Annotated in this window: 58 protein-coding genes and 2 pseudogenes (1 of these 60 cut by a window edge); 28 read left to right on the top strand and 32 right to left on the bottom strand. The window is 35.9% G+C overall.

Translation table 11 applies throughout. From position 1 onward, the window contains the following. Positions 1-106: 106 nt before the first annotated feature. Positions 107-598 (bottom strand): 5-(carboxyamino)imidazole ribonucleotide mutase, encoded by a 492-nt coding sequence (gene purE, locus AC3RVG_RS14115; protein WP_489692115.1) that lies wholly within the window; start codon positions 596-598, stop codon positions 107-109. 151 nt (positions 599-749) lie between these two features. Next, complete coding sequence (purK, locus tag AC3RVG_RS14110; RefSeq protein ID WP_489692243.1) at positions 750-1904, bottom strand: 5-(carboxyamino)imidazole ribonucleotide synthase; 1155 nt, start codon at positions 1902-1904, stop codon at positions 750-752. Between the two features lie 273 nt (positions 1905-2177). Here purK and AC3RVG_RS14105 point away from each other — a divergent pair, with 273 nt between their 5' ends. Continuing rightward, positions 2178-2633, top strand: a complete 456-nt coding sequence (locus tag AC3RVG_RS14105; protein ID WP_489692114.1) for a hotdog fold thioesterase — start codon at positions 2178-2180, stop codon at positions 2631-2633. Positions 2634-2642: 9 nt separating this feature from the next. Beyond that, the gene (locus AC3RVG_RS14100) at positions 2643-2963 is read left to right on the top strand and encodes a thioredoxin family protein (RefSeq protein WP_489692113.1); all 321 of its coding nucleotides are present in this window, start codon (positions 2643-2645) and stop codon (positions 2961-2963) included. 57 nt (positions 2964-3020) lie between these two features. Here the strand turns inward: AC3RVG_RS14100 and AC3RVG_RS14095 are convergent, their stop codons facing one another. Continuing rightward, positions 3021-4898, bottom strand: a complete 1878-nt coding sequence (locus tag AC3RVG_RS14095) for a B12-binding domain-containing radical SAM protein (protein ID WP_489692112.1) — start codon at positions 4896-4898, stop codon at positions 3021-3023. A 208-nt stretch (positions 4899-5106) separates the two neighbouring features. Here AC3RVG_RS14095 and AC3RVG_RS14090 point away from each other — a divergent pair, with 208 nt between their 5' ends. The 5 genes from AC3RVG_RS14090 to AC3RVG_RS14070 all read left to right on the top strand — a co-directional run bounded on the left by AC3RVG_RS14090 (position 5107) and on the right by AC3RVG_RS14070 (position 8876). Then, positions 5107-6069, top strand: a complete 963-nt coding sequence (locus AC3RVG_RS14090) for a hypothetical protein (protein ID WP_489692111.1) — start codon at positions 5107-5109, stop codon at positions 6067-6069. Between the two features lie 7 nt (positions 6070-6076). After that, positions 6077-7597 carry a PIN domain-containing protein gene (locus AC3RVG_RS14085; protein WP_489692110.1) on the top strand — a complete coding sequence of 507 codons (1521 nt, stop codon included), beginning with the start codon at positions 6077-6079 and terminating at the stop codon, positions 7595-7597. A gap of 3 nt (positions 7598-7600) precedes the next feature. After that, a complete protein-coding gene (locus tag AC3RVG_RS14080; RefSeq protein ID WP_489692109.1) occupies positions 7601-7972 on the top strand; it encodes an ASCH domain-containing protein in 372 nt (123 codons plus the stop codon). 261 nt (positions 7973-8233) lie between these two features. Further along, positions 8234-8452 carry a hypothetical protein gene (locus tag AC3RVG_RS14075; RefSeq protein ID WP_489692108.1) on the top strand — a complete coding sequence of 73 codons (219 nt, stop codon included), beginning with the start codon at positions 8234-8236 and terminating at the stop codon, positions 8450-8452. Between the two features lie 172 nt (positions 8453-8624). Beyond that, entirely contained in the window at positions 8625-8876 is a 252-nt protein-coding gene (locus AC3RVG_RS14070; RefSeq protein ID WP_489692107.1) for a hypothetical protein, read from the top strand. A gap of 84 nt (positions 8877-8960) precedes the next feature. Here AC3RVG_RS14070 and AC3RVG_RS14065 read toward each other — a convergent pair whose 3' ends face one another. From AC3RVG_RS14065 to AC3RVG_RS14055, 3 genes are all read right to left on the bottom strand, one after another. Further along, positions 8961-9245, bottom strand: coding sequence for a helix-turn-helix domain-containing protein (locus tag AC3RVG_RS14065; protein WP_194852375.1), 285 nt, complete (start codon positions 9243-9245; stop codon positions 8961-8963). A 2-nt stretch (positions 9246-9247) separates the two neighbouring features. Then, complete coding sequence (locus tag AC3RVG_RS14060) at positions 9248-9586, bottom strand: type II toxin-antitoxin system RelE/ParE family toxin (RefSeq protein WP_489692106.1); 339 nt, start codon at positions 9584-9586, stop codon at positions 9248-9250. Positions 9587-9818: 232 nt separating this feature from the next. Next, a complete protein-coding gene (locus tag AC3RVG_RS14055) occupies positions 9819-9977 on the bottom strand; it encodes a hypothetical protein (RefSeq protein WP_489692250.1) in 159 nt (52 codons plus the stop codon). Between the two features lie 831 nt (positions 9978-10808). On the opposite strand from AC3RVG_RS14055, the pseudogene AC3RVG_RS14050 reads away from it, so the two are divergent. Beyond that, positions 10809-10937, top strand: a pseudogene (locus AC3RVG_RS14050) (IS256 family transposase); the annotation flags it as partial. Positions 10938-11023: 86 nt separating this feature from the next. Here the strand turns inward: AC3RVG_RS14050 and AC3RVG_RS14045 are convergent. Further along, positions 11024-12106 carry a T9SS type A sorting domain-containing protein gene (locus AC3RVG_RS14045; protein WP_489692105.1) on the bottom strand — a complete coding sequence of 361 codons (1083 nt, stop codon included), beginning with the start codon at positions 12104-12106 and terminating at the stop codon, positions 11024-11026. Between the two features lie 88 nt (positions 12107-12194). Here AC3RVG_RS14045 and AC3RVG_RS14040 point away from each other — a divergent pair, with 88 nt between their 5' ends. The 4 genes from AC3RVG_RS14040 (at position 12195) to AC3RVG_RS14025 (ending at position 18602) form a co-directional block, all read left to right on the top strand. After that, positions 12195-14162, top strand: a complete 1968-nt coding sequence (locus tag AC3RVG_RS14040) for a tetratricopeptide repeat protein (RefSeq protein ID WP_489692104.1) — start codon at positions 12195-12197, stop codon at positions 14160-14162. 173 nt (positions 14163-14335) lie between these two features. Then, complete coding sequence (locus tag AC3RVG_RS14035) at positions 14336-16066, top strand: tetratricopeptide repeat protein (protein ID WP_489692103.1); 1731 nt, start codon at positions 14336-14338, stop codon at positions 16064-16066. Positions 16067-16220: 154 nt separating this feature from the next. Further along, complete coding sequence (locus AC3RVG_RS14030; protein WP_489692102.1) at positions 16221-16370, top strand: hypothetical protein; 150 nt, start codon at positions 16221-16223, stop codon at positions 16368-16370. A 39-nt stretch (positions 16371-16409) separates the two neighbouring features. After that, positions 16410-18602, top strand: a complete 2193-nt coding sequence (locus tag AC3RVG_RS14025) for a T9SS type A sorting domain-containing protein (protein ID WP_489692101.1) — start codon at positions 16410-16412, stop codon at positions 18600-18602. Between the two features lie 238 nt (positions 18603-18840). Here the strand turns inward: AC3RVG_RS14025 and AC3RVG_RS14020 are convergent, their stop codons facing one another. Beyond that, positions 18841-20613 (bottom strand): ABC transporter ATP-binding protein, encoded by a 1773-nt coding sequence (locus AC3RVG_RS14020; RefSeq protein WP_489692242.1) that lies wholly within the window; start codon positions 20611-20613, stop codon positions 18841-18843. Positions 20614-20804: 191 nt separating this feature from the next. On the opposite strand from AC3RVG_RS14020, the gene AC3RVG_RS14015 reads away from it, so the two are divergent. The 7 genes from AC3RVG_RS14015 to AC3RVG_RS13985 all read left to right on the top strand — a co-directional run bounded on the left by AC3RVG_RS14015 (position 20805) and on the right by AC3RVG_RS13985 (position 25721). Beyond that, a complete protein-coding gene (locus AC3RVG_RS14015) occupies positions 20805-21047 on the top strand; it encodes a hypothetical protein (RefSeq protein ID WP_489692100.1) in 243 nt (80 codons plus the stop codon). Further along, positions 21038-21358, top strand: a complete 321-nt coding sequence (locus AC3RVG_RS14010) for a type II toxin-antitoxin system RelE/ParE family toxin (protein WP_489692099.1) — start codon at positions 21038-21040, stop codon at positions 21356-21358. Before AC3RVG_RS14015 ends, AC3RVG_RS14010 begins: the two co-directional genes overlap by 10 nt. A 345-nt stretch (positions 21359-21703) precedes the next feature. Beyond that, complete coding sequence (locus AC3RVG_RS14005; protein ID WP_489692098.1) at positions 21704-22213, top strand: hypothetical protein; 510 nt, start codon at positions 21704-21706, stop codon at positions 22211-22213. A 215-nt stretch (positions 22214-22428) separates the two neighbouring features. Beyond that, complete coding sequence (locus tag AC3RVG_RS14000; protein ID WP_489692097.1) at positions 22429-24183, top strand: serine hydrolase; 1755 nt, start codon at positions 22429-22431, stop codon at positions 24181-24183. Between the two features lie 126 nt (positions 24184-24309). Beyond that, entirely contained in the window at positions 24310-24852 is a 543-nt protein-coding gene (locus AC3RVG_RS13995) for a GNAT family N-acetyltransferase (protein ID WP_489692096.1), read from the top strand. A gap of 52 nt (positions 24853-24904) precedes the next feature. Next, a complete protein-coding gene (locus tag AC3RVG_RS13990) occupies positions 24905-25402 on the top strand; it encodes a hypothetical protein (RefSeq protein WP_489692095.1) in 498 nt (165 codons plus the stop codon). Between the two features lie 4 nt (positions 25403-25406). Continuing rightward, complete coding sequence (locus tag AC3RVG_RS13985; protein WP_489692094.1) at positions 25407-25721, top strand: hypothetical protein; 315 nt, start codon at positions 25407-25409, stop codon at positions 25719-25721. Positions 25722-25822: 101 nt separating this feature from the next. Here the strand turns inward: AC3RVG_RS13985 and AC3RVG_RS13980 are convergent, their stop codons facing one another. Then, complete coding sequence (locus tag AC3RVG_RS13980) at positions 25823-26599, bottom strand: DUF8694 domain-containing protein (RefSeq protein ID WP_489692093.1); 777 nt, start codon at positions 26597-26599, stop codon at positions 25823-25825. A gap of 259 nt (positions 26600-26858) precedes the next feature. On the opposite strand from AC3RVG_RS13980, the pseudogene AC3RVG_RS13975 reads away from it, so the two are divergent. The 6 genes and pseudogenes from AC3RVG_RS13975 to AC3RVG_RS13950 form a co-directional block, all read left to right on the top strand. Then, a pseudogene (locus AC3RVG_RS13975) lies at positions 26859-27440 on the top strand (adenylate kinase); the annotation flags it as partial. A gap of 69 nt (positions 27441-27509) precedes the next feature. After that, on the top strand, positions 27510-28508 hold the full coding sequence (obgE, locus tag AC3RVG_RS13970) for a GTPase ObgE (protein WP_489692092.1): 999 nt from the start codon (positions 27510-27512) through the stop codon (positions 28506-28508). Between the two features lie 208 nt (positions 28509-28716). Then, the gene (locus tag AC3RVG_RS13965; RefSeq protein ID WP_489692091.1) at positions 28717-29238 is read left to right on the top strand and encodes a DUF4136 domain-containing protein; all 522 of its coding nucleotides are present in this window, start codon (positions 28717-28719) and stop codon (positions 29236-29238) included. A gap of 78 nt (positions 29239-29316) precedes the next feature. Further along, complete coding sequence (locus tag AC3RVG_RS13960; RefSeq protein ID WP_489692090.1) at positions 29317-30279, top strand: tetratricopeptide repeat protein; 963 nt, start codon at positions 29317-29319, stop codon at positions 30277-30279. 297 nt (positions 30280-30576) lie between these two features. Next, positions 30577-31932, top strand: a complete 1356-nt coding sequence (locus AC3RVG_RS13955) for a UDP-N-acetylmuramate--L-alanine ligase (protein ID WP_489692089.1) — start codon at positions 30577-30579, stop codon at positions 31930-31932. 130 nt (positions 31933-32062) lie between these two features. Then, positions 32063-33298: a hypothetical protein gene (locus AC3RVG_RS13950; protein WP_489692088.1), complete on the top strand. Its 1236-nt coding sequence runs from the start codon at positions 32063-32065 to the stop codon at positions 33296-33298. 142 nt (positions 33299-33440) lie between these two features. Here AC3RVG_RS13950 and AC3RVG_RS13945 read toward each other — a convergent pair whose 3' ends face one another. The 4 genes from AC3RVG_RS13945 to AC3RVG_RS13930 form a co-directional block, all read right to left on the bottom strand. Then, on the bottom strand, positions 33441-34040 hold the full coding sequence (locus AC3RVG_RS13945) for an FMN-binding negative transcriptional regulator (protein WP_489692087.1): 600 nt from the start codon (positions 34038-34040) through the stop codon (positions 33441-33443). A 71-nt stretch (positions 34041-34111) separates the two neighbouring features. Continuing rightward, positions 34112-35599, bottom strand: a complete 1488-nt coding sequence (locus tag AC3RVG_RS13940) for a cellulose synthase family protein (RefSeq protein WP_489692086.1) — start codon at positions 35597-35599, stop codon at positions 34112-34114. Then, positions 35596-36297, bottom strand: coding sequence for a glycosyltransferase family 2 protein (locus AC3RVG_RS13935; protein ID WP_489692085.1), 702 nt, complete (start codon positions 36295-36297; stop codon positions 35596-35598). Before AC3RVG_RS13935 ends, AC3RVG_RS13940 begins: the two co-directional genes overlap by 4 nt. Then, entirely contained in the window at positions 36297-36773 is a 477-nt protein-coding gene (locus AC3RVG_RS13930) for a toxin-antitoxin system YwqK family antitoxin (RefSeq protein ID WP_489692084.1), read from the bottom strand. The genes AC3RVG_RS13935 and AC3RVG_RS13930 overlap by 1 nt, the downstream gene beginning before the upstream one ends. Before the next feature lie 200 nt (positions 36774-36973). Between AC3RVG_RS13930 and AC3RVG_RS13925 the strand changes: the two genes are divergently transcribed. Both AC3RVG_RS13925 and AC3RVG_RS13920 read left to right on the top strand, forming a co-directional pair. Further along, a complete protein-coding gene (locus AC3RVG_RS13925; RefSeq protein ID WP_489692083.1) occupies positions 36974-37855 on the top strand; it encodes a hypothetical protein in 882 nt (293 codons plus the stop codon). Positions 37856-37884: 29 nt separating this feature from the next. Further along, a complete protein-coding gene (locus AC3RVG_RS13920) occupies positions 37885-38880 on the top strand; it encodes a fasciclin domain-containing protein (RefSeq protein WP_489692082.1) in 996 nt (331 codons plus the stop codon). Positions 38881-39249: 369 nt separating this feature from the next. Here AC3RVG_RS13920 and AC3RVG_RS13915 read toward each other — a convergent pair whose 3' ends face one another. From AC3RVG_RS13915 to AC3RVG_RS13905, 3 genes are all read right to left on the bottom strand, one after another. Further along, entirely contained in the window at positions 39250-40836 is a 1587-nt protein-coding gene (locus tag AC3RVG_RS13915; protein WP_489692081.1) for a 4Fe-4S binding protein, read from the bottom strand. A gap of 69 nt (positions 40837-40905) precedes the next feature. Then, on the bottom strand, positions 40906-41466 hold the full coding sequence (locus AC3RVG_RS13910; RefSeq protein ID WP_489692080.1) for a transposase: 561 nt from the start codon (positions 41464-41466) through the stop codon (positions 40906-40908). Between the two features lie 48 nt (positions 41467-41514). Further along, positions 41515-42822 carry an NAD(P)/FAD-dependent oxidoreductase gene (locus AC3RVG_RS13905; protein WP_489692079.1) on the bottom strand — a complete coding sequence of 436 codons (1308 nt, stop codon included), beginning with the start codon at positions 42820-42822 and terminating at the stop codon, positions 41515-41517. A gap of 133 nt (positions 42823-42955) precedes the next feature. On the opposite strand from AC3RVG_RS13905, the gene AC3RVG_RS13900 reads away from it, so the two are divergent. Beyond that, positions 42956-44014 carry a glycoside hydrolase family 113 gene (locus AC3RVG_RS13900; RefSeq protein ID WP_489692078.1) on the top strand — a complete coding sequence of 353 codons (1059 nt, stop codon included), beginning with the start codon at positions 42956-42958 and terminating at the stop codon, positions 44012-44014. 8 nt (positions 44015-44022) lie between these two features. Here the strand turns inward: AC3RVG_RS13900 and AC3RVG_RS13895 are convergent, their stop codons facing one another. The 16 genes from AC3RVG_RS13895 to AC3RVG_RS13820 all read right to left on the bottom strand — a co-directional run. Then, complete coding sequence (locus AC3RVG_RS13895) at positions 44023-44457, bottom strand: hemerythrin domain-containing protein (protein ID WP_489692077.1); 435 nt, start codon at positions 44455-44457, stop codon at positions 44023-44025. 102 nt (positions 44458-44559) lie between these two features. Next, positions 44560-45303, bottom strand: a complete 744-nt coding sequence (locus tag AC3RVG_RS13890) for a TIGR04283 family arsenosugar biosynthesis glycosyltransferase (protein WP_489692076.1) — start codon at positions 45301-45303, stop codon at positions 44560-44562. A 79-nt stretch (positions 45304-45382) separates the two neighbouring features. Further along, positions 45383-46186, bottom strand: a complete 804-nt coding sequence (locus AC3RVG_RS13885; RefSeq protein WP_489692075.1) for a DUF547 domain-containing protein — start codon at positions 46184-46186, stop codon at positions 45383-45385. Positions 46187-46214: 28 nt separating this feature from the next. Then, a complete protein-coding gene (locus AC3RVG_RS13880; protein ID WP_489692074.1) occupies positions 46215-47111 on the bottom strand; it encodes a sterol desaturase family protein in 897 nt (298 codons plus the stop codon). Between the two features lie 35 nt (positions 47112-47146). After that, the gene (locus tag AC3RVG_RS13875) at positions 47147-48259 is read right to left on the bottom strand and encodes an inorganic phosphate transporter (protein ID WP_489692073.1); all 1113 of its coding nucleotides are present in this window, start codon (positions 48257-48259) and stop codon (positions 47147-47149) included. Between the two features lie 80 nt (positions 48260-48339). Continuing rightward, entirely contained in the window at positions 48340-49308 is a 969-nt protein-coding gene (gene arsM / locus AC3RVG_RS13870) for an arsenosugar biosynthesis arsenite methyltransferase ArsM (protein ID WP_489692072.1), read from the bottom strand. A gap of 9 nt (positions 49309-49317) precedes the next feature. After that, positions 49318-50136 carry a purine-nucleoside phosphorylase gene (locus AC3RVG_RS13865; protein ID WP_489692071.1) on the bottom strand — a complete coding sequence of 273 codons (819 nt, stop codon included), beginning with the start codon at positions 50134-50136 and terminating at the stop codon, positions 49318-49320. Positions 50137-50140: 4 nt separating this feature from the next. Further along, positions 50141-50833 (bottom strand): TIGR04282 family arsenosugar biosynthesis glycosyltransferase, encoded by a 693-nt coding sequence (locus AC3RVG_RS13860; protein WP_489692070.1) that lies wholly within the window; start codon positions 50831-50833, stop codon positions 50141-50143. 48 nt (positions 50834-50881) lie between these two features. Next, positions 50882-51382: a rhodanese-like domain-containing protein gene (locus AC3RVG_RS13855; RefSeq protein WP_489692069.1), complete on the bottom strand. Its 501-nt coding sequence runs from the start codon at positions 51380-51382 to the stop codon at positions 50882-50884. A 47-nt stretch (positions 51383-51429) separates the two neighbouring features. Further along, on the bottom strand, positions 51430-52506 hold the full coding sequence (gene arsS / locus AC3RVG_RS13850; RefSeq protein WP_489692068.1) for an arsenosugar biosynthesis radical SAM (seleno)protein ArsS: 1077 nt from the start codon (positions 52504-52506) through the stop codon (positions 51430-51432). Between the two features lie 60 nt (positions 52507-52566). After that, a complete protein-coding gene (locus tag AC3RVG_RS13845; protein WP_489692067.1) occupies positions 52567-52905 on the bottom strand; it encodes an arsenosugar biosynthesis-associated peroxidase-like protein in 339 nt (112 codons plus the stop codon). A 111-nt stretch (positions 52906-53016) separates the two neighbouring features. Beyond that, on the bottom strand, positions 53017-53769 hold the full coding sequence (locus AC3RVG_RS13840) for a DUF481 domain-containing protein (RefSeq protein ID WP_489692066.1): 753 nt from the start codon (positions 53767-53769) through the stop codon (positions 53017-53019). A 56-nt stretch (positions 53770-53825) separates the two neighbouring features. After that, on the bottom strand, positions 53826-54173 hold the full coding sequence (locus AC3RVG_RS13835) for a DUF488 domain-containing protein (RefSeq protein ID WP_489692065.1): 348 nt from the start codon (positions 54171-54173) through the stop codon (positions 53826-53828). A 44-nt stretch (positions 54174-54217) separates the two neighbouring features. Then, positions 54218-55123: a tryptophan 2,3-dioxygenase family protein gene (locus tag AC3RVG_RS13830; protein ID WP_489692064.1), complete on the bottom strand. Its 906-nt coding sequence runs from the start codon at positions 55121-55123 to the stop codon at positions 54218-54220. A gap of 134 nt (positions 55124-55257) precedes the next feature. Further along, positions 55258-57369 (bottom strand): SurA N-terminal domain-containing protein, encoded by a 2112-nt coding sequence (locus tag AC3RVG_RS13825; RefSeq protein WP_489692063.1) that lies wholly within the window; start codon positions 57367-57369, stop codon positions 55258-55260. Positions 57370-57562: 193 nt separating this feature from the next. Continuing rightward, positions 57563-57671 carry the 3' end of a hemolysin family protein gene (locus AC3RVG_RS13820; RefSeq protein ID WP_489692062.1) on the bottom strand. 1145 nt of this gene lie beyond the right edge of the window, so 109 of the gene's 1254 nt are visible here — the last part of the coding sequence; its start codon lies off the right edge, out of view; it ends in the stop codon at positions 57563-57565.

The raw sequence follows: 57671 nt of genomic DNA, 5'->3' as shown, positions 1-57671 counted from the left end.
GATGTTAAGAGTTAAGTGTTAGATTATGGCTATCAGATTTTGAAAATTATAAAGCAAATTAACTGACCACTGACCACTGACCACTGACCACTGACCACTGCTACTGCTACTGCCCACTGCGCACTTTCTCCGCGCCTTCTTCAACCTTCAATTTCAGGCTTTCTTTATAAGCAATAATCTTATCCAAAACCGCTTTATCGGAAGCTCCAATAATTTGTGCGGCTAAGATACCTGCGTTTTTTGCGCCATTTAGCGCAACTGTTGCAACGGGAACGCCACCGGGCATTTGGAGGATAGAAAGGATACTATCCCAACCATCGATAGAGTTGCTGGATTTTACGGGCACGCCAATTATTGGTAATGGCGATAGTGAAGCTATCATCCCCGGAAGGTGAGCCGCGCCACCTGCGCCTGCTATAATTACTGAAATGCCGCGCGTATGTGCGTTTTTTCCGTAATCAAAAAGTTTGTCGGGAGTGCGGTGGGCGGAAACGATATCTACTTCCACTTCTATATTGAATTCTTTTAAAATATCTACGGCGTCCTGCATAACTGGCAGATCGCTGGTGCTTCCCATTATTATTGCTACTTTGCTCATTGATTTTTGTTTTCGTTTGTCTGGTCGAGTCTTTCGTCTCCGCTCAAGATAAACTTAAGTCGAGACCTACTTTTTAATGATAATTTGGCTTAACAATGACCTCTCGACTATACTTCGACTGCGCTCAGTACAGGCTATTCGAGGGGACATTTTATTCACTAATTACTTCAATAGTCTTCTTAACCTCCTCCGCAATTTTTCGTGCTACGTTCAGGTCTTTGTTTACTATTGTTACGTGGCCCATTTTTCTGAAAGGTCGCGTTTCTTTTTTACCGTAAATGTGAGGCGTTACGCCTTCCATCGCTAGTATTTTTTCTATGTTTTTATAAACTACGGGGCCAGTGTGACCTTCAGCGCCAACAAGGTTTACCATAATTCCGCCAACTTTACTGTCTGTGTTTCCCAAAGGCAAATCTAAAATAGCTCGTATTTGCTGCTCAAATTGGTTGGTGTAACTGGCTTCAATGCTGTAATGACCGCTGTTGTGCGGGCGCGGAGCTACTTCGTTTACCAAGATTTCATCGTCTTCAGTTTGGAACATTTCTACCGCCAAAAGGCCTACATGCTTAAATGCTTCGGAAACTTTTGTAGCCAATGCTCTTGCTTTGTTTGCCACGGCATCGTCTATTCTGGCGGGGCAGATTACGTATTCTACTTGGTTGGCTTCGGGGTGAAATTCCATTTCTACCACTGGGTAGGTTTTTACTTCCCCGGAAGGATTGCGGGCAACTATTACAGCCAATTCATTTTTAAAAGGAATCAGTTTTTCTGCAATGCAAGCACCTTCAGAAAGAGGGATTGTACCTTCTGCATCGCGAATAATGCTCACACCTTTGCCGTCGTAACCGCCGGTGCAACTTTTCCACACGAAAGGAAAATGCAGCTCTTTACGGACAATAGCTTCGTTTAATTCATTTTTATCTTTGTAAACTTTAAAAGGCGAAGTAGGTATTTGGTGCTCTTTATAAAATTGTTTCTGAACCCCTTTGTCTTGAATATTTCTGAGCGTTGCCGAACTTGGATATACCTTTACGCCTTCGCTTTCTAACTTTTCTAATGCTTCAATATTTACGCCTTCAATTTCAAAAGTGAGTACATCTACTTTTTTTCCGAAGTTATAAACCGTTTCAAAATCCATTAGGTCGCCCTGTTCAAAATTGTCTGCGGCAATGCGGCAGGGAGCTTCTGCGCTTGGGTCGAGAACGCTAGTGCGGATGTCCCATTTGCGGGTTTCGTAGAGCATCATTTTGCCCAACTGTCCGCCGCCAAGAATGCCGAGGGTGAAGTTGGTAGAGAAGTAGTTCATAGCAGTTGTCTGTTGTCGGTTGTCTGTTGTCTGTTGTCTGTTGTCGGTTGTCTGTTGTCTGTTGTCTCCAATTTTGCTAAAAGCTTTGGTGGACCAGTTTTGATTTTGCAAAGATAGTTATTTCGTTTTTCGTTAAACGGGTAATTTTTCATCTTAAAAGATTCCGCGAATTATTAAAAAGAAGTGAAATTGAAATGCGGTTTTTGGCAAGTAGTGTGCGTGATTATTTCTAAATTTGAAGAATTGCTCCACATTGAAAAAATAATAAAAAAAATGCTCCAAAATAATATAGAACTTTTAAAAACCACCTTTGAAGAAAGCATCCCAATGCACAAGTTTTTGGGATTAAAAATTGTGCTGCTCGAAAAAAACTTCGTACGGATTACCGTGCCTTTTAGGAAAGAATTGGTGGGCGATTTCAGGAATAACAGATGGCACGGCGGCGTGATTGCTACCGTTATGGATTCTGTGGGCGGTGTTATTGGCGCTACTCGCTTTACGTCGTTGGAAGATAAAATAGCAACTATAGATTTAAGGATAGATTATTTAAAGGGCGCCAAACCCGAAGCAATTATGGTTGAAGGTAAAATTATTCGGTTTGGTAATAGAATACTTGTAGCGCGAATGAAAGCATTTCAGAATGACGAGCTAATCGCCGAAGGAAAGGGTGTTTATAATTTTACACGAATGAGTGACCTTCGCGACGAAAGCGACGATATAGATAACTAAAATTTTTCTATGATGAATAGCGAAACTTTACAAGAATTAATTGCCGCGGAAACTGCGGTGGCGGTTTACTTTTCTGCGCCCAATTGTGGGGTTTGTGAAGCGTTACGCCCCAAAGTGGAGGAGTTGCTGGCTACTCGTTTTCCCGCTATAAAATACGTGAATGTGCAAATAGATAAAGCGCCAGGAATTTCTGGCGTTTATGGCGTTTTCTCGGCGCCAACCTTATTGATTTTCTTTGAAGGGAAAGAATTTTTGAGGAAAGTAAGACTAATGAGTATCCCGGAACTAGCGCAAATAATAGCGCGACCTTATAACATGCTAATGGGTTGAGGTTTTTTATTGTTGAAGAGTGTTTTTGTTTAGGCGTAGGTGCTAAACTCACCCAGCTTAAAGTTTGGAGCCTACAGCTTCCAATAAAAACCCCTCAATCATATCTCCCGGCTGACTTGTAGCAGGCACCGGAAAATCAAACCAAGTTTGCATCGGTTTGTCGAAACCTGTTCCATTTAGATAATTGTGCAGTGCCAAGTTTAATCCTTTGGTGTATTTTGGATGATCGGCGCCTTTTGGGTCTTCGTGGTATAAATCGTTTTGGGCAAAACCTTCAAATTCGGGTCCGGTAACAATTATTTCAAAATCCTGCGGGTTCTTCCCGATAGGGCTGTGAACAGTAGTAGTAAACTGATGCCAATACGCCGACTGTATGCAATTGCGTTCAAACAACTGTCGTACCACATCTAGCGAATCAATAGTTTCCTGTTCCGTTTGGGTGGGAAATCCGTACATTAAATAGGCGTGAACCATAATATTGTTTTCAGAAAAATTATGGGTAACGCGCGTTACTTGTGCAATATCAACCCCTTTTTTCATTTTGGCGAGTAATCTATCGGAAGCTACTTCCAAGCCACCGGTTACGGCTATACAGCCTGATTTAGCCATTAATTCGCAGAGCTCAAAGCTGAATGTCTTTTCAAAACGAATATTCGTCCACCAAGTAATTTTTACATTTCTATTTAGTAATGCTTCCGATAAAGCCCGTAACATCTTTGGTGGCGCAGCTTCATCCACAAAATGAAAACCTGTAATGCCAGTGTCTTTAACTATTTTTTCAATTTTATTGACTAAATCTTCAGCGGTTGTATTTTGGTAATTCCCAATATAATCCAAGCTCACATCACAAAACGAACATTGTTTCCAATAACAGCCGTGAGAGATGGTCATTTTATTCCATCGGGCATCCGTCCACATTCGGTGCATCGGGTTTACCACATCCAGAAAAGACACATATTTTTCAAAAGGCAAGCCAGAATAATCTGGCGCCGGCAAGTTTCTGTGGTGGTAAATGGTGTTCGGAAATTTATTCTTATAAACAACTGCATCGTCTTCCAGCACATAAGTGCGTTCCAAATCTTCAATAGAAACCTTCCCTTTCAGATACTGAACCAATTTTAGCAATGGCCCTTCGCCATCGTCCAAGGAAATAAAATCTACAAATTCAAAAATCCTTGGGTCTGTAAGCGAACGCAGTTCGGTGTTGCAATAGCCACCACCAAAAGCAACGTGAATGTCAGGAAAAAACTGTTTTGTAAACTGCGCGCAACGCAAGGCTGCAAACAGATTTCCTGGAAAAGGAATGGTAAAGCAAACCAAAAGTGGCTGCTCTTTTTTAATTTTTTCCATTAGAATATCCAGCATTTTCTCTTCAATGATAGTTGGCTGAAAACTTAAAAACTCATCAATTTCATTAAAGCTACTGGCAGAGGTGGCAATCTGCTCGGCGTACTTTGTAAAGGCAAAAAACTCATCTACATTGGCCTGCATAAAATCGCCTATCTCTTCAATAAAAAGCGTTCCGTAATGTTTTGCTTTATCGATGATGCCAATTTCGCCAGCGTCCCATTTAATTGTAGTATTTACCTTAGACAGTCTATGGCCCAGCGGTAAAAAATTAGGTGCCAAAATTTTATGCGCCGTTGCAATATCCTGCTTTTGAAGAAACGGAATAACAACATCCACACATTGAATGTACTTGGCCTTCATTTTACGAACTTCGGGATAATCAAAATGCTTTAAGGCTTGTGCCTCTTGAAACATAGCGCGAAGAAAATCGCTCGTAAAAATTTCGGTAAAGAGTTCTATGCTTAAATCGCAAGTTTGTACAGCAATGTCGTGAGTTTCCAAAAAACCTTTTAAATATGCCGACGCCGGATAAGCGGTGTTTAGCTGGGTAAAGGGTGGCGTTATAAATAGGATTTTGGATTGCATGGGGCAAAGGTAGGATTCTTTGATTTATGGTTGGTTGAATTGATAGTGGTAATTGGTTGTTTTAAATTTAAAACCTATATTTGATCCTCTCCCCTTTTATTTTTCTCATTTACGGTTTCCCCTGAAAGGTTATTTTGAATTATTTTTATATTTCAAGACCTTTAATAGTTAAACCTATATTTAATTTTTTAGTTAATCATTTATCTATATGAAAAGTTTTGGGGTTTGGTATAAAGCAAAAGAGGAATCTTCGATTGAAAATCTGACACTTCACGTAAACCTATGGAAACTTCCTAAAAAAATTAAACGCAAATATTGGATAAATAAAACAGCGACAGAAGATTTTCTCGACTTGGGTTTCAGAATAGACAACTATAAAAATATTGATTATATAAAGATAGCTATTCCTGGAAAAATTAATTTTGAAAATATCTTATGTCTCTATGACACTATCAACAAAGGTGAATTACTTAGATCTATATTTAACAGAGAGATAAATAAAAATGGAAGTGAAGGAAATAATTATGTTGAAATAACAGAAACGGATTCTGCGGACAAAAAGAAAGAATTTAATTTTATAAAGTTAACTACGCATAATCTTGAAATTGAGCAAAGTGAAGAATATTCTATTTTAAAAATTACTATTCCAAATAAAATTCTTCAACTAAAATCTGATGAGCTATATTTTAGATTTAGATTATCTTCTATTTGTGTTAACGAATTATCCCAATCTTTCGAACCCAAAAATTCCATCTTGGTCAGTTCATTCTACAAGACAGAAATAACAGAATTTTTAATGAATAGGAAAAGAAATTTACCGACAAATCTAATTCCTAATAATGAGGATGAGTTTAATATTAGACATGTAAATTTTTTTATTTTTATTGGCGGTGATAGAGATCTAATACAGTCACATAAACCTTTAGATAGTTTGAGAAAGCTTGAAAGTGAAATTTGGACTGATTATATACCTGAAGTTGGTTATTTATTTAAAAATATTTTTGCTTATCAGTGGAACGATCCTGCAAAGGATAATAATTTCAACGCATTGATTAAATATAGAAAGGAGAATAGTAATTTGAAAACTATAACAGTTTTCATCTTTTTATTTTTAATTCTATCCTTTATATCCAATCTACTATATTCGTTAATTACCTGCTTTTTAAAATAATTAAAACTTGAAAGTACTTTTAGATACCAATATAATTATTCACCGAGAGGCAAATAGAATTGTTGAACATGATATCGGACAACTTTTTAATTGGTTAGATAAATTACATCACGAAAAATATATCCACCCAATTACTATTATTGAAATTCAAAGCTATCAAAACCAACAAGTAGTTGAAACTTTTAATGTCAAATTAGATAGTTATAATCTAATTAAACATCAAATTCCTTTTTCAGAGAAAGTTCAAGAAGTAAGTAATGAATTTGATGTTAATGATAACGATATAAGTGATACACATTTATTGAATGAAGTATTTCAAGGTAGAATTGACCTTTTAATTTCACAGGACAAAAAAATCCACGTTAAAGCCAGTAAACTTGGAATTTCAAATAAGGTATTCAAGATTCAATCTTTTCTCGAAAAAGTTACTTCCGAAAACCCAAATTTAGTAGAATATAATGTTCTTGCGGTCAAGAAGGCAGATTTTGCAGAAGTTGATATTAAGGACAGTTTTTTCGATAGTTTCAGAGAGGATTATAATGAATTCAATGATTGGTTTAAATCAAAATTTGATAAAGTATGTTATGTATGCTACAGCGATAATAATTTAACAGCATTTCTATATATAAAAGTCGAAGATAAAGATGAGAACTATTCTGAAATTAAACCCCATTTTTTAAGAAAAAGAAGGTTGAAGATTGGTACCCTAAAGGTAATAAGTAATGGATATAAAATTGGAGAACGATTTTTAAAAATTGTTTTTGACAATGCGCTTCAATATAACGTTGACGAAATATATGTAACAGTATTCGACAAAAGACCCGAACAAGTTCAACTAATAGAAATGCTTAAAGATTGGGGATTTTCAGAACACGGATTAAAAACGACAAAAAATGGAGATGAAATAGTTTTAGTCCGTCCATTTGGTAAAAATCAACCAATCGACATTTCTAATCCAAAAATTTCTTTTCCATTTATTTCAAGAGATACAAGAAAATATATTATTAAAATTGAGCCGCAATATCACACAGAATTATTTCCTGATAGCATAAACACTCGCGAGGATAAATCAAAATATACAGAAAACGAACCGCATCGTAATAGAATAGGAAAAGTATATATTTCGCATTCAAAGGATAGGCATTTAAAATCTGGAGACGTTATTGTAATCTATAGGATGGGAGACACAAAACCCAAAAAATATTCAAGTACTGTAACATCAATTTGTATCGTTGAAGAAGTAATTTCTGGTTTTCAAAGTTTTGACGATTTTTTTCAAGCGTGCAATCGAAGAACAATGATTAAAAAAGAAGAGTTAGAAAAAGATTGGTGGAATAAATTCCTGAATTACAGACCGTTTATAATTAAATTCCTTTATGCACATTCTTTTCCAACGCCAAAACCAACCCTTGATGATTTAAATAAAATCGGAGTTATTCCCGATATTATGAATATGCCAAGAGGATTTATCGAATTAGATAATAAACAATTCAACACTTTAATTAAATTTGCGTACAAACCTAAATAAAATATGAAAATAGTCTTATCAATAAAGCCTGAATTTGCCAATAAAATATTCGATGGTTCGAAAAAATTTGAATTTAGAAAAGCAATTTTCAAAAATGAAAATGTCAAATCTATAATTGTTTATTCATCTTCACCTGTTCAAAAAGTAATTGGCGAATTTGAAATTGGTAAAATATTCAATAATGACCTCGATACTCTATGGAAATTAACAAGCGAGTTTTCCGGAATTACGGAAGACTTTTTTTATGATTATTTTTCAGAAAAAGAAAAAGGGTTTGCTATCGAAATTAAGAATAAAAAAAAATACAAAGTTCCAAAATGTTTGAAAAAGGATTTTAACTTACATCCACCACAATCATTTGCATATGTGAAATAAATACTGCTATCACAGACCCCCCACTGGCGCGGGCTTCCCGCCAGTGTCTTGCAAGCAGTTGCTCTCCAAACTGTAACGGCACGAGCGAGACGCTCGCACTCCAATGAAAAATACTAATCCTGTCCCTCGTAAATAATTTTTAACTTAAATATCTCAAAATAGAAATTTTGGGTCTTAAACTGTTGATAATATATATCTATTGATTCTTCGTTTACAATCAATATTATTTATTTTTACAGAAATTAATCAACAAAATTGAATATGATAGAATATAGTTTTGGAGCAAATAATAATAGTGCTACTGTTAAAATTGCTGAATTTATAAAAACCTTTGATCCAAAAATAAATTTTGAAATTGGAGACAGCCATTTTGGAAAAACAATAAATTGCAAATTTGAAAATGAAGTGGCTAAAGATTTATTTTTACAAACTTTAAACAATTCTCTTGATATTTCAGAGGATGGAACATATGCCGGTTAATTGAAATAGGTACCCCCGCTGGCGCTCCCGCCCCGCCCGTGTCCTGCATACTGTTGCTCTCCAAACTTTAACGGCACGAGCGAGACGCTCGCGCTAACCTTGCAAATTTGACACTATAGTATCGTAAATGGTGTTAAGGCAAATTTGTATATTTGAATAAAACAATTTCACTATGGATTTCCAGACCCGCAAATTAAATTTAATTGCCTACTTGGCTCAGATTCAAGACGAAAGCATTTTAAGCAAAATTGAAAGCTTTCTTTTTAAAGGAAAGACAATTAATGAAGAAGCTACGATAAAGCCTTTTACACTGGAAGAGTATATTCATAGAATTGAAAAATCTGAACAGGATTTTAAAGACGGAAAGTTTAAAAGTCAGGACGAATTAGAAAAAATATCAGAGCATTGGGGAAGTAGTAATTAAGTAGGTCTATCAATTAAAAAATGCCCGAACCTTTGTGTTAGCAACGACCCGCGCAATTTTTTATATATGTTGATGCCATTAATACTATTCCGCTGATAGTTCAATCGATAATCCTAAAGCATTTGCAATCAAAGCGAAGTTCGATAATTGAATATCTTCTCCGTTTTCAATCCGGGAAATATATGGTCTTTTCTTTCCAACCTTTTCGGCAAGATTTTCTTGAGTCATATGTAATTCCTTTCTTCGATTTTTAATAATTTCTCCAAAATAATAGGAAAAAGCATCTTCTCTAAATTCTTCACGTTCTTTTGAACCTTCTTTTCCGTAACGTTTGGCAATCAGTTCTTTTGCGTTTATTGACTTTCCCATAATTATTTTTCTTTTAGATAATCCTCTAATATTTTTTCGGCTTGTTTAATTGCATTTTTGTAATCTTTGGCTCCCTTTTTTTGAAATCCGCACAAGCAAACAGCTTTGGTACATTCGGCAAAATTTAGATGGTTAATAGCAAAGATTACGATGCGATATTCGTTTCCTGCTTTAATCCTCAATTCGTAAAATTGAGTTGATTGCAGTTTTTTTAGAAAGTTTGAGTTTACAACTTTAATTTCGCCAATAACCTCTAAGAGTTGGAAGAATTTCAGTGAAACTCTCTCGCTTTGTTTATCGATAAATTTCAAACATTCTTCTGTAATATCGATTTCTCTCATATTACAAATGTAACGAATTAGTTACAATTATATTTCCCTCAGATCTAAATATTCTTTCGAAGACGGAGTATTTTGTATCAATGGCATTACCCACTACTCACTTAAATCTTCGCCTGATACGTATACAACTCAAAATACCTACCCTCCTTAGCAATCAATTGGTCGTGAGTACCGCGTTCCACGATGTGCCCAGCTTCAATAACTAAAATTTGGTCCGCCTTTCTAATGGTACTTAAACGGTGCGCAATAACGATAGTGGATCTATACTTAAATCGCAAGTATGCACAGCAATGTCGTGCTCTTCCAAAAACCCTTTTAAATATGCCGATGCCGGATAAGCTGTGTTCAGCTGGGTGAAGGGTGGTGTTATAAAGATAATTTTGGATTGCATGCTGCAAAGGTAGGATTCTTTGATTTATGGTGGGTGGAATTGGGTGTGGTAATTGGTTGTTGTTGATTGGTTATTTTCAATTGATATTGCTATATTTGGTTATTCTTCTCTATTAAAATGCTCATTATTGCGGTTTTTCGTGAATGATAAATTTGAGTTATAATTACATTTGAAGTTATTTAAATAAAGAGCTAGGTATATATAACGGGCTTAAATAATATAATGGTATTTATCTAAATGTTGGGCGTAATACTTAGAATACATTTCAAACGATCAAGAATCAGACAACTATGATATGGAACTTTTAGACTGGTTATTTGGAAAAGAAGAAACAAAAAGGAAAACACAGAAAAGAATGTTTATTAATTGTGTAATAGAAGACATTGAGTATCGTGACTACTTGGCAGAATAAGCAAGAAAAAAACATTCACCATTTTGACTTTATTGACATGTCGGTAAAAAGAGAATGGAATCAAAACGAATTGAAATCCAGGTCAGAACAAAAATTAATAGGTGTGACGGTGTAATCGCTCTATTAAGCAAGAACACGCATAAAGCAGGAAGAGCAAGATGGGAAATAAAATGTGCAAGAGATTCAACAAAAATTCAAAGATTTAAAAATTGATAGTAAGATTTCATATTTTGAATTAGACAGTCTTGATTTAAAAGTTCGTATTCAAGAAATTAAGACTAATGGAAAAAATAAATTTGGAGTTTTTTCGTGGAGCACCAAGTTCTATTTTCACTTAGGAAGGATATCTAATCGATTCAACTCCTACCGCAAGTTCAAACATGTATATGATAGATAGACCTGGTTATGGCTATTTAAATTTTGCCGATGAAATGGCATTATTGAAGCTAGTTTACCTGGCCATCAAGAACATCGAAAAAAAATGGCCAAACCCATTGCATAATTGGAGCCTTACAGTTCAACAACTTTATATTAAATTTGGAGATTGAACACCTCTGATTTTAAATACCAATTCCTTTAGGGATAACCCCAAAGGAATTGAAGTACCAGACAAAGTCTATTTTACAGACTCTCTTTATTCTTTACTAAACTTCAAGCTCTTTCTCCCTTCTAGTTTTAAAAAATAAAATCCTGAATCTAATCCTAAAACACTAATAAGTCTTTCATTAGCAGTCGTTCCTTTTTGTACAATTTGCCCTAATGAATTATATATTACAAAACCTTTATTTTCAGTAAGTCCTTTAACAGCGATGTATTCTGAAGAAGGATTCGGATATAGAGTAAGCTTTGGGTTTTCCATAAAATCATCTATTGATAATACAGTGTTATGCTTAGATATTTTACCCGTTGCAAGTTCAGCTACATACAACTCATTATCTTTAACAGCAACACCAAAAGGGCCTCCTTCTAATGGATCATTAGCTCCATCTGTATCATAATTTACTAAAACGGTTACTGCTGGTACAGGCTGGGTCATATCTACTATTGAAACAGATTCGTCAAAATATTGTGCTAAATACATTTTTCCTCCTTCAATATCTATTCCTGTAGTATATCCAGAATTAGCAACATATTCAGTTGCAACTGGTGTTGTTGCAGTAAGATCTATGCTATAGATATTCTTATTCTCAAGTGAGCTTACATATAAAATATCTCCATCTATTTTTAAACCATAAGGGTTAACGATTCCATCTACAACTACAGTAGCCGTAGGGGTGGCTGCAGTCACATCAATTTTCAGTATTTGATTCCCTAAATGATTTGATACATATAACTCGTCCCCGTAAAAATCCATACAATATGGAATATTTAAGATTGAACCAGAAAAAACCTCAACTGCAGTTGGTGTTGCTGAAGTTATATCCACTTTTGAAATTTTATTCTCAAAAGACTCAGTATAGTATAAAAAGTCTCCATGTATTGCCATACCATTAGGACCCATTAATCCATCCACAACAGTGGCCGTAGTTGTAGGAAGTGTCGCAGTAATATCTAGCTTACTTATTTTTCCTCCTGAAAATTCTGTAATATATAAATCATTTCCATTTAATTTTAACTGAGCAGGACTTTCCAACCCTATAGCAACATCTGTTTGTGCTGCGGAATAAGTAGTGTTTAATAATAAAGAAATAACAATAAGATTCAATAGTAGTTTCATAATAGTTTTTTTAAATAATTGATTGCCAAAACTAGTGCAATCAATCAAAGAAAAATTACTTTAGCCGTAGACAAACCATAGACAGAGTATGTATAATGCTAACAAGAAGGCCTTTTTATCGCTTTTCGTTAAAATCTTAAACGAAAAGTTGGTTTTTACATATTACTTTTTTTTTCTCATTAGTTGGTTTGGTTTTGCTCAAGAAAAAACGGAAATATCAAAAATAGAAACCCTTAAGAACAAAATAGAACAGTCTAGAGATACCCTAAAACTTTTTGCTTTAGACGAATTAACAAGAAACATTCAGTACACTTCGGAATATGAAGCGTATGCAAAAGAAACAATTGAATTAGCAATTAAACTTGACTACCCAAATATTGCTACCAATCAGAGCATTCATTTAATTCACTTTTACACAAATATTTCGGAACAATCCAACAAAGGCATCGCTTTATTCAACGATTTTATGAATGCCAATGTAGAAGCAACGGATCCATCATTAATGTCAGATTTGTATTCAATAGCTGCTTATAGTTTTTTTATTTCCGGACAAATAAAAGAAGCCAATGCTCAATATGAGCAATCAATGAAGATGGCTTTAAAGGCAAATGATTCAACAAAATACGCTATTGCCAATAATTATAGATCGTTTACACTTTTAGAAATGGGTTTTTTTGCTGAAGCTTCCCAAGGATATCAAAAATCGTTGTCGTATTTTGAAAGACAAAAAGATACAATTAACATACTAAATACTCGTAATGGTCTTTCCGTAGTATATGGTAAAAACCGATTTCACAAAGAATCACTTGAAGAGCTATATAAGATTAGAGATATGGCACTGGTATTAAAAGATACTTCAGCATATAGTATGTCTATGTCAAACATTGCTGTTAATTATTACAACCTTAAAAAATATAACAAGGCAAAAGAGATCCTGAAAAACACCATAACTCTGTATGAAAAACTACCTTATTTCCGTTACAACGTTGCCCATGATTACACCTACTTAGCAAAGGTCTACTCAAAACTAGATAGTTTAAATGAAGCAGAAATTATTGTTAAAAAATTAGAAGAAAAATTATTGCAAAATCCAGACAAACAACTTGAAATATATTTTTTAGATGCTAAAACACACCTTCTATTTGCTCAAAAAGACTATACAAGTGCGATAATAAATGGTCAAAAGTTATTAGAAATTCAGAAAGAGACATTAAACTATGAAAATATCTTGGCAACTTTAGACATTTTGTACAAAGCCAATGAAATTATAGGAAATGAATCAATGGCATATTCATATTTCAAAAGACACACCCGAATAAACGACTCTATAAACAGTGTCCTTAAAGTGAATGGTTTATCGTATTATCAAACGCTGTATGAAACCGAAAAAAGAGATACTGAAATTGCGAGTCAGAAAGCAGAAATAATACTATTAGATGAAAAAGCGAAGGTTCAATTTCAATGGTTGTTATTATCGCTTTTATCTTTAATTGGCGTCGGAATTACTTTTTACTTTCAATATAAGAGTAGTCTTCATAAGGCTGAAACTGAAAAAAATAGAAAAATATTAGCTGAGCAAAAAGTTTTAGCTACTAAACTAGAAAATGAATTATTGAATAAAGAAATTGCCTATAAGAAGAAAGATCTAGTAAATCTAGCAATTGAAATAACTCAAAACCAGCAATGGGCAACTGTTTTATTTGAAAAGTTCAAGGTGCTAAAAAAACTCAAGGAACAAGAAAGAAAGCCTGCACTAATCGAGCTTGGTAATGAAATTAAAAGTAAAATGATACTTGATGTTGAAGTTCAAGATTTCCATAAGCAAGTAGACACTTTGAGTAGTAGCTTTTATGACAAGTTGAGAATACAAACACCAACGCTTTCCAAAACTGATTTAAGAATATGTACCTTAATCAGAATGAAGTTAGACACAAAACAAATCGCCATTTTACAGAATATTAGTCCAGCTTCAGTTAGAACTTCGAGATATCGACTTAAAAAGAAATTTAAGCTGAATGAAAATCAAGACTTAGATACTTTTATTCTAAATTGCTAAAAGACTGGTAAGATAGATATAGGTCGTAAATTTTTATAGATTAAAACTTGCCAAACCGTCATTGGTATTAAAACAAAATTATGTGGTGTTTAACCAAATCGTTTAAAGAAACACCCTAAAAACAATTTATAATTAGCTTATATGTTTTATACCATTGTTGTAGTTTTGATAGGATGAAAAAATGGGCTTGTTGTATTTTTTTTCTTTTAATCTGTGTATCGTACTCAATATATGCTCAGAACCGTAACACTATCGATTCCTTAAAACTAGAAATTGAAATTGTTACTACTCCAAGTAAAAAAGTCTCTCTATTACTATTAGCTTCAAAAGCTGCACAAGGTTTAAGTTCACCAGAAGAAGCCTTTAAATTCGCCACAAGTGCTTTAGATATTGCAACTCGTGAAGGATTAAAAAAGCAGGAAGTATTAGCAATGTATGAAATTGCTTCTATTCACAATAGTAAAAATGAGTTTAAAGAAGCGTTTCGCATAGCTACAGAAGCAAAAAAAATAGCTGATAAAAACTCTTTTGAAATAGAATCTGGTGAAATATCTCTTTTTTTAGCACAAATGTATTTTGTAATTGGAGAGTATGACAAAAGCGTTGCGCTGTCATTTAATCTTTTAAAGGTATTTAAAGAAAATAAGAAATATGAAGAACAAGCAAGATGTTTAGAAATGATTGGGCGGAATTACGCTGTATTGGGTAAAGATTCTTTAGGAAGAGACTATTTTTCTGAAGCAATAAAAATAAGCAAAGCTCACAAGGTTTTTAATGTACTTGGCGTAGCTATTGGAAACTTAGCTCATAACTATGGGTTAAACGAGCAATATACCAAAGCAATAGAATTGCACAAACAAGGGTGCGATATTTTATTAGCTCACCAAAAGAATGCTCCTGCAATAGGAACCGGATATTGTAATATAGCCATGTACTATCTTGAAAATAAACAGATCGATTCTTCCCTTGTTTATTTACAGAAAGCTGAAAAATTTAACACTAGAATAAATAACAATCGTAACATTTTTGCTACACACAGTGCATACGCCAAGTATTACAGGCATATTGATGATACACCAAATTTTTTAAAGCACGCTAAAATTGCCTTTTCTCTTTCAGAAGAAAATAATTTTAAATTTGAACAAGTTGGGATTTCAGAAATGCTCGAGAAATACTACATCGACATTAATGATTATAAAAATGCTTATTATTATAAAAATGTGCTATTTGAACTTGAAAAAAAGATTGATGCTCAAAAAGTTTTAATGAAACTAGGGCAGCTCGAAATGACGAAAGAATTAGAAATTGCAGAAAATAAAGAAGCACTTCAAAAGAGAAAACAAACGCTAATTAATATAATAATTTTTGTTGCCTTATTATTTTTAATCATTTTATTATTTATTAGCCTTCGAAATTACAGGACAAAAGTTCGGTTTTCAAAACTCAAGGTTGAAAAACTCAATGATGAAATTTCGTTTAAAAACAAAGAAATGATTATCCATCTAATGGATCTATCAAAGAGAAACGAATTACTGGCAGAAATAACAAAAAAGCTCATTAGTGTTTCAAAAGAAGCAAAAAAAGAAGAAACAAAAAATGCTATTAATAAAATAGCAATAGACATTGAGAAGGCAACTGAAGCAAAAATATGGGAAGAATTTATAATCCGTTTTAAAGAAGTCCATTCTAATTTTTATGATAATCTAATTGCTAAATACCCAAATCTTTCTCCTAATGAGCAACGACTTTGTGCTTTCCTAAAATTAAATTTAACAACAAAAGAGATCTCCACATTAACAGGACAAGTTGAAAGAACAATTGTAATGTCTCGCTATCGCCTTAGAAAAAAACTAGGCATTGAATCTAAAGAAGTGAATCTAACTTCTTTTATATCTAAAATATAACCTTCACATAATAAAGCACATAACACTTATTTATAAGTGTCTTGTAGACATTTTGTAGACACCATTTTATATAAATGTTGAGGTCTTCTATACCCAAAAAATTCGTTAATCCATTAAAGTATGTAGAGTTTTACCCTAGAAATAATCATACAGTATGGCAAAACAAGAATCTTCAAAAAAAGTGATCAACACAGAAAATATTGAAGCAATCTTAAAACGAAAAGAGCTTCAAAACAAAGTATTTAAAAAATTGATAGCTAAAATTGAAGCCAATGAAAAAACACAAGTAACTAAGAAAAAGTAGACCTAAAAAAGAACAATTAATTTATTAAACTTTAAAATCATGAAACAAAACTTAATTTTATTAGTAACAATACTAATTAGCGGCCTAACAATCGCTCAGACCATTTCGATAGGTAACGGGTCAGAACAGACACCTCTGCCTTTTGGATTCAGTTTAAAAAATAACATTTCGCAAACCTCATACAATGAAGCCGACTTGGTGAGTAATATAGTTATTACGCATCTTTCTTATGATTACACACAAGGCGATCCTTTTCCAGATGATCAGCCAATTAAAATATGGATGGGTACGTCATCTGAAATAGATTTAAGTTTAATTGGATTTCAAAGTGTAATCGAAAAGGGATATACCCTAGTATATGAAGGTCTAGCAAACGATCTTTTTACAACAACTGGTGTTGTAAAAATCGAACTTGATAATCCATTTATTTATACTGGTGAAAATTTGGTTATAACCGCTCAAAATGTGTTTACTGATTTTGAAACACCTAATCATTCTTTTAAAAGTTCTGATGATACTAGCGGTGTTGGTCGCTCTATTCATTTAGGAGGTAAGGACATTGCACTTGATCCAGCTAACCCTCCAGGTTTTGCAATCGCAAGCACTGAATACCAAAATATAATCCTGGATTATACTCCTGTGTCTGTTTACAACGCTAGCTTTACTGTAACCGATGAAAATAACCAACCAATGCAGAATGCTTCTGTTACCCTTGGCGGAATTACAAAACTAACTAATGCAAGCGGACAAGCTAATTTTAATGTTATTGATGGATCAACGAATTATGAAGTTTCTAAAGAAAACTATATTACTGCTAATGGAACTGTAACTGTGAATGGTGGAAATATAACAGAAAATGTGATGCTTCAATTAATCCCTACTTATACGGTAAGCGGAATTGTGAACTCTAATGAAAATTCCGCTCCACTAGCAGATGCATCTATAAAACTGGGGAACCATAAAACAACTACAGCGGCAGATGGTAGTTTCTTACTACAAGGTATTACTGATGGAACATATAATTTAAAAATTTCTCATCCCGAACACTCAGATTATACTGATGTAGTGGCGATTAGCGGAGCTAATGTAAACCTTAATACAATTACACTAGAAGAACTACTAAGTGCTCCAGTATTTCTTAATGCTGAAGTTGGAGCTATTGTTAATTCAACTGCGGATGTAACATTAAATTGGGGTATTGGAATATCGGCTTTTTATGACGATTTTTCAGACTATGATAGTTTTGTGTTAGATTATGCACCTTGGACAAGTATTGATGTTGATAATGGGGACATTGTAGGATATGCAGATACGCAATTTCCTAATGATGAAGAAAGGAGAGCTGGAATAATATTTAATCCTTTACAAACAACCCCACCTTTAATGGGGGCTGCGATGCCGACGTCAGGAGATAATTATTTAGCTGTATTTAATTCAGTTTCTCCAACTAAAGCAGACAAATGGAATATTAGCCCACAAGTTTATATAGGAGAAGGTAGTAAAGTTATATTTCAAGCTACTTCAGGTGATCCTAGTCTCATTGGAGATGAATTTCAGGTATACATATCTACAGGCGGAGCTGTGGTTGGTGATATGGTATCCATATCAGATGTTATAACTACTACCGCTGGTGGTTCTAATACATTTCAAAAATATACTTTTACTATACCGGAAGACTACATAGGGAAATATGCCTATGTTGGTATTCGTTGTACGAGTTCAGATCTTTTATTTCTTGCTATTGATGAGTTTTATGTTGGCCCTAATGGCTCAGACCCAACTGCAACGTACAAAAAACCAAAAGCTCCAAATAGCTACAATGTATTTTTGGACGACATGACAACTCCTGTTAACACTGGCGTAACAGCATTAGAAGATGTCCTTGAAAACGTAGGTCTAGGTAGTCATACTGCTGGAATACAGGCAGTATATTCAAGTGGTATATCTGAGATTACAACAGTAGACTTTATTGTTGAAGTATTAGGTGTTGATGAATTTGACACAACTAATTTCAAAATATATCCTAATCCTGCATCAGATATTGTTAATATTGAAACCTCAGTAGACATGGAAAAAATACAGTTGTGGACACTTTCTGGACAACTTGTAGCTGAATATAATGCTTCAGGTACAATAGCAGAAATCAATACTTCTGCATTTTCATCTGGAATCTATTTTATAAAAATACAATCTGTAAAAGGTGTAGCTACTAGAAAATTAGTGATTGAATAAGATTAAGTTAATAAATTAAAAAGCCCTGGAGTGAAAACTTCAGGGCTTACTATTTCTAAAGTTAATCGTCTATCAAGTCCGATTAAATGAGGGTATAAAAATCTAAATAAATATCAGCATACAACGACTTATAATAATCATAGCTTTTCCAAAATTAAAGTTTATTTAGTACTTTAAATTACTATTTTAATCATTAGAACACCTTGCCGCGCAGGGTTCCCACCCGTGATCATTCTATTTAAATCTTCGCCTGATACGTATACAATTCAAAATATCTACCTTCTTTAGCAATCAATTGGTCGTGGGTGCCACGTTCTACGATGTGCCCAGCTTCAATAACTAAAATTTGGTCCGCTTTTCTAATGGTACTTAAACGGTGGGCAATAACGATAGTGGTTCTATCTTTAACTAATTCCGCCAAACTTTTCTGTATTAAAGCCTCACTTTGGGTATCTAAACTGGAAGTGGCTTCGTCTAAGATTATAATTTTCGGATTTGCCAAAATAGCACGGGCAATAGCCAAACGTTGCCTTTGTCCGCCAGAAAGTTTTACGCCTCTTTCTCCAATTAAGGTTTCTAAACCATCGTCAAATCGGTCTGTAAATTCGTTTACATAGGCAGCCTTTACTGCGTTTTGCACTTCTGCTTCGGTGGCATTTGGTCTTGGGAACATTATATTTTCACGAATAGTGCCTTCAAATAAAAATTCATCTTGCAAAACCACGCCTAAATATTGGCGGTAGCTGCTTAATTTAACTTTAGATAAATCTTGATTATCAACCGTAACCTTCCCAGATTGAGGCGTTAAAAATGTAGCGGATAGCCCAGCGATAGTAGATTTCCCAGAACCTGAACTTCCCACCAAAGCAGTTACAGAACCCGCAGGCGCTTTAAAAGTAATGTTGTGCAAAATTTGTTTGCCTTCTTCATACGAAAACGAAACATCATTAAATTCAATATCGCCTTTTAGGGTATTCAATTTAATAGTTCGGCTTTGGTTATCCTCTTCGGCAGTCATATTCATCAGTTCTTCCGTTCTATCCAGACCCGCCAACGCTTCGGTCAACTGACTCCCAATATTACTCATCTGAATAATTGGCGCAATCATAAACCCAAGGATTAAGGTGAAGAATAGAAAATCTCCCGTGGTCATTTCGCCAATCATCATATAATAACCACCCATTCCCATAATTCCCGTGGTTGCCAATCCAATTAAAAACGTAGAAGAGCTGGTCATTAGGGCGGTTGCCGTCAAACTCTTTTTTACGTTTTGGTATAAACTATCAACTCCTTTTTCAAAAACAATGTTTTCTTGTTCTTCTGCATTAAATGCTTTTATAACACGAACTCCGGCAAGGGTTTCCGTTAGTCTTCCTGTGACTTCAGCATTAATTTTACCACGTGCTCTAAAAATTGGTCGGATAAACTTAAAGGCTTTCAATGCTATAAATCCGAAAATGGATAAAGGCACAAACACAAAAAGCGTCATCCAAGCATTCAGCTTTATTAAAATAATTAAGGAGACTACAGCCGTAAATGTTCCGCCTACTAATTGTACTAATCCTGTTCCTATAAGGTTTCTAACGCCTTCCACATCGGTCATAATTCTTGAAACTAAGGCACCAGATTTGGTGTTATCAAAAAAACTTATAGGTAATGAAAGCACTTTTTTCTGTACTTGAGATCTTAGTTCGCTTATTAAATATTGCGCTTGTACGCTTAGTATTTTGGTAAGTAAAAAGGACGTTATTGCTTGAACTGCTATGGCGGTTATAACGATGGCAATCAAGGTATATAGCTGGGAGTAGTCTTTATTGGGTACAACATCATCAAGCAAGACCTTACTCTGCCATGGTAAAACCAAACCCGATAAACTTTTAATAACAATCAAGAATAAACCTATAAAAACTAACTTTCGCCTAGGCCAAATTATGGTTTTGAAAGCCTGAAGCATTGTAACCTTTGGCTGTGATTTGTCTGTATCTTTTGATTTTTCTTTTAAATGCTGCATATTTCCTGATATATAATAAGCAGCAAAAATAGGCATTAAAGCAGGGTTAATATCAGCGGAACCAAATACATTTCGATAATTACAATTCGACTTTTATTTTCAAGTAGGTATCAAGCGTGAAAGTCAGTTATTTCAATAAAATTATATATAAAAATGATAATTTATTATCTTTGGATTAAATGCTAAACAAAATGGATTTACAGTCACGAAAAATAGAGTTTGTACAGGAATTTCTCAAAATTCAAAGCGAGGAGGTTATTTCAAGACTTGAAAATTTGTTGCGAAACGAAAGCTCAACTGCTCCGAATGATGAATTCAAACCAATGACTATGGATGAATTTAATGGGCGGATTGACAAGTCGATGGAAGATTCTAAAAATGGACGCCTAATCAAAGCAAGTGATTTAAAGGCTAAAATTGACAAATGGAGTTAGAAATATATTGGACAAAATTTGCTGAGGACGAGCTTTATCGAATATTTAAATATTACCTAAAAAAAGCTGGCTATACAACAGCTAAAAAACTTGCGGACGAAATTTATGCCGAACCTTTTAAATTGATACTTCAGCCCGAAATCGGGCAAATTGAGGAATATTTAAAAGACCGACAAGTTGAGTTTCGTTACCTTCTTTATAAAAAGAATTACAAAATCATTTATTGGATTAATCGAGATGAACAGCGGATAGAAATAAATGATGTTTTCGACGTTCGGCAGTATCCACTTAAAATAAAGAGAACTCCGTAAAGCCAATGGCAACACAGAATAAAACCCGCACTGAAAGAGGAAAATAAATTGCAGAACACCAACTTACTATTTACTGCCTACAACCTATTACCTGCAACCTATAATTTTAAAATAGCTTGCACTTTCTCTTAAAGGTTTATTCTTCGCCAAAATATAAACACATTCAGTCTTGAAGAATCAAAAGGAATCCCAAGAGATTGGCTATCTTTCGGCTATGTTGAAATTATTGAATAGCAGAAAAATCCCTAATAAATATACAAGATGTGGTGGCAATATGTATTAGTTTTTCTAGGCGCTTTATTGTTTGATTTAGTTCCTTTTCCATTTCCACCCGCGTTTACAATAATGATGTTTTTTCAGATCATTTTTGGATTGAATGTGTGGGCTGTAATTGTAATAGGCGTAGCTGGTTCAGTTTTGGGTAGATATATTTTGCTTTTATACGCTCCAACATTAGCAAAAAAGTTTTTAAAAGAATCTAAAAATAACGATATACAGTTTCTGGGCAGTAAAATGAAAGAGAACAAATGGAAGGGCCAAGCAATTGTACTTGCATATTCATTATTACCACTGCCTACAACACCGCTGTTTTTAGGAGCGGGGATTTCCAAAATAAGTCCCAAATATATAATCCCAGCGTTTATTATTGGCAAATTTACAAGTGATACGCTGGCACTTCTTCTAGGTAAATACGCAGCAGAAAACATTGAAGGTATATTTGAAAATCTACTCTCGTGGGAATCTATTGCAAGCTTAGTATTAAGCTTAATTCTTCTTTTCTGTCTTTTCTTTGTAGACTGGCGACATCTAATTAAAACAAAAAAGTTGGTTATAAATTATAAAATTTGGAAGTGATTATACACAACTAAATAAATTACAGCAGTTTCAAATAATATAAAACACTGTGCACGAGCCAAAAACAACCATTGATGAAGTTTTTATTTTGCAGCTTCTTGAAGCATTAAATACAATCGTAGTCTGTAATAAATTACTTTTTGTAACACTGCCCAATCTTATGCGTCCTATTGGTAATCAAAAAATAATTCATCAATCAAAAATCAATCGAAATCATGAAATCAACAAAAAACTCTATCCGCCGAACCGTCTTTGTGGCTGTTATTGCCTTTGTGGCGACGGCGAGCATTAGTTTCGCACAAACAAAAACCGCCCAACTCGACGATCTTTTAAACAAATACACAGCATACGGCCAGTTTAGCGGTTCTGTACTCGTAGCAGATAACGGCAAAGTTATTTTCAAAAAAGGTTTCGGAATGGCGAATATGGAGTGGGACATTCCCAACGCGGCAGACACTAAACACCGTTTGGGGAGTATTACCAAGCAGTTTACCGCGATGCTAATTATGCAATTGGTAGCCGAAGGAAAACTAGATTTGCAGGCGACGGTTTCAAAATACTTGCCAGATTATTCAAAAGTAAATGGTAACAAAATAACCATTCACCAATTGCTTACACATACTTCGGGAACGCCTAATTATACTTCGTTTCCGAACTTTTTTAAAGAACTGAGTCGCAATCCGTACACTCCAACAGAAATGCTAACATTGTTTGCAGATTCTACCTTAAACTTTACACCCGGCGAACGTTTTGAGTATAGTAATTCCGGTTATATTTTATTGGGAGCAATTATTGAAAAAGTTACGGGTAAATCGTACGAAACCGCTTTACAGGACAAAATTTTCAATCCGCTAAAGATGAAAAACTCTGGTTTTGATCACCATAATACAGTACTTAAAAAGCGCGCTTCCGGTTACGAAATGAAGGGCAGCGTTGCAGAAAATGCGCCTTATATAGATATGTCAATCCCTTATGCCGCGGGTTCGCTGTATTCCACGGTGGAAGATTTGTATTTGTGGGATCAGGCATTGTACACTGAGAAATTACTTCCGAAGAAATATATGGCTATGATGTATGAAAAATACATTCCAGCTTTCGGGGAGCATTATGGCTACGGATGGAGTGTAGGTTCAATGCCAATTGGAAATTCCAAAGATACCACCAAAGCTATTGGTCACGGCGGGGGAATAAATGGTTTCAACACCTTAATTACACGTATGCCGAAAGAAAATGCTACCGTTATTTTATTGAATAATACCGGAGGAGCGCCTTTAAATGATATTACAATTGCAATTGTTGGAATTCTGCAAGGCGCAACTTTCGACCTTCCGAAGCAATCTTTAGCCAAGTTAGTTTACAACGAAATTATAGATAAAGACTTAAAAGCAGGGCTTGCGTTATATGAAAAAAACAAAGACTCAAAACAATTTTCTTTAAACGAGAACGAAATGAATGGTGTGGGTTATTCGCTGTTACAGGCTGAAAAGAAAACGGAGGCAGAAGCAATTTTTAAACTCAATATGGAAGCGTTTCCGAAATCGTCTAATGTTTACGATAGTTACGCCGAGGCTTTAATGGAGCAAGGAAAGAACGAGTTGGCGATTGCTAATTATAAGAAGTCTATCGAGCTAAACCCAGCCAATCAAAACGGAATAGATATGCTGAAAAAGCTAGGAGTAGAAACCGAAGGCATGGTTAAAGATGCAACCGTACCAGATGCAATTTTAGAAAGCTACGTGGGTAAATATGAATTGAAACCTGGCTTTGTTCTTACAATTACCAAAGAAGGTAGCCAGATGAAAGCACAAGCAACAGGGCAACCTATAACCGATATTTTCCCAAAGTCGGAAACCGAATTTTACTTGAAAGTGGTAGCTGCACAAATAACTTTTAATAAAAACAAAGCAGGAGTTGTGGAGAGTTTAACCTTGTTTCAAGGCGGTCAGGAGATTGTTGGAAAACGGATTTAGTGTTCAGTGTTCAGTGATTAGTGTTCAGTTGGCAGGGTTTTGGCAATTGATTTTTTACTGCTTTAATGTATTTTAGCTTACGGATTTGTTTATATCCGTAAGCTTTTTTTTTAAAATTATTATAAAATGAAAACACACATAGAAACAGATCGCTTATTAATGCGCGATATAATGGATGAGGACATGCGCGGCATGTTCGCAATGGATAGCGACGCTGAGGTGCATACTTTTTTGGGAAACAAACCAATTTCTACTTTGGAAGAAGCTAAAAAAATGATCGATTCCATTAAACAACAATACATAGATAACGGCATAGGCAGATGGGCAGTGGTTGAAAAGGAAAGTGGCGAATTTATTGGCTGGAGTGGCTTTCGACTTATAACTGATGTTGTAAACGGCAGAACTCAATATTATGACCTCGGGTACAGATTTCTTAAAAAATATTGGGGTAAAGGTTATGCTTCCGAAACTGCATTCGCTTCTTTAAATCACGGTTTTGCTAAATTAAATTTCAAAGAAATTGTAGGCATTGCAGATGTTGCGAATATTGCTTCTAACGCTATTTTGAAGAAAGTGGGGCTTATAAAGCAGAATGAATTCACCTATGATGGGACGCCGCATAATTTCTACTCGTTGACCAGAGCGGAGTGGGAAAAGCGTGAAAACTAGTTATAATTCATTCTAAATCGCTAACTTGGTGCTTGTTGAGAAAATTAGCACTATGAAAGTTATCAAACTACGTTTTACATTTTTAGCACTTTTAAGTGTTATTTTACTTACGAGCTGCGAAGCTACTTTGGCTCCCGCCTACGATCAAGCTATTGTAGATAAAGTTACCGTAAGTAGTGATTTGGCGATGCAGTTTTTTGCTGCCGTAGATGAAGGTACCGAAAGCGATACTTTTACGGCACGAGAGCCTATTTACAACCAACTTATTGGCGCATTCGAGTCGCTTAAACTACACGCCAAAGCCCGGCCGGTACCAGATGATGCGGCGATGGAAAAGATAAATGCAGTCTTAGATTCTAAAGGCAGCAATCCCGTAGCTGGCGATTATCCCAGTGCTTTCGCCTTCGAGCAAATTGCCAATACGTTTATAAAAATGAAGCATACCGATAGAGAGAAGGGTTTAAATCCAATATTAATAGAAGCATTTAAAGGGCAAATTGAAATCTATTTAGACCAAGCAATAACGTACGAAAGTTTCTTAAAAAGATAAGATTATGGCAGAGAATGTAACATCAATTATTACCGAAATAAAGAACATTAGTTCTGGTATTCTGAACAAAGATCTTACTACAGTGCGTGGTTTTAGCGAACGACAGCTGGAGGCAATTGCCAAGCAAACGGCACTTATTCAAAAAGGAGTAGAGAGCGGCGATATAGACGAAGATCATCGAGAGTTTTTTCTGGACGGATTGGAAGCTATGACGCGCAATTTTATAAATACTTTAAAAGGTATTTTGATTGTAACCATTGAAAAACTTTGGAATGCCTTGATTAGCTTTTTGTATAAGGCTGTAGGCGCTGTAATCTAAACCAATTGTATAAAACTTGGGCTCGGACGGGTTTTAATTAGAAAGCATAAAAAAAGCTTTGGGAAGTCCCAAAGCTTTTTGAATTTCAATAAATACGGTTTTTAGAAAATAACTTTCTTAGTTGTAGTATAGCCTTCTTGCGACTGTACTTTTACCAAAAGAACTTGGTTTGTAGCAGTAAGATTAATAGTAGCATTTCTTGAAGCTATGTTCTGTTGTGTAGCAATTAATTTACCTGTAAGGTCAAAAACGTCTACTTTGCCAATAACTGTTCCTGCGTTGATATTTAAAGTGTTTCCACTTTTAAATGCAACAACACTTTGAGAAAAGTCTAAATCAGGAGTGCTTAGCGGTTCATTAACGTTCACTAAGTAGTCTTCCCATTCACCAAATCCTGCTGTGGGATTACAAGGATCATCATAAGGAACTTCATCTGCCTTTACACTTATTCTCATTCTATAAGTGCCAGCAAGCACATCTCCAGGGATGGCTAGGTCTGCTTCTACAACGCTCCCTGAACCTGTTCCTACAAGGTAGAATTCACTAGGATCAAAAGTTTCATTATTGTCAAAATCAATCCAAAGGCCAACGGTTTCAACAGACCAACCTGCACCTACTTCAACTGATATTGTATAAACTCCGCCTATTTCCACCTCAGCTGGATCAACACTGGTGGTGAAATCGCCATACCCATTAGGGCTACAATTAGTGGGGTTTGCAATGCCCGCAAATTCTACATTTAGAATTAAATCGCCATCGGTACAGTCATCGACCGGAATGCAATACTGTGCTTGAGCAGCAGTAAACCCAAAGAATGCCACAAGTAAGGCAATCACTTTTAGGTTGTTAAAAAAAGATAGAGTAGTTTTTTTAATCATAATGAATAGTTTTAAAATTATTATATAGGAGACAAATTTATAAAATAATTCAATATCATGAATATTATTTATCTGTCTAAGTATGTTAATATTAGCGGGTTGAAATTCGATTATTTTTAACAGGAAATAGTTAAAAAATCACGGTAGATTTTCTGCGAGAATAAAATGGACATTGTTGAGGGCTATTTATTTATCTTTTGTTATAACCGCAACTGCCTTATATTTCGTAAATTTGCAACTTCGTTTTTTTATCCATTAAACCACAACCATGACTAACATAATTTTGTTTGGCCCTCCCGGCGCAGGAAAAGGTACTCAAGCTAATTTTTTAAAAGAAAAATACAACCTAGTGCATATATCTACGGGTGATGTTTTTCGATTTAACATCAAAAATGAAACGGAACTCGGTAATCTTGCCAAGTCTTTTATGGCTAAAGGTAAATTGGTTCCAGATGAAATAACTATCGATATGCTAAGCAACGAGGTTGATAAAAACCCCGACGCCCATGGTTTTATTTTTGACGGTTTCCCAAGAACAGAAGCGCAAGCCGAAGCTTTAGGTCACTTGATGGACGATAAAGACTCGCAGATTGACGCTATGGTTGCGCTTGAAGTGGACGATGAAGTTTTGGTAAAACGTTTGCTAGAACGAGGCAAAACAAGTGGAAGAGCAGATGATGCAGACGAAAGTATTATTCGCAATCGTATAAAAGTATACTATAACGAAACCGCTATTCTGAAAGGTTATTACGAAAAGCAGGATAAATATTTCGGCGTTGATGGAGTAGGAAGCATAGCAGATATTACCGAACGATTAAGTAAGGTTATAGACAATCTATAAGCCCCTCCAAACCTCTCCAAAGGGTAGGAATTGAAATAAAGAATAACAATAAATAATAACCAATAAAAAGTGACTGAAGGCAATTTTGTAGATTACGTAAAGGTTCATGTTACTTCCGGAAAGGGAGGACAAGGGAGCAAGCACATGAGGCGGGAAAAATATATTCCCAAAGGTGGGCCCGATGGTGGTGATGGAGGTCGTGGCGGACACGTAATTATAAAAGCCAATAAAAACCTTTGGACGCTTTACCATTTAAAATTTAAAAGACACTATAAAGCCGAACACGGTAGTTCTGGTAGCAAGCAAACCAGTACCGGTGCCGATGGTGCCGATGTTTATATTGAAGTGCCACTAGGTACAGTAGTGCGCGATAAGGAAACCGAAGAAATACTTTTTGAAATTACCGAAGATGGTGAAGAAAAAATTGTTCTTAAAGGGGGCCGCGGCGGACTTGGAAATGCACACTTTAAAACTTCTACTAACCAAACCCCACGCTATTCCCAACCGGGAGAGGAAGGCTTGGAGTCTGATGTTATTCTTGAATTAAAAATACTTGCCGATGTAGGCTTGGTAGGTTTTCCTAATGCTGGGAAATCCACGTTGCTTTCCGTAATTACCGCAGCAAAACCAAAAATTGCCAATTACGAATTCACCACCCTAAAACCCAACTTGGGAATCGTGGAATACCGTGATTTTAAAACTTTTGTGGTTGCCGATATTCCTGGAATTATTGAAGGAGCCGCAGAAGGTAAAGGAATCGGTCATCGTTTTTTGCGTCACATTGAACGTAACTCTACATTACTATTTTTAGTTCCTGCAGATGCGCCAGATATAAAAGAACAGTACGAAATTTTAGTAGATGAATTGCGCCGTTACAATCCACAACTTTTAGATAAAGAACGTTTAGTTGCCATCAGTAAAAGCGATATGCTGGACGATGAACTAAAAGCTGAAATGAAGAAAATTCTCGATAAAGAATTTAAAGACATTCCGTATATGTTTATTTCTTCTGTTGCCCATCAGGGGTTGACGGAGTTGAAGGATAAGCTTTGGGCGATGCTTAATTAAACTTCAATTGTCCTGTCGAGTCCTTCGACTTTGCTCTGGATAGACTAAAGTCGAGACCTACTGTGCATTGAACTTCTGCTGTTAAATAACCCCTCGACTGCGCTCGGGGGACAATTCAACCTCAGGTTTTTAGAGAAAATTGTTAAACAATAATAAAGCGAAAACTTAAAGCGTCTTTTTTACGTATTTTTAATGAAAAGTAAACGCAATGAAGTTCCTCTCAATTTTAGTACTCGCTATATTTCTTGTTTCCTGTGGTGCCACCGTGGCGGTAGATTATGACAAGCAAGTAGATTTTTCGAAATACAATAGCTACAATTATTTCCCCACAATAGATTCTGGCCTCAACCAACTTGATGACGGCCGTATTATGCAAATTACCGACAGCCTAATGCAGCAACGCGGGTTTGTGAAGAGTGAAGCGCCACAACTTTATATCAATTTTTATGCGCGTGAGAGTGTTTCACGTTCGCGAAATACCATCGGGATTGGTCTTGGCAGTGGCGGTGGAAATGTGGGCGTAGGCGTTAGCGGCGGAATTCCCATTGGTGGAAATGTGCTTAATCAAAAACTTACGATGGATTTTATAGATACCGAAAAAGACGATCTGGTTTGGCAAGCAATTGCTGAAGGCGAAATGAAAGAACTCGCAACCCCACAACAGAAAGAAGCGTATTTTGTTTCGGTGATTCAGAAAATTTTAGCAAAATATCCTCCGGGTAAAAAGTAGGCAGTATGCAGTAGCAGTTGGCAGTTTTTTTCAAATTTCGACCACTAACCACAAAAATTTTAAGCACTAAAACTTATCGTGATTTTAAGAAATATAATCTTTGTAATTTCCTTACTTCCATTGTTTTCAGTTGCTCAAACCAACTATCAACAAGCTGAGGAATATTTCAAACAGGAAAATTTCAGTAAGGCAAAACCTATTTTTGAAAGTCATCTAAAACAGAATCCAAGCGATAAAAAAACGCAGGAATATCTGGGTGATATTGCAGCTTACAATAAAGAGTGGGACACCGCCATTACTTATTACGAAGCTTTGAAAAACGCCGATAAAAAAAATGCCAACTATCATTTTAAGTACGGGGGTGCGCTTGGAATGAAAGCATTGTCTGTTAGTAAAATTCGTGCGGTTTCCTACATTAGCGATATAAAACAGCATTTAGAGCGCGCTGCAGAATTAGATCCAAAACATATTGAATCGCGTTGGGCTTTGGTTGAGTTTTACATCCAATTACCCGGTATTATTGGCGGTAGCGAGAAAAAGGCAATTAGTTATGCCAATGAATTGGGAGCGATTTCAAAAGTGGATGGATATCTTGCAAATGGCTACATAGCCGAATATACAGATAGACCAAAAGATGCGGAACGGTTTTATAAAAAAGCAATCGAAATAGGGGGTTCTCCACATACCTACGAAAAACTTTCAAATCTCTACGAAAAAAACAATCAGCCAAAAGAAGCAATCGCTACAACTTCCGAATCTCTAAAAAAGCACCAACGCAATCAGCTAAATTACCAAATCGGGAAAATTTCTGCGCAATACAATCTCGAGCCCGAATACGGCATTGAGTGCCTTAGCCAGTATTTGGCAAACTATACTATAAAAGACGGCGTGCCAAAAGATTGGGCGTATTATCGTTTGGCGCAGATTTATAAAAACCTCGGAAAAAAGGAAATTGCACTTACCTGGATAAATAAAGCACTATTGGGCGAAGTAGATTTCAAAGAAGCTCAAGACGAAAAATCGCTCATCTTAGCCTTGTAATTCTGAATTAGAAAAATTATCTTAAAATCTATGTCTTTAAGATTGCCTTTCTATATGTTGTCCCTACGGGACATAACTATATGGCTCTGTTAGGGCAATATGCCGATAGGCATTAAATATGAGTAAAAAACGGCTTACCCATCCCTGCAATGTCCCGTAGGGACATAATATAAATTTTAACGCGACAATCCCAGTTCTCTATTCCAAATTCAGAATTAGAAAAAGTATCTTTACATCTAAACTTTTAAACTTGTCACCCTGAGCGCAGTCGAAGGGCATAAACTCTTCAACTTAAATATGAGAATCCACTTTATAGCCATTGGCGGCAGCGCGATGCACAACCTTGCATTGGCATTACATCAAAAAGGAGATATTGTTACCGGCAGCGATGACGAGATTTTTGAACCTTCAAAAAGCAGATTAAAAAGCAAAGGTTTATTGCCCGAAAAGGAAGGCTGGTTTCCTGAAAAATTGACTTCAGAAATTGATGCCGTAATCCTCGGAATGCATGCAAAAGCAGATAATCCCGAACTTTTAAAAGCAAAGGAACTCGGATTAAAAATCTTCAGTTACCCAGAATTTTTATACGAACAATCCAAAACCAAAACTCGAGTGGTTATCGGCGGTTCGCACGGAAAAACAACTATAACTTCAATGATTTTGCACGTGATGAATTATCACGGCAAGGATGTAGATTATATGGTGGGTGCCCAATTGGAAGGTTTTGACACCATGGTTAAAATTACCGACGACAATGATTTTATGGTAATTGAAGGCGATGAATATTTGTCTTCACCCATAGATCGCCGTCCAAAATTTCATCTTTATAAACCGAATATTGCGCTATTAAGCGGTATTGCTTGGGACCACATAAACGTTTTTCCAACCTATGAAAATTACGTGGAACAGTTCGATATTTTTTTGAATGAAATCACAAATGGCGGTGCAATAATCTACAATGAAGAAGATAGCGAAGTAAAACGCGTTGTTGAAACTTCTACAAATCATATAAAGAAATATCCGTATCAAACGCCCGAATATACCGTTGAAGATGGTATCACACTTTTGGAAACTCCCGAAGGCCCAATGCCTGTGGAGATTTTCGGAAAACATAATTTGAACAATCTTGAAGGCGCCCGATGGATTTGCCAATTAATGGGTATTGATGCGGAAGATTTTTACGAAGCTATTTCTACTTTTAAAGGTGCCAGCAAACGACTAGAGAAAATTGCCGAAACTAAAACTGCTGTGGTTTACAAAGATTACGCACACTCACCCAGCAAAGTAAAAGCGACCACGCAGGCTGTAAAAAACCAATACCCAAAGAGAAAATTGATTGCCTGTTTGGAATTACACACTTACAGCAGCCTAAATCCTGAGTTTTTAAAAGAATACAAAAGCACATTGGATGCAGCCGATATCGCGGTGGTTTTCTACTCTCCACACGCTGTTTTAATAAAGCAATTAGCAGCAATAAAAATTGAGCAAATTGAAGAAGCTTTTGATCGTTCCGATTTAGTAGTTTTTACAAATCCAGCAGATTTTAAAACCTATCTTTTTTCGCAGGATTACGACAATACTAGCTTGCTATTAATGAGCAGCGGTAATTATGGCGGATTAGATTTTGAAGAGGTAAAGGGATATTTAAAATAGAAAAATGCTTCAAAAAGGATTTTTGCGAAATAGGACTAAACCAAACATTTCAAGAAAACGCTTTTGGATTAGTGTAGTCCTTGGTTTTGGGGCTTCGTTTTCTTTTTATGCCTTTCTTTGTTTAATACGTATGTTCTTAATTTTGTTCGATTTCGGTAGCGCAAATTACGCCCTTGCAACAGAGGTTACTGAGCTGTATTGGGAAAATTTCAACTTTGCTATAATTTCTTTAGCATTAGGTAATGCTATGTTTCTGTTGAATCTTTTCCGCAAACCCGATAATAATCCAGTGCCAAGTAATGTTAGGCTAGCAATAATAAACGATCAGCGTTTTTTGCAATTCAACTTTTCCTATCTTTTTCTAAAATTAGGTTTTATGGTTGCTCTCACTTCAGCTTTTGTTGAAACGAGAATTTCTGAAATCAAGTTTTTACTTGTGTTAGCGGCAGTTGTAATTTTTTTAGAAAGCTGGAAATCAATAATTAAATATTTTCGAAAAGGAGCCTATAAGCCCCTATTGTTAAATTTTTCAATATTACTTGCGTTGGCTTTCTCCTTCGCTTTTACATCAGTATTTCCTTTTGAAAAAATTGAAGCTAACCAAGTAAGCTTAAATCCAATTGTTGATTTGCCTGTCTCAGATTTTGACGATGATGCGCGACTTTACTATAGGAGAATCTTAAAGATATATGAAGAAAATGATAAGCCGCTTTATATTTTTGAAAAAGAAAAAATTGAAAATTTCGATTTGTTAGGCGATTATTTAAGGGAAGAAACTTCTGCAACATATCGAAAAGATCTTAGCATCATGCTTTTGATGCCACAGGATATTTCAATGGACAATCTTGTAAAACTGGAAAACTTGCTTAATGCACAAGGCTATCGATTTATAAAATATATTACGAAATTTAGTGATGAGAACCTTGTTAGTAGTTACGACAATAGAGGTTTGGTTAAGAAACTGCATTTTATAAAAACACCAAATTCACCGTCTAAAATTCCTTTCCCTCCACAACCAAACGATGCTGTTGTGAGTAATACAATACAAATTCAATTAGGTGAAAATGACTATTTAGTTGGCGAAGAAAAGATCTCTAAAAATGAATTGGTTGAATACTTTGTAAAGCATATTGATAGTACTACCCAATTCAATTATGTTTTCAATAATGATATAACTTATCAATCCTACACAACTTTATTGGCTTCCCATAAACAGGCAATTCAAGATTTAAGATATAACGATGAAAGGGTGAAATTAAAAATTGGAGAGTATTTTATACCGATAAATGGAAAGGAATATGAGGCGGATCAGCTAAGACTATTTAATAAGTTCCCTTTTCTCATTGTCGAAACCTACACTAATTAGATTTCTATCAATTTTTCGATGCTAGAAACCTGCTTTGTTTTTATCCTGCAAGGTTCTCAAAACCTTGTAGGTCTATTTTGGAAATGGTTTGGATACCTACAAGGTCTTAAAGACCTTGCAGGAGATGGTACTTCGTACTACTTCAATGTTCATAAATATTATCAATAAATCCCGAGATATCCCTTCCGGATTTTTCTATTAATTCATTTTTTGCATTCTCGAAATCTGCTTCGTTTTTATCCTGCGAAAGCTTGAATTTCCCTTCCCAATAAGTGATTTCAATTTCAAAAGCTTGTATATAATTTACAAAGCGTTCCATTCTTGGATCGTCTAGCTTCAATACAAATTTTTGGTTTTTACCTTCTAAAAACTCCGTCATAGCCACCATAGTTTGCTTAGCGGTTTCAGTATCATTTATAAGTTTAATATTTCCTGTAATGTGAACAATTATATAATTCCACGTTGGTAGTTGCGGCGTGGTATAAATGCTCGGCGAAATGTATGTATCTGGCCCATTGAAAACGACGGTAACTTCAGCGTTTTCGGTTAATGTTTCAAGTTGTGGATTGTTTCTATCTATGTGGGCAACCAGTTTTTTGGAAGTTTTATTATAGATAATCGGGATGTGCGTTATAAATGGTTTTCCATCTTTTGCAGTAACCAACATTGCCAACGGAAACTGATCGATTACCGAATTCATTTTTTCAATATCGTGCGATTGATGGTGTGGTGGCGGGTACATTAATTAATGAATAATGAATAATGAATATTGTTTATCACTTAATCTTGAAGATAAATGTAACTAAAAAAGATTTATGCTTTGGAAGTCAGCGATTTAAAAAACACAAAACCAAACCCCAAGAAAAGCATTAAATGAAAAGGGAACAGCCCAAAATCGCCACCTTGGTCGCCAACAACAAAAGCACTGTACATTCCGAAGGCGAAATAAAGCATCAGCACGCCTTCGAAAATTACGTTGGGAGAAACATTTTTGGTTAAATATTTATTGTCTTTCCAGCTCTCCTTTAAATTTAGATTGAATTTTGGGGTGCGAATAAATTCACTTTTCTTACCGAAATGTCCTTCCAAAACCGCAATGGAGTTGTGCAATGAAAAACCCATCGCCACAGAAAAGAAGGTGAAAAACATTCCTATATATTTAAAAAAGCGTTTATATCCACCACCATAAATAGCTTTATAGGTGAACCAATAACAGATAAAAAAGATAATTGTACTTAATACGAAAAAGCTCATTACGTAAAAATACATCTTCAAATGTTCGTATTCATTCTTAATATAAAGCATCGGAATACTGAGAATAGCAACGATTAAAATGTTTAAAAACATAGTGCTATTCAGCAAATGTAGAAAACTGTGTATTTTGGTTTTAAATGGAACATCCTTGCTTCTAAAAACGCGCCAAGCCATTTTCTGAAAATTCTCAGCGCCGCCTTTATTCCAACGGAATTGTTGCGAACGCGCCGCACTTATTACCACGGGAAGCTCGGCTGGAGTTTCAACTTCTTCTAAATATTTAAATTTCCAGTTTTTTAATTGTGCACGATAACTAAGATCCAAATCTTCGGTTAGCGTGTCGCCTTCCCAGTTTCCGGCATCGAGGATACACTCTTTGCGCCAAACGCCAGCTGTTCCATTAAAATTTATAAAATGCCCCTTACTATTACGCCCTACCTGTTCTAAAGTGAAGTGTGCGTCGAGCGCAAAAGCTTGCACACGTGTTAGGATAGAATAATCTCTATTTAAATGCCCCCATCGGGTTTGCACTACGCCAATTTCAGAATCTTTAAAATAAGGGATGGTGTTTTTTAACCAGTTTTTCTTCGGAAGAAAATCTGCGTCAAAGATTGCAATATATTCACCTTTTGCAGTTTTTAAACCTTCTTTTAGTGCGCCAGCCTTAAAACCTTCACGATTTATGCGAGTTACATGTTGAATGTCTAAGCCTGTTTTTTGAAGTTCTATAATGTGTTTTGCAGTTTCTTCGAAAGACTCATCGGTACTATCGTCTAATACTTGTATTTCCAATTTATGACTCGGATAGTCCATTTTAGAAATATTTTCTAACAGACGATCCATCACATACAATTCATTGTAAACTGGGAGTTGGATGGTAACGTACGGAATTTCTTCGTCATTTGAAAAATCGAAAGTTGGTGCGTTTTTATGATTTTTCCGAGCGCTCAAATAGTTGAACAGCAGGTTTAACTGTGCCAAAGCATACATGAAGATGAGGAGCAGAGCAATGGAATAAACTACAATGATTATGGATTCAAGAATCATTTTTTGAAACTGTATTTAAAGATCCAACTTAGGATTTTAACGCCCGCAAATATAGCACCTTTTACGGTACCCGAAACCTTTGAAACGCCGATACGATTTTTATAGTTTACAGGCACTTCAACGTAGGTATATTTCTTTTTTAATGCTTTCAGTTGCATTTCTACCGTCCAGCCATATGTTTTGTCTTCCATATTCAGGGCGAGCAATTTATTGTATTTAATGGCGCGAAACGGCCCAAGATCTGTGTATTTTGAATTGAAAAATAAAGCCATTAATTTAGTTGCCAATCCATTTCCGAAGCGTTGTGGGAAAGTCATACTGCCAGCTTCTCGCAACTCTTTTACGCGAGCACCCACAACAAAATCTATATTATCTTCAATTATTGGCGCCACAATTTTCGTCAATTCTGAAGGGTAATCGCTATAATCGCCATCCAGAAAAACAATTATATCTGGTTTTTGAGCGATGCCGAAATCAGCAATATATTCCATCCCTTTTAAACACGCATTTCCGTAGCCTGATTTTGGTTCAAATAATACGGTTGCGCCAGCGTTTTTAGCTACTTCGGCGGTTGTATCTGTTGAGTTATTATTGACTACAATAATTTCAGAAACGATATCGGGAATTTCGGCAATTACCTTCCCAATAGAGGCTTCTTCATTATATGCGGGGATTATTACTTTGATGTTTGGTTTCATTAAAGGCTGGCATTTGGATTATCTTGCTTAAAAGCAGAAATTGAAGTCCATTGATCTGTTTTCGTATTGTTTATATATTTTTCGGCTCTTATCAATTTGTTGTCTTTATAGCAAAGTGCGTAACCATTTTTCTTATTATTTTGGAATTGTATTTTGGTTTTGTAAGGGCTGCCAATTTCGTAAAAAATCCACCAATTCTCGGCAGTTCCGTCTATAAAATGACCTTCTTTTTTAAGGTTTTCATTCTTGTCATAAAAATACCAATAACCACTTCTCTCATTGTTTCTGAAACGTCCTTTTGAGGATAGTTGTGCGTTTTCATAATAGAATTTCCAATATCCAGTCTTAGAATGATTAATGAGCCAACCTTCAGACTTTAGGGTGCCATTTTCGTAATAGTCTTTTATGTATTGCTTTTCGGGTGTTGGGCTTATGGTGGTGAAAAAGCTAAAGGCTATAAATAGAAATAAAGACATTTTCTAAAAGGTTAAGGGTTAAGTCGTGAATATTTTTAATACTAACAATTATTCTGCTTTTCATATTACTAAAGAGAGACTTGTATGCGGTCATCTTATTTACGGTTAAAAGGGAGTTAGGGTTTTAATTTATTAAAATAAAAACCGCTTTTTGTTTTTCTGCGTAAGTATGGCATAATCTCATAATAAAAACACTAAAAATGAAACTACCACTAAAATTATTTGCATTGCTTTGCTTGTTGTCACCTTCGTTAATACTCGCACAAAGTCCCGTTAGCGGATTTATGAAAAAAAACAATGAAGGCGCTGCCGTAATTTCTTATTCATATGAGAAATATGATAAAGTCTTTTTTGTGCCCCAAGAGGTGGATGGCATCCCCGTATTTAATGAAGTTACAAATACCAGTATCTCGCTTTATGGTGAATTTGGTATTACAGACAACTTGAATGTTGTTTTCAATGTACCCTACATTAAATCTGAAGGGAATGCTAGCCAAGCAACTCTCGACAATCTTGGCTTTGAAAATACCAGAGAAGGGATTCAAGATTTGAGTCTTTACATTAAGTACAATTTTCACACCTTTAACTTAGGAAAGAGCCAGCTTAGTTTTATAGGTTCAGTGGGTCTTGAAACCCCACTTAGCAACTATGAAGCAAATGAAGGCCTTCAGTCTATTATTGCTATTGGCAATCAGTCTAGTAGCTTTAACACCATTGCAATTACTACTTTTAAAACTGACTTTGGATTTTTTACCACAGGACAGTTAGGCTATAGTTTTAGTGATAGCGGTGTTCCCCACGCCTTAATGAGTGAATTAAAAGTAGGATACGCTGCTTCAAAATTCTATGTTGACGCCTACGTTGCAAATCAGCTTTCTGAAAAGGATGGAACCGATATTCTTAATGAAGGTTTTACAGGATACTTTCCTGCCACTCGCGTAAACTATACACGTGTAGGTTTGAGCGTTTTTGCTCCTATAGTTCAAGGAATAGGTGTTACAGCAGGTGCAAACAGTTATATAGCCGGGCGTAATCTTGGTAAATCCACCGGATTTTACGGGGGCTTGGTATATTCTTTCTAACATTAACTAATCGATTAAAATACACTAAAATGAAAAATTTATATATAAAATCAGCAATGGCATTAGCCATAATATTCACCTTCAGTGCTTGTGAAACCGAATCTAACTTTGAAGATTCTGAGCCTACAATATCTTATATAGCAGTATCAAATCCAGATTTCAGCACTTTAGAAGCTGCAGCTGTTTACGGAGGTGTTGCTGGAGCTTTAAGCAATAAAAACCCTAACGATCCTGCTGGAAACTATACTGTTTTTGCGCCAAATAATGATGCTTTCGCCCGTCTGGGTCTGAACGAAGAAACTCTTGGAGTGCTTCAACAATCCTTTTTAACAAATACACTTTTATATCATGTTTCCAATGGAAATACTATGGGTAGTTCTTTTACCGATGGTTTTTCTTTCACATCTGCGATAGGTTTGGATAGACGAATTATAACCAGAGGTGGAGACATCTTTATTAATGGGTCAAAAATATTGGCGACAGATATTAATGCAAGCAACGGGACAGTCCATGTTATTGATAAAGTGATGATAGCAACTGGAGGCGATATTGTACAGTCTGCATTGGCATTAAACAACGCACAGGTTTTTAAACAACCCGAGTTAACCTTTCTTGTGGAAGCCGTTGTTTATGCCGAATTAGTTGACGCATTAACAGCTTCAGAAGGAAGCCCTTCGTTTATGGTGTTTGCACCAACAGACCAAGCTTTCAAAGATTTAGGAACGGCTTTAGGATTAACTTTCACACAACCTTCAGATATTAGACAACTGCCGAAAGAAGTTGTGGCTACCGTATTATTGAATCACGTTGTGGCAAATGGCGGAAAATTTACCAGCGAACTTAATGCTGGTACAATAACTCCACTTGGAGGTGATCCACTAACACTGGGAGCATATACTAACGGAACCCTAACTGTAACCGGAATAGGTAATGGCGGTCAAGCAGCAAATATGGTAATTCCAGACGTGCAAGCAACCAACGGTATCATTCATGTAATTGATACTGTATTATTGCCGAATCTATAGTTGTTTATTTTTTTGTTAATTAGCAACAGCATCTTGAGTTCCCACTAAATGGTGCTGTTTTTTTATGAAGATGTTTTATTCTGGTTGAAGAAAATAATCTGTTTTAAGTTTTGAATTGATTTCTATACTTCGGAAAAGAAGGGACTTCTTTAGCCATTTGACCTTAATTAATAGATAGGTTTCAATATAACTCACCAAGCCCTTTTGAGTTGAAGAAGTAAGGCCAATAGATTTCACTCAAGGGTAGATTTTAATGCGATTGCGAATTTCAGAAAAACTTGTATCAATTTATTCGCTGGTAGATATTACAAACCTGACAGGTTTTTAAAACCTGTCAGGTTTAATCTGCTTTCAGTTGTTGAAGACTGCTTAGTTATTTACGTAATTCATCAAATCAACGTCGTTTCCAAGTAGAATTTCGTTGCTGTTGATACGTTTTTCTCTTGGTCCATTTTCAAGTTTCAATACCCCACGCGGGCAAACTGCTGAACATATACCGCAGCCAACGCAGCTGGAACGTACAATATTTTCTCCTTTTTGGGCGTAAGCGCGCACGTCGATACCCATCTCGCAATGAGTAGAACAGTTACCACATGAAATACATTGTCCGCCGTTAGTAGTTATTCTAAATTTTGAAAAAAGCCGTTGTTGAAATCCTAAAATTGCAGCCATTGGGCAACCCATACGACACCAAACACGACTCCCTAAAATAGGGTAGAAGCCAACGCCAATTACGCCACTAAATACAGCGCCAATAATAAAACCGTACGACCGACGAAGGGTTTCAGCTTCAAAAAGAAACAAGGTTTTTCCCGTGCTGTAGTGCAATGCAATTAAAGCCATAATAATTACGAAATAAGCTATTGAACCTATTCGCGCATCTTTTTTTAATTCTTGTCTTTTAAATATCCAAACGCCCGCAAATACTAGCGTTAAGAGTGCAACCACTCCTATTAATAACGCATCTTTTGTTAACCAATACTTAGAGCTGTCGTCTCCCAAATAGGAGTGTACAACGGCTGTAGTCATTAAAACCACAAATACTAATACGCTGTGTATTACCCAGCGTTCTACTTTCCAAGCTATTTGGCGTTTATCGCTTAAATGGCGAAAAGGATCGCCAGCAGTTTCGGCCAATCCACCGCAACCACAAACCCATGAACAATACCAGCGTTTACCGTATTTGTACGTTAAAATAGGTGTGATAATGAAAATAGATGCTAGACCAAAAATTAGCAATCCTAAGCCAATATCGCCTGCAGAAATAAAGTCGTCTATTCGGTATTGTTCAAAATTGTAATAGTTAAGTGGCCAGATATTTTTTAAGTCGTAATACGGAAGTGAAAAGGTATCGGTATTCAATCGCTGCATTAATTCAGGGATTAAAAAGGCAAAACCAAGTTGAAAAAACATTACAGAAAAGGTTCGCAGTTTTTCGTAATTGTTGTTGCGATATTTTAGAATAAATTTCACGCCAAAACCCAATATTGCTAGTGTATAAAGCGTTCCATATAAAAACCATTGGCTTGCGGGGCCACCGTTCAGAAATTTGCTTAACGGATCAAAAAGTGCAACAAGGCCTGTGTTATCGCCGTCCTGCACCAAGCCTAAATATTGCGGAAACCAATACAGAAGCACATAAAAAAGTGAGAGCAAAATAGCTACAATCCAAGCCCAAAACCCTTTAGATGTAAGCGATTTAAAATAAATACCGTCGTTTTTAATTCCTTCGTGTTTATTAGCGTAGGCTGCAATTGCAAACCAAACGATCCCAATTCCCATCATTCCCAAAGAAGCGCTTAGCCACAAAGTTTTGTTTGGGAAATTAAAGTTTAGCAGTGCCAATAAAAGGATTGCGAGGCCCAAAATACCAATGGCAGATGAAATCTTCTGTTGGGTATTAATGGTTTTTGGCGGCTCGCCGGTTAGCGACATATTTCTTTGAACGGTGCTCATATATTTGGATGTTTTTATTTTCGTTCTTAAACCTCAAAGGTCTCAAAGACCTTTGAGGTTTTTTTGAATCTATTCTAAATAGTAATTTTGTTCTTCAATAATACATTTCCTCAATTCATGAGAGAACATAAAATTTGCGTTATCCTCAAACAAACTTATTACAAATGCTCTTTCTAATAATGTATGTTTATTTGATATTAATCCAATAAATGAAGAGTGTTTATAATCTTTGAAATCTTCACAAAACCCGTGATGTACAGGATTCAAATGAATATAGACTATTAATTTTCTAAGGTAATCTTCGCTAGTGATTCTTATTCTTTTAAATTTATATTGGAACAGACTACCACTCCTTTCATATTTCTTATTAATTGCTTTTGCATAAGCATTAAATAAATTTGAAAAACCTTGCGTTATTTTTTTGTCGGCTACATTTTTAGTATTTATCAATAAATGAAAATGATTTTTTAGCAAACAATAACAGAGTACATTGGCCACTGGTATAATATGTTTTTTAAAAAGTTCAAGGAAATACTTGTAGTTCTGGTCATCTATGAAAATATCTTCGCCGTTGTTTCCACGGTTATATATGTGGTAATACTGTTCTGCGATGATAGGTTCGTATTTCATAATATCTCAATATCCAAACCTCAAAGGTCTCAAAGACCTTTGAGGTTTTTACAATGTTTCCTTTTCGGTTAATAATGCATATTTTTCCATAATTTCCTTTTCATACCTTTTAAAAAATTCAGGATCAAAATTGGCCTGTTTTAGGTTTTGGATTACATAATCCACACTTCTTTTTTCATTAAGCCATTGGTCAAAAACCTCCTGTTTCATTCGTATTCCAAAGGTGTTTATTCCTAAAAACTCATTGGAGTTTTTATTATATGAAATTGTTACGCAGCGCAAATCGCTTTTGCATCTCCAGTGAAATTGCGCCTCGTAATCTTTTTGTCTTTCTTCAGAAAATACCCAACCGTAAGTTTGATATTCAATGTCGAAAAACTTGGCGCTATTAAACCAGTTTCCAGGTTTATATTCAAAAGGATTTCCGCAAATGGTTTGTGCAAGTGCTTCGCCCATCATTCGGCCGGTGTACCAAACGGCTTCTACTGGCGCACGATTGCCGATGGGCTCGCGCTGTTGTGCACAATCGCCAATGGCATAAACGTCTTCAATATTGGTCTCTAGTTTTCTATTCACCAGAATACCGCGATTCGTTTCTATTTTTGAGTTTTTAAGAAAGGAGATATTTGGCTTTACGCCAGTGGTTATTCCCACTACGCAACAGGGTATTTCTTCGCCGTCTTTGGTTATAATAGATTTCACGTTTCCGTTGGCATCGCCTAAAATTTTGTCGAGTTCAGATTTATGACGCAGATCTACTCCGTGAGAAAGTATGTGTTTTGAAAGCATTTCGGCTTCACCGTTTGGCAAGACATTAGTCCAAAAAGCGTGTTCGCGGACCAGCATGGTAACTTCAATATCTCGAGTGCGAAGCATTTCGGCCATTTCAATGCCAATCAATCCACCGCCAATAATTACAGCTCGCGGACACTCTTTATTATTGGGTGCATTTTTTTCGAGTTTTTCCAAATCTTGTTTAGAAATCAAACCTTGAACACCGTTTAATTCCAAGCCTTCCCAGCCAAAAGTATTTGTTACAGAGCCAGTGGCAATTATAAGTTTATCGTAAGTAAGGGAGCCACCTTCTTTAAAATGAAGGATTTTATTATTCGTATCAACCGTTTCAACGTAGGCTTTTTTAAGTTCCAAGCGGTTCTTTTCCCAAAACCAATGTTCGTAAGGTTCAATATCGCGCCAGCGCATGTGGCCCATATAAACATACATAAGAGCGGTACGAGAGAAAAAATGATCTGTTTCGGCAGAAATTATGGTGATTCTTTTATCGGAAAGTTTCCGGATGTGTCGCGCCGCAGTAATACCCGCGATTCCGTTGCCTATTATAACGATGTGCTCCATAATTGTTTGGTTGTAGATTTCTTCAGTCGTTTATAAATTTACACAATTACAAGGGTAGCGGATTTAAAAATGGCATTAATGTTTCGCCAAAATCTAAATTAAAGCCCTAATTTCATCACTTATAATTTTTGAAATGACAAAACGCCGCAGTTTCTTAGCCTACATTTTTCTTTTTTCGTTGATAATAGCATGTGCTCAGAAAAAGGAATCGCCTAAAAAAACTTTGCTGAAACCTGAAACAGTAACAAAGATTAACGGCGTTAGTTTTGTAGCTTCTCGAGATTCTATTGAGCAGGAAAATATTATTCCTCTAAAGGAAATTCATGCAAACTATGCCGCTGTGATGCCTTTCGGGTTCATTAAAAATCTGGAGCACCCAGAGATTACTTACAATCAGGAAAGACAGTGGTTTGGTGAAACGCAGCAAGGTGCTAGCCAATATATAAAACTGCTTCACAAGAATGAAATTAAGGTAATGATGAAACCTCAAATTTGGGTTTGGAAGGGTGAATTTACAGGTTTATTACAAATGGCTTCGGAAGAAGATTGGCTCGAATTAGAACAAGCTTATAGCGCGTTTATTCTTGATTTTGCAAAAGTTGCTGAAACTGAAAAGGTAGAAATATTCTGCATTGGCACCGAACTTGAAAAATTTATAGAACATAGGCCGGAGTATTGGCGAGCGTTGATTGCTGAAGTAAAGAAAGTTTATAAAGGAAAACTAACCTATGCGGCCAATTGGGACGAATACAAACGTGTGCCTTTTTGGGATGCGCTGGATTATATTGGCGTGGATGCCTATTTTCCAGTTTCTGAAAGTAAAACGCCCAATGTTGAAGAAGTAAAATCTGGCTGGGAACGATGGAAAACCGAATTAAAAGCTGTTTCTGAAAAAGAAAACAAAAAAATTCTCTTTGCGGAATACGGCTATCGAAGTGTTGATTTTAGTGGCAAAGAACCATGGCGAAGCGATCGAGAAATGACATCGGTAAATCTAGAGGCGCAGTCCAATGCGTTGGAAGGCTTATACCAAGCGTTGGGGGACGAAGAGTGGTTTGCGGGCGGATTCCTTTGGAAATGGTTTATTACCCACGATAGAGTGGGAGGAATTGAAAACAATCAATTTACTCCGCAAAACAAACCCGCCCAGGCAGTAGTTCAGAAATATTTCAGAATGAAGGCAGAACAATAAAATTCCTGCTATCTATTCTTTTTCATTTCTTCCAAATAATCTTTAGCAATTGCAGTTTTTTGAGTTTCTGAAAATACCTTTCCAGCCAATTGAAAAAAGGTGTGTTCTTCATCATCTAAGTGATGTTTAACTTTTTCACACAACTGTTTTGCGTAAACCAACCAAGCTGGCGAATCCATATCTGTTTCATCTACTTTTTCCATTAATTCGTCCATTTCGTGATGTTCAGCAATACCGTGGCGGGCGTGTTCCTGCATCATGTCATTATGAATTAAAGGCGAATAAAAGGTGCGTTCCTCCGCATCGGCATGAATTTGTAATTCGTGCTTCAACTTTTCCCACAGCTCTTTTCTTTCTTTTGAATCTCCCGAAGTGGATGTAACTAAACGGCAGAGTTCGCGTTGTTTGTCGTGGTCTTTTCTAATGGCTTCAAAAATGTTCATAACGTTATGTTTTAGAGAATTTTATCTACAATATCTAAAAAAAATATGAAAAATAGCGAATTTGAAAAAGAGTTATTTTTCAATTATTTGAAACTGTAATTCTTATTCGGAAAGATTGGATGCGCCGTTTTGCTTAATATTTTCTAGATAATATTGGTGAAGTTCATTAGCATTTGCGCCGCATAAACGCTTCGCATAAATTGCCCAAAAATGATACTGCAAATTCCAAACCCCTTTTTGATGATACAAGCGTGCAGAGGTGGTGAGCCAACGCGGAATAACAGTAAATTTCTTTCGTTTGTAGAGTTCGTTGATTAAAATATTATCTTCATAAATAATGTAGGTTTCATCAAAACCACCAATTTCGTTGAAAAGCTGCTTAGTAATAAACTGGCTCTGATCCCCACCGCGGCAAGCTCTCCAATTAAATTGAGTGAACCATCCCGCAAGTTTGAGCAACCAGTGATTACTGTCAAACTTCATTTTAAAACAACCTGCAGGATTTCCTTTTTCAACTTCAGAAATAATGTATTTGTCAAAATCTTGAGGGGGTAAAGAATCGGCGTGTAAAAAGTAAAGTATCTCGCTTGAAGCTTGGCGAGCACCTGCGTTCATTTGTTTGGCGCGTCCTTTTTCAGAAGAATATAAATGTATAGGAAAATAATTAATCGGTTCTGCCGTCTTTTCTATAAAGTCTGTAATTATTGCCACAGTACCATCGGAACTGCCGCCATCTACAAAAATTAATTCGGCCCGATATTTACCTGATAGATTTTCTGGTAATTTCTGGAGTAAACCGCTAATTATTGCGGCCTCATTTAAAACAGGGATGATGATGGATATCATTCTCAGTTAGCTGGTTACGAGTAATAAGTTAAGAATTTTAAAGCTGAATTCAATTATTTACAGACTGAATATTGCAAACTTATTTCTGCTCGTTTAAATTCCAGTTGTATGTTTTATAAGATAAAGTTGCACTTGGATTAATTTTAGTGCTTGAAAATTGATTTATATAACCAATTACATTCTGCTCACCATTTACAGTAAAGTCTTTTTGGTACCAATCAAAAATTGAGGATAGCTTTACATTACTAGCAGAAATTTCGTTTTCATTACTATTGATGAAATTTTTGGTGGCGCGATCTAATTGTTCATTGATTTTGCCTGCGGTATATGCTTCGTTAATAAGTTTTGGGCAGGAAATGGATGCGCAATTTATGGCGAAGTGAATTCTTGGTTCGTTCATTTTCCGAAGGATTCCATTTTCAATTCCGCCTAGCGAAAGCTGTTTGTCACCAATAGCCACGCGACCTTTAGTCCAATTGCCATCAATGTCTTTTATGCTTTTAACAGGATAGTTTTCGGCAATTAATTTTACCGTAGCCGCATTGTATATATTAATGTAATACGCAAGTAATTCCTGAACGCTCCAATCGTTAGTTGGGTTTTGTTCGGAAAGCATTTTTAGATACGCATCCAGCTTAGCACTATCGTTCTTAAAGCCTTTGTAATCTACCAAACCTTCGCTATTTACATACTTTTTAAGAAGTTTGTCCCATTGTGAATGATCTACATTTATTGCAGAATTCGCGGTTGTTGAGGTAAGGTTTGAATTCACTTCTTTTGTTGGTTGCCCATGGCTACTAAAACCAGCGGCGGAAATTAAATTGCAACTTTGTAAAGAAAGTGCAACAAATAATATAGTGGCAAGATTGAACAGGGTTTTCATTTTAGTTTGATTATATATTTTGAAATACTTACGAAGATTTTCGCTCTTTGGTTTTGACGGGATAAAGCGTCTGACTTACAAAATCTTCTGGAAATTTTTCATCACCATCAAAGCCCAGCTCAATGTCTCTGCCGTCGTGGGGGATGTGACTAGTCCTGAAAAGGTAGTCCCAAATACTTAAACTTATTCCGAAGTTAACACCGTATTGTGCGTGTTTTGGCAAAACTTTGGCGTGGTGCCAGATGTGCATTTTTGGATTGTTGAAGAGATATTTTAAAAAGCCATAATCCCACCCCAAATTAGCGTGATTTAAATGTCCGATGGCTAAGGCTGAAAAGTGAACTATTGCTACAGATTCTACATTAAAACCACCAATTATGGCAAGGGGAATGTAAAGTATAGATTTGTAAACAATCGGCTCCATCCAATGATAACGAAGGTGTGCGGCGAAAGCCATTTCTTTTACAGAATGATGCAACTTGTGAAAATTCCAAAGAAAAGGTGAGTAGTGAAGTAATCGGTGGGTATTCCACTGCACAAAATCGGTTACCAAAAAGAAAATTAAAAGTCCGAGGCCGTATGGCAGGGCATCCAAATCTACAAGTTGAAAACTTGCAAGCTTCAAACCTACAAACGCGAGCAAGTCATTAAACAACTCTGCGGTTGCATTTGAAAGGAAAATAAGTACGATTAAATTCAACAGAAAAAAGTTGAAGAACATATAAAATGTATCTAACCAGAAATCTTTTCTAAATACTTTTTGGTTTTTGCGCCAAGGGAATAACAACTCCAAACCCCAAACCACCAAAGAAACCAATATTAATCCATAGAAATAGTTTTCCCAATGAAAGCTGGTGATTTCTGTCCACAGATAATTAAAATATCCCAGATATGAATCTTTGAAGATGGTAATGTATTTTTCCATAAATGAATTAAGGTAGTCGCATTTTCACCGAATAATTACAACACAATTTCGAAAAACTTAAACAACAATCCACTAATTAATGCCGCTAGTGGTAGGGTGAGTACCCACGAGATTACAATTTTATAAATTACATTTGGGTTCGCTTTTTTAGTTACTGTGCCAATCCCAAAAATTGATCCTACTGAAACGTGTGTGGTTGAAACCGGCATACCATGAATACTTGCTGTAGTAACTAAAATACCGGTAACCATATTTGCCGTGAAACCTTGACCAGAATTCATTGGTGTAATTTTTTTACTCATAGTTTCTCCCACCTTTTTAGCGTTTAGAAGACCACCCAGAGCCATGGTGATTGCTATTGCGATCATTCCCCAATGTAGTTCCAAGGCGCTTATAATAATTAATAAACCTACAATTTTAGGAGTATCGTTTAGCCCTCTAGCGAAGCTTACAACACCAGAACTTATAAAATGCATTGTGTCCAAAATTTTTTGAGAAGTAATTCCTAAAATTTTGCCGTCGTAGACTTCAGCACAACCTATTTTGCAAGTGGTTATTTCTATTTCGGAATATGCATCCATATTTAATTCTGAATTGGCAAGTTGTGAAACCGTTTGTTTTTCTGAAACACAAATACAACTCTTTTTAGATATTCCCAGTTTTTTACGCGTATTCCTAAAAAGGAGATACATAACATAACTTAAAACTGCCGCCATCAACGGACTTAATATAAGAGGAATTAAAAACGCATTGCCTAATTTTTCAAAATTGAAATCGGTTCCAATAGCCATAAATCCAGCTCCAAAAAGTGCGCCTACTAAAGCGTGTGTAGTAGAAATAGGCATCCCAATTTTTGTAGCGAGAAAAACGGTTAATGCCGCTCCCAAGGCAATTGAAATTGCAAATATTGGATTCTGAATTAAACTATCTGGAACTAATCCTTTACCTGAAAAATTCTTCACTAAGGTTTCTGCCAAAAAAATAGCTGCAACAGAACCCGCAAAAGTTGTTACGGTGGCCCAGGATATTGCTTTTCTGTAATTCGTGGTACCACTTCCAAAAAGCGTTGCAACCCCTTTAAAATTATCGTTGGCCCCATTGCTATATGCTAAAAAACAGGCGGCAATAAAAAGGATTACTAAAATCATTTATTGAATTATTGGGTTAGTATCGTATTACATACGAACTTTTTGTTTACTCAGTTTTAAAATAATTTTTTCTCGCTGTTTTAACAGCATCCACCACCGTCATAATGAAAGGTAGATTCGCTAATAAATATATCGTCACGACCTAAACTAGCTATTGCTGCAGCAGTTTTATCGCAAATTGCCAAGGGTTGATTTTTAAGTAGAATGTGACCTTTTTTATCATCAAAATAATCATCGGTTCCATAAAAAATAGCCGCTTTTCCTGTGAAAATACACGGGCCATCTTCGGGCATTGGGTCTTTAATTGCAGCAACTTCAATAGATTCAATATAAATCAACTCTTCGGTTGGATAGTTTTTAGGATCGAGGATGCGGTATGGTTTGCGCGCCCGGATTTCAATAGTTCCAAAGCCAACATCTGTTAGTGCTTTTATGTATTCAGCAATTGGAAGGCTTCCGCTAAGGCATAACGCGCGAAGACGAGCATCGTCACGAAGGGTTTGATTCATCTGCTGCTCGCAAGTAGGATCGCTCATCACCAAACGTCCGTGTGGTTTTAAAACGCGGTACATTTCTTCTATTGCCTTTTTTAAATCTTCAGCTTTAAAAATATTGAAAAGGCAGTTTTGTGCGGCAACATCAATACTGTTATCATCCACTGGAAGATTTAAAGCATCACCTTTTTTTAAGTCTACAAATTCACTTTTAAACCAAGGGTTTACTTTTTCGGCCTCTTTGAAATTTTTTCGGGAAGCTTCTAGCATTTCATCTACCGTATCTACGCCAATAACGCCGCTTTCAGTTCTGTTGAAATACGAAAACTGAAGTAGCTCCATGCCGCCACCAACGCCAACATATAACATTTTCGGGCTATTAGTAAGATCGCGAGCGTTAACGGTACTTCCGCAGCCGTAATTCATTTCTTGCATAATCTTCGGAATTTTAAGTCCCGGAAGCTCCCAAATTGGATTTGTTGTACAACAAAGTCCAACGTCTGGAGTAAGTGCGGCTTGTTTGTAAACGTCGTTAGTAGTATCTAGATAGCTCATAATAATTTTTTATAGTTGTTTAATCAATTCGGTAAATAAAATAATCATATCGGGTTCTGCTTTGGCTGCCATTGCGATTATTTCTTCAATATTAACGGGTTTAAGATTGTTTGGATCACATTCATCCGTAAGTATGGAAACTGCCGAAACTGGCAATCCTAAGTGATTGGCAACAATAACTTCGGGCACTGTGCTCATTCCAACGGCATCGGCGCCAATAATTTTAAGGTATTTATATTCGGCACGGGTTTCAAGCTGTGGGCCTACAACACTAGCGTAAACTCCTTTATGAAGTTTTATGTTTTTTTCTGAAGCAATCTGCTCCAATTTTTGATTCATTTCGGTATTGTATGGGGCACTCATATCTACAAATCGTTCGCCCATTTTTTCAACGCCACGGAAGGCTAGGGGAGAATCGCCTTGCAAATTAATGTGGTCATCAATTAGCATTATTTCACCTTTTTTGAAGCTGAGGTTTATAGCTCCTGAAGCATTGCTAACTAGTAAATGCTTAATTCCCAAAAGATGCATTACGCGCACGGGGAAAGTAACATCGCGAAGTGAATATCCTTCATACACGTGAAAACGCCCTTGCATTATCACTACTTTTTTGCCTTCAAGCGTGCCGTAAATCAACTTTCCTTTGTGAAACTCAACTGTTGCCGTCGGAAAATTTGGAATGTGGTTGTAGCTTACTTCAGCTTCAATTTCTACATTTTCAATTATTTTTCCGAGGCCAGTGCCGAGAATGATTCCCACTTCAGGTTTTTCAAATCCTCTTTGCTGAAGATAGGCTGCTGCCTCTTCTATATATTTTGTAATGCTCATAATTTTATAAAAAGTTTTTGTCTAAATAAGGCGGTAAAAACTGTTGAAATACATCAACATCTTTAATATCTGCAAAATAATCTACATCATTTCGTTCTTGTAATAAAACTATATTTTCCTGCTTTAGATCATTAAGTGTGTCTTCCAAAACGGTGTCGGTGCCCCAGTTTTTATTTTGAAATATTTCAGAATTAAGTTCCGACATGCCCAACAAATAGTAACCACCATCGGTTGCTGGGCCTATTACCATTTCATTTTGCTGTAAGGTTTCAAATGCTGTTTCGATATCTTTTTGTTGCAAATCGTAAATATCGCTTCCCACTATCATTACTTTATCGTAACCTATTTCGAAGATTTCTGAAAAAGCGTTTTTCATCTTTTCACCCAAATCATCTCCAGATTGTAGTTTTTTTCTGAAAATCTCCGGATCCCAAATATCATCGCGATGGATGTTTTCAGAATAGAAAACATATTTGTCTATTTTCAAATTTTTAGTGATTTCCACCGTATGTTTTTGTAGAAATTTATAAATTTTCAAGGCACTTTCATCTCCCACAGATTTTGCCAATCGGGTTTTTACTTTTCCAAGTTCAGGATTTCGGGTAAAAATAATTAGTGCTTTTTTTGATGTAGGGAAATGAAAATCCTTTGCCATTTCATTATCGCTACTTGTATCTTTTGAAGTTAGTAATGCCATTTTTCAGTATTCAGTATTCAGTATTCAGTAATCGGGTGAGTTGAAAATTTAATAAATAGGTTTTCCGGCTTGCAAATATTTGCTCCAATGCTTAGAAAAGGCGTGTACTTTTTCGGTTTCTATGCCGGTGGTATCGATTACGGGGTAGCCTTTATTTTTCCACTCAAAGATGCCGCCGTAGAGATTTTTCACATTTGTAAAACCTGCTTTTCTTAATTTATCTCCAATTGTTTCAGAACGAATTCCCACCGAGCAGTAAACAATAATTTTTGCATTCTTATTTATCTTCTGAAGTTTTTCATTTTCGGAAGAGAATTCATTGTAACCAACATTTATTGCAGATTTAAGATGACTTACATTAAATTCTTCCGGCTCGCGAGTGTCGAGAATTACTACCGTATCGTTCATTTGATACATTCGCAATTCGTTCACTGAAAGATACGGAATACTGCGGGTGTTGTAGTGTAGGAGAAGTTCGTCTATAGTTTTTTGACCCGCGGCATAATTGGCGAACAAGACAAGAAATAGTAGGGATATGGTTATTTTCATAAAATTAGTTAGACCTAACAAGTTGTAAAAATAGTTAGGTCTTATAGTTATTCTGCAACGGCGCCTTGGCAACTACTACCAGCTCCAGCGGTGCAACCGTAACAGTGTTGCGAAATGATTATTTTTCGGTCGTTAAGGATATCTTCATTATATTCTGAAATATGTTGGATTTTACTCGCCACTTTCAGTTCTAACATTTGGTTAAAATCGCAATCGTACAAATATCCGTCCCAACTTATAGAAATGGTATTGCGGCACATTACATTTTTAACCGCCGCGGGATTATACGCTTCTACTAAAGAATACATATAATCTTCATAATTTTCTGATGCAATTAAATAATCTAAAAACCGTGAAACAGGAAGATTTGTAATCGCAAAAAGACTGTGAAAATGAATCCCAAAATCTTCCAACAAACCTTTTTTAAATTCCTTTTCCATGCTAGCCTGATCGCCAGGTAAAAAGGCGCCGCTTGGGTTATAAACTAAATCTAAACGCAGGTCGCTGTCAGGCATTCCGTAGCCAACTGCATTTAACTCTTGCAATGCTGTTATAGATAAATCAAAAACGCCCTCGCCTCTTTGTTTATCGGTTTTGCCACGAGTCCAGTGAGGCATGCTGCTCACGACATGAACGTTGTGTTTTTTGAAGAATTGGGGCAGATCGTAATACTTTTTGTTAGCGCGAATAATCGTTAAATTACTACGCACAATAAAATCCTGAATCCCCGCTTTGCTTGCTTCTTCAACAAACCAGTGAAAATCTGGGTTCATTTCTGGTGCGCCACCAGTTAGGTCTAAAGTATGTGCGCCTGTGTGTCTAATTACTTCCAAACATTGCTCCATGGTCTCGCGCGTCATAATTTCTTTACGGTCGGGACCAGCATCAACGTGGCAGTGTTCGCAAACCTGATTACACATATAGCCCACGTTAATTTGAAGAATTTCAAGTTTATTGGGGCGTAATGGAAACTGATCTGTTTCTTTTATTTTTTCTGAAAAAGTAGGTAGCTCACCGTTAGCAAAAATACCGTTAGACAGTTTTTCTAGCTGCTTGTTTGCTACGGCGAATTCACTATCACGTTTGTGAAGGGATTGTTGCATTTTCTTTTTTTCTTTCAGCATAAATATTTTTTCAGAATCCTATTCGATTGAATTATTGTAGTCGTGTGATTACTCGCGTTCCTACATTTCTAATTTATTTACTTTGTTCATCATCATTACCCCGTGTACTAAGGTTGCGCCGCTTTTAATGGCAGCACCAACGTGTACGGCTTCCATCATTTCTTCTTTAGTAATACCACGCTGAAGCCCGTCTTTTGTATACGCATCAATGCAATAGGGGCACATTTCTGTATGCGCAACTGCAAGGGCAATAAGCGATTTCTCGCGAGCGGTGAGTGCGCCTTCTTCAAAAACTTTTCCGTAATAATCAAAAAATTTATCACCAAGCTCTTGGCTCCAATCTGAAATTTTTCCAAATTTTTTAAGGTCAGCAGGATCGTAATAGTTGTTTGAAGCCATAATTGTCGGTTGTATATAGTTACGGAATTTTAGTGTTTTTGGTTGTAGTATTCACGTAAATATAGGCAAGTAGTCTTTCAAAGAAGTTAAAACTTACGAAATTTTAACAGATTAATCAAAGGAATAAACGATGCCGCTAGATAAATTGTATTGTGAGTTTGGTATTCCCACAGCAGGCGTTTTATCGTAAATAAATGTGTATGTAGTTTTGAAGGCGAAGTTTTTAAAAAGATCAATAAGTAGTGAACTTTGGTTGGAAAAACGATAATCGCCAAAGTCTTTTAATCTAGGTTGAAAATAGGTTGTACTGACTATACTTAGTGTTTTTGTAGGGTATAAACTAAAAGATAAATAAGATGTACTTCTAAAATCTCTATGTATAGGGGTGCTGCCATCATTGAGTTCCTCATATTCGTACATAATTTGCGAACCCAAATAAAATTTATATTTTTCAGAAGTTGTCAGTTTAAATCTAGGACCGGTACCCAAAAGTCCTCTAAAATCTATTTTTGAGACTTTGTTGTATTGCGCCTGTGTAAAAACCTCCCAAGCAATGCGTGGATGGAATTTGTAATTGTAACGAAGATGCGATATCCCAGCGTTTTCAAATTTATTACCTTCAATATTTTTTAACTCAATATCATTTTTCAGCAACACTAAATGATTGTTCATTTTATACTGAACTTGCGTACTACTGCTGAGTCCGAAGTAGGCATTTACATCTCGCTTAATTGAAAAATCTAAGCTAGCAGCACCAGAAAATCCTGAAGTATCGGTTACTTTACGAAGGGATTCCGCATTGAGTATTTGAGATTTTACTGTAACGGAATAACCGAAAATTATAAGCGCAATTAGATACTTCATGATACTTTTTAGGATTGTTGAAGGCCTTAAAAATATTAAATTCATTAATAAAAAAGTTATTGATTTTCTAGAAATTGCTTTAAAACGACGGCTTGATTATATTTTTCATCTTTGGCGCCATAGAGTAGAGTGAGCCGCTTACCCTTTGCTTTACTTAGTAGTTCCTTAACTAAACCTGTATTTTCAGCAAGTTCTTTTTTATATTTTTTCGAAAACTCTTCAAAACGTTCTTGCTTATGATTAAACCATTTTCGAAGGTCTGTAGATGGAGCAATCTCTTTCATCCATTCGTCGAGTTTTGCGTCTTCTTTGCTCACTCCTCGCGGCCAAATTCTATCTACTAAAACTCTGAAGCCATCATTTTTTGATGCATCTTCATAAATGCGTTTTATGAGGATTTCCATAATCGTATATTAATATTTGACCACTGACAACTGACCACTAGATTTTAAGATCCCCAATTTGCAATTTCTTCTTCCGACCATAATTCAGGAAAAAACTTACGTTGTTGATATTTTGGGTGTAGGTATTTTTTCCATTCGGAACCTCCGGTTGCGGCTTTATTTTCTCCTTTTCTATCTAGATAATGTTGCGCAGTATCTAAGTGAACCAACGGCCAGGCAACATTATAAAAATGATCAACTTGCTGTAGCTTTTCTTTGAGTTCTTCGGAAGGGTTTTCCATTTGTGCTACGCGTTCTTCCAAGGTTTTTCCTTTAACGCTTATAGCAAGTGCTTTAAAATCTGCTTCATATTTTTCAACAAAAAGCCGTAAGGTGAGACCCATTTTTCCAGTTTTGCGATTTAGTCCGGCATCTTTCCAATAAAGGTTTTCGAAATAATCTTCGAGCGTTGGATTTTCTGGCAGGCGTTCGCGTCCTTTCTCATTAATAAGATTTTGGATACGTGTGCTATAAATTTCTAAAACACGAAACTGCGCGCTCTGAAAGCCACTTGCGGGAGTAAGAGTAGCACGAAAAATGTTGTAATCGTCATAACTCATTCCATCTTTCATAATATCAAAAGAAGTGATAAGCATTCGGGTGTATCTTTTTAGACGATCTAATTTTGTAATCCAAATTTCTTCAGATAGATTTTCACCTTCAGAAAGTTGTTTTATTTCATGAATCATCATTTTTAGAGTAAGCTCTGTAACTTGATGATACATTACGAAGATTTCTTCATCCTTAAAATCTGTACGTGTTTTTTGAAGCGAAAGCAGCGTATCGGTTTGTATATAATCCCAATATGTAATAGGCTTTGCTTGTAAAAGTCCTTTAAGGTAGGTTTCAGGATTCTCGCCTAGATCGAGATATTTTTCTTCAAGCGCCTTTAAAATTTCGTTGTTATCCATTTTGTTTCGTTTGGTAAAAATCTTTTAAAAATAAAGGATATTTTCGGTTTTGCGAAGCATTCCAACTTCAGTTTTAAAGAAAAAGCCCTGTTACAAATTTTGTAACAGGGCTTAAAAAATTTATGTGCGTGCTATTAATAAAAAGTAGCGCGGTTATCTTCAATATCAGCTTTCTTTCTAAGTGCGTTAAATACGGCACTTTGAGATGCTGGAGCTTCTTTAGCGCTCAATTGGTTTGCGTAATTTACGTATGATTCCATTTTAGGAGCTGGATTAAAAGCGGTGGTTTTAATTTTATAAACTCCATTATTTCCATTTATTAAACCTGTAGATTCACCTGGCTTAGTGCCAAAAGCGGCGCCAATTACCTTTGGTTCGTTACTGACTCCAATTACTGGATTTGCCATAGTAACGCTAGTGGCGGTCTGTACAATTATATTTTGGCTTTTTGCAACTTCTTCAATTGAATTACCAGTAATAGATTCGCGTATTTTCTGTGCTTTTTTCTCCTTTAATAGAATAGGTTTAACAGTTGCAGTAGCTTGCTTAACATTCATTAAACCTTTTGGGTTTTTACGAGTAAGCTGCGCAATTACGTAACCTTGTGGCACGCTGAAACGTTTGTAATCTCCTACTTTAGTGTCTTCTTCAAAAGCCCAGTTAACAAGCGTACGGTTATCACCTAATCCAGGAACGTTAGCGTCCATATTTCCTAGATTGTTTACAGGTTTTACTTCAAGGTTTTGTGCTTTTGCTAATGCTGTAAAATCGCCATCCTGTAAAGCAACTTCAAATTTAGATGCTTCAGAAAACACATCGTTAATTGTATTGTCTGATGGCTCAATGGTTTTTACAATCGTTGCAAGCTTTATAGCCTTTTTAGGTTCAGATTGCTTACCTACTTCAACAATATGAAATCCGAAATCAGTTTCTACCAATCCAATAGTTCCTTTAGGGTTATTGAAAATAAACTTGTCGAATGGAGGTACCATTCTTCCAGGGGTTGAGCTTCCTAAATCTCCACCGTTCTGGCTAGAACCATCGTCAGACATTGTGTTTGCAAGGTCAGCAAATTTAGATTTGTCTTTTTTCACAACACCCAAAATACTATCGGCTAATTTTTTAGCTTCTTCCTTAGATCTTGTAATTGTTTCTGGAGCACGATTTGTACCTACGTAGCGAATTAAGATATGCTTAGATTCAGCAGAATCTGGCATTTTTTTAGTTTCCAAAACTTTTGAAAGGTAGAATGTGTTGTCAACTTTAAACGGACCGTAAATATCGCCATCGTTCAAGTTAATTAATGAGTCTGCAACAGTCTGTGGAAGTTCGCTTTTAAACATCCAACGATCTTGGAAAGGCATATCAGAATTAGCATTTACGAATTCTTCGTAATTTTTTGCATTTTTGAAACCAGCAACTGTGTCGTTGCTTTTTGTGTCTTGGTTGAATTCCACTTTGTTATTAAGCAAAGTAGTAACCTGCATTTTGGCATCTGCTATATCTTTTTCTGAAGGTTGTTCAGAAATTAATACATATTGAATGTCTGCTTGTGCTTCAACTTCGTAATCTTTTGGATGCGCAGCAACATATTTCTTTATTTCTTCGTCAGATACTTTAACGTCCTCATCAGCTATTTTGCTGTAAGGAACCATAACGTAATTTAAAGTTAGGTTGTCATTTTGGAAATGATATTCCTGCTCACCTTCGGCAATTGTAGTTCTTAAACCACCTTTAACCATATTATAATAGGTACGCTGAAGTATGCTTTCTGCAGTGCTTTGTTCAAAATCTAACCATTGCTTGTACATTACTGGTGAAGAAGCTTTAATGCTTGCAATGTATTCTTGAATTTTACCATCGTCAACTTGACCAGCTTCGTTAAGAAAAGCAGGATTGTTTGCCAAAGAAGTTTTAAGAGCATCGTCTAATTGTGCTTTTTCAACAGAAAGACCAGCTTTTTCATATTGCTCATCTAAAATTACACGACGAAGTTGTCTTTCCCAAACCATGTTTTGGGCTTGAGTTGAGTTAGAGTTTGGCCCCAAGTTACGTTGGGTTGCTTCCACTTCTTCCATAAAACTTTGGCGAGAAATGTCTGTGCCATTTATGGTAGCAATTGTGTCTTGAACATTTGAGCCGCCGCCTTTTGTTAATATATCACTTAAAATAAAGGCGAAAAGCGCCAATGCAATAATAAGGATAAGGAATATCCCTCTTTTTCTAATACTGTTTAAGATTGCCATTTGATTTCCGTAATTTATATTTCTTCACTTTTAATCTCTCGAATATGAAGGGTTTGGTTGTAAATTCCTTTTATTCCTTGATATTGACCAAAGCTGCGAAGGATGTTTTTTTCAGTTATTTAGGGGGCGAAAATACCATTTTCCGCTCACTAATAAAAAAGTATATTGAAAAAAGTGAGGAATAATTCAAAAACTAATCGTCGGATATGTTTTTTACTTCCACGAGTTCAATTTTAGTACTGGAAACTTCGAGGATTGTGAAGCTATAATCGTTGATTTCAACTGTTTCACCTTGGTCTGGA

Source organism: Aequorivita sp. IT1282 (assembly GCF_058068205.1).
Note: the sequence above shows the minus strand (reverse complement) of the source record. Positions and strands in the feature narration are given on the sequence as shown.

Excerpts from the sequence above, each read along its gene's own strand:
- AC3RVG_RS14000 (WP_489692097.1), top strand. The coding sequence starts at position 22,429 with ATGAAATCAACAAAAAACTCTATCCGCCGAACCGTCTTTGTGGCTGTT.
- AC3RVG_RS14020 (WP_489692242.1), bottom strand. The coding sequence starts at position 20,613 with ATGCAGCATTTAAAAGAAAAATCAAAAGATACAGACAAATCACAGCCA.
- AC3RVG_RS14025 (WP_489692101.1), top strand. The coding sequence starts at position 16,410 with ATGAAACAAAACTTAATTTTATTAGTAACAATACTAATTAGCGGCCTA.
- AC3RVG_RS13830 (WP_489692064.1), bottom strand. The coding sequence starts at position 55,123 with ATGGATAACAACGAAATTTTAAAGGCGCTTGAAGAAAAATATCTCGAT.
- AC3RVG_RS13930 (WP_489692084.1), bottom strand. The coding sequence starts at position 36,773 with ATGTCTTTATTTCTATTTATAGCCTTTAGCTTTTTCACCACCATAAGC.
- AC3RVG_RS14075 (WP_489692108.1), top strand. The coding sequence starts at position 8,234 with ATGATAGAATATAGTTTTGGAGCAAATAATAATAGTGCTACTGTTAAA.
- AC3RVG_RS14045 (WP_489692105.1), bottom strand. The coding sequence starts at position 12,106 with ATGAAACTACTATTGAATCTTATTGTTATTTCTTTATTATTAAACACT.
- AC3RVG_RS13825 (WP_489692063.1), bottom strand. The coding sequence starts at position 57,369 with ATGGCAATCTTAAACAGTATTAGAAAAAGAGGGATATTCCTTATCCTT.
- AC3RVG_RS13925 (WP_489692083.1), top strand. The coding sequence starts at position 36,974 with ATGAAACTACCACTAAAATTATTTGCATTGCTTTGCTTGTTGTCACCT.
- AC3RVG_RS13940 (WP_489692086.1), bottom strand. The coding sequence starts at position 35,599 with ATGATTCTTGAATCCATAATCATTGTAGTTTATTCCATTGCTCTGCTC.
- AC3RVG_RS13900 (WP_489692078.1), top strand. The coding sequence starts at position 42,956 with ATGACAAAACGCCGCAGTTTCTTAGCCTACATTTTTCTTTTTTCGTTG.
- AC3RVG_RS13890 (WP_489692076.1), bottom strand. The coding sequence starts at position 45,303 with ATGATATCCATCATCATCCCTGTTTTAAATGAGGCCGCAATAATTAGC.
- AC3RVG_RS13860 (WP_489692070.1), bottom strand. The coding sequence starts at position 50,833 with ATGGCATTACTAACTTCAAAAGATACAAGTAGCGATAATGAAATGGCA.
- AC3RVG_RS13965 (WP_489692091.1), top strand. The coding sequence starts at position 28,717 with ATGAAGTTCCTCTCAATTTTAGTACTCGCTATATTTCTTGTTTCCTGT.
- AC3RVG_RS13995 (WP_489692096.1), top strand. The coding sequence starts at position 24,310 with ATGAAAACACACATAGAAACAGATCGCTTATTAATGCGCGATATAATG.
- AC3RVG_RS14035 (WP_489692103.1), top strand. The coding sequence starts at position 14,336 with ATGAAAAAATGGGCTTGTTGTATTTTTTTTCTTTTAATCTGTGTATCG.
- AC3RVG_RS13835 (WP_489692065.1), bottom strand. The coding sequence starts at position 54,173 with ATGGAAATCCTCATAAAACGCATTTATGAAGATGCATCAAAAAATGAT.
- AC3RVG_RS14100 (WP_489692113.1), top strand. The coding sequence starts at position 2,643 with ATGATGAATAGCGAAACTTTACAAGAATTAATTGCCGCGGAAACTGCG.
- purK (WP_489692243.1), bottom strand. The coding sequence starts at position 1,904 with ATGAACTACTTCTCTACCAACTTCACCCTCGGCATTCTTGGCGGCGGA.
- AC3RVG_RS13865 (WP_489692071.1), bottom strand. The coding sequence starts at position 50,136 with ATGAGCATTACAAAATATATAGAAGAGGCAGCAGCCTATCTTCAGCAA.
- AC3RVG_RS13885 (WP_489692075.1), bottom strand. The coding sequence starts at position 46,186 with ATGAAAACCCTGTTCAATCTTGCCACTATATTATTTGTTGCACTTTCT.
- AC3RVG_RS13945 (WP_489692087.1), bottom strand. The coding sequence starts at position 34,040 with ATGTACCCGCCACCACACCATCAATCGCACGATATTGAAAAAATGAAT.
- AC3RVG_RS14060 (WP_489692106.1), bottom strand. The coding sequence starts at position 9,586 with ATGAGAGAAATCGATATTACAGAAGAATGTTTGAAATTTATCGATAAA.
- AC3RVG_RS13980 (WP_489692093.1), bottom strand. The coding sequence starts at position 26,599 with ATGATTAAAAAAACTACTCTATCTTTTTTTAACAACCTAAAAGTGATT.
- AC3RVG_RS14010 (WP_489692099.1), top strand. The coding sequence starts at position 21,038 with ATGGAGTTAGAAATATATTGGACAAAATTTGCTGAGGACGAGCTTTAT.
- AC3RVG_RS13855 (WP_489692069.1), bottom strand. The coding sequence starts at position 51,382 with ATGAAAATAACCATATCCCTACTATTTCTTGTCTTGTTCGCCAATTAT.
- AC3RVG_RS14030 (WP_489692102.1), top strand. The coding sequence starts at position 16,221 with ATGGCAAAACAAGAATCTTCAAAAAAAGTGATCAACACAGAAAATATT.
- AC3RVG_RS13950 (WP_489692088.1), top strand. The coding sequence starts at position 32,063 with ATGTTCTTAATTTTGTTCGATTTCGGTAGCGCAAATTACGCCCTTGCA.
- AC3RVG_RS14005 (WP_489692098.1), top strand. The coding sequence starts at position 21,704 with ATGATGTTTTTTCAGATCATTTTTGGATTGAATGTGTGGGCTGTAATT.
- AC3RVG_RS13840 (WP_489692066.1), bottom strand. The coding sequence starts at position 53,769 with ATGAAGTATCTAATTGCGCTTATAATTTTCGGTTATTCCGTTACAGTA.
- AC3RVG_RS13905 (WP_489692079.1), bottom strand. The coding sequence starts at position 42,822 with ATGGAGCACATCGTTATAATAGGCAACGGAATCGCGGGTATTACTGCG.
- AC3RVG_RS14040 (WP_489692104.1), top strand. The coding sequence starts at position 12,195 with ATGTATAATGCTAACAAGAAGGCCTTTTTATCGCTTTTCGTTAAAATC.
- AC3RVG_RS13920 (WP_489692082.1), top strand. The coding sequence starts at position 37,885 with ATGAAAAATTTATATATAAAATCAGCAATGGCATTAGCCATAATATTC.
- AC3RVG_RS13985 (WP_489692094.1), top strand. The coding sequence starts at position 25,407 with ATGGCAGAGAATGTAACATCAATTATTACCGAAATAAAGAACATTAGT.
- arsS (WP_489692068.1), bottom strand. The coding sequence starts at position 52,506 with ATGCTGAAAGAAAAAAAGAAAATGCAACAATCCCTTCACAAACGTGAT.
- AC3RVG_RS14065 (WP_194852375.1), bottom strand. The coding sequence starts at position 9,245 with ATGGGAAAGTCAATAAACGCAAAAGAACTGATTGCCAAACGTTACGGA.
- purE (WP_489692115.1), bottom strand. The coding sequence starts at position 598 with ATGAGCAAAGTAGCAATAATAATGGGAAGCACCAGCGATCTGCCAGTT.
- AC3RVG_RS14090 (WP_489692111.1), top strand. The coding sequence starts at position 5,107 with ATGAAAAGTTTTGGGGTTTGGTATAAAGCAAAAGAGGAATCTTCGATT.
- AC3RVG_RS14080 (WP_489692109.1), top strand. The coding sequence starts at position 7,601 with ATGAAAATAGTCTTATCAATAAAGCCTGAATTTGCCAATAAAATATTC.
- AC3RVG_RS14015 (WP_489692100.1), top strand. The coding sequence starts at position 20,805 with ATGGATTTACAGTCACGAAAAATAGAGTTTGTACAGGAATTTCTCAAA.
- AC3RVG_RS13880 (WP_489692074.1), bottom strand. The coding sequence starts at position 47,111 with ATGGAAAAATACATTACCATCTTCAAAGATTCATATCTGGGATATTTT.
- AC3RVG_RS14095 (WP_489692112.1), bottom strand. The coding sequence starts at position 4,898 with ATGCAATCCAAAATCCTATTTATAACGCCACCCTTTACCCAGCTAAAC.
- AC3RVG_RS13875 (WP_489692073.1), bottom strand. The coding sequence starts at position 48,259 with ATGATTTTAGTAATCCTTTTTATTGCCGCCTGTTTTTTAGCATATAGC.
- AC3RVG_RS13910 (WP_489692080.1), bottom strand. The coding sequence starts at position 41,466 with ATGAAATACGAACCTATCATCGCAGAACAGTATTACCACATATATAAC.
- AC3RVG_RS13935 (WP_489692085.1), bottom strand. The coding sequence starts at position 36,297 with ATGAAACCAAACATCAAAGTAATAATCCCCGCATATAATGAAGAAGCC.
- AC3RVG_RS13895 (WP_489692077.1), bottom strand. The coding sequence starts at position 44,457 with ATGAACATTTTTGAAGCCATTAGAAAAGACCACGACAAACAACGCGAA.
- AC3RVG_RS13915 (WP_489692081.1), bottom strand. The coding sequence starts at position 40,836 with ATGAGCACCGTTCAAAGAAATATGTCGCTAACCGGCGAGCCGCCAAAA.
- AC3RVG_RS13845 (WP_489692067.1), bottom strand. The coding sequence starts at position 52,905 with ATGGCTTCAAACAACTATTACGATCCTGCTGACCTTAAAAAATTTGGA.
- AC3RVG_RS13955 (WP_489692089.1), top strand. The coding sequence starts at position 30,577 with ATGAGAATCCACTTTATAGCCATTGGCGGCAGCGCGATGCACAACCTT.
- AC3RVG_RS14070 (WP_489692107.1), top strand. The coding sequence starts at position 8,625 with ATGGATTTCCAGACCCGCAAATTAAATTTAATTGCCTACTTGGCTCAG.
- AC3RVG_RS14055 (WP_489692250.1), bottom strand. The coding sequence starts at position 9,977 with ATGCAATCCAAAATTATCTTTATAACACCACCCTTCACCCAGCTGAAC.
- AC3RVG_RS14105 (WP_489692114.1), top strand. The coding sequence starts at position 2,178 with ATGCTCCAAAATAATATAGAACTTTTAAAAACCACCTTTGAAGAAAGC.
- arsM (WP_489692072.1), bottom strand. The coding sequence starts at position 49,308 with ATGAGCTATCTAGATACTACTAACGACGTTTACAAACAAGCCGCACTT.
- AC3RVG_RS13990 (WP_489692095.1), top strand. The coding sequence starts at position 24,905 with ATGAAAGTTATCAAACTACGTTTTACATTTTTAGCACTTTTAAGTGTT.